The organism is Micromonospora sp. NPDC047521, from assembly GCF_055587305.1.
The window spans coordinates 1-56,322 of sequence record NZ_JBVJGN010000024.1 but is presented as its reverse complement, the minus strand read 5'-3'; the positions used below and the strand labels follow the sequence as shown (position 1 = coordinate 56,322).

The 56,322-nt window shown below is 70.9% G+C and carries 54 protein-coding genes (1 of these 54 only partly in view); 21 read left to right on the top strand and 33 right to left on the bottom strand.

Annotated elements, in window-relative coordinates:
• The 5 genes in view from ACZ6N8_RS30285 to ACZ6N8_RS30265 are tightly spaced (at most 9 nt apart) and all read left to right on the top strand, a layout consistent with a single transcriptional unit that may run on beyond the window.
• A protein-coding gene (locus ACZ6N8_RS30285) for a hypothetical protein (protein WP_466014358.1) crosses the window boundary here: on the top strand, positions 1–9 show its 3' end. Its footprint begins 1,248 nt before the window's first position; only the last 9 of its 1,257 coding nucleotides appear in the window; its start codon lies beyond the left edge, outside the window; the stop codon is at positions 7–9.
• Positions 6–1,472, top strand: a complete 1,467-nt coding sequence (locus ACZ6N8_RS30280; RefSeq protein WP_466014356.1) for an SCO6880 family protein — start codon at positions 6–8, stop codon at positions 1,470–1,472. The genes ACZ6N8_RS30285 and ACZ6N8_RS30280 overlap by 4 nt, the downstream gene beginning before the upstream one ends.
• 9 nt (positions 1,473–1,481) lie before the next feature.
• The gene (locus tag ACZ6N8_RS30275; RefSeq protein WP_466014355.1) at positions 1,482–2,966 is read left to right on the top strand and encodes an ATP/GTP-binding protein; all 1,485 of its coding nucleotides are present in this window, start codon (positions 1,482–1,484) and stop codon (positions 2,964–2,966) included.
• Positions 2,963–4,741, top strand: a complete 1,779-nt coding sequence (locus ACZ6N8_RS30270) for a type IV secretory system conjugative DNA transfer family protein (protein WP_466014353.1) — start codon at positions 2,963–2,965, stop codon at positions 4,739–4,741. Before ACZ6N8_RS30275 ends, ACZ6N8_RS30270 begins: the two co-directional genes overlap by 4 nt.
• A complete protein-coding gene (locus tag ACZ6N8_RS30265; RefSeq protein ID WP_466014352.1) occupies positions 4,738–5,235 on the top strand; it encodes a DUF4913 domain-containing protein in 498 nt (165 codons plus the stop codon). The genes ACZ6N8_RS30270 and ACZ6N8_RS30265 overlap by 4 nt, the downstream gene beginning before the upstream one ends.
• Before the next feature lie 301 nt (positions 5,236–5,536).
• Here ACZ6N8_RS30265 and ACZ6N8_RS30260 read toward each other — a convergent pair whose 3' ends face one another.
• The 3 genes from ACZ6N8_RS30260 to ACZ6N8_RS30250 all read right to left on the bottom strand — a co-directional run bounded on the left by ACZ6N8_RS30260 (position 5,537) and on the right by ACZ6N8_RS30250 (position 8,547).
• Positions 5,537–5,752 carry a hypothetical protein gene (locus ACZ6N8_RS30260; protein ID WP_466014350.1) on the bottom strand — a complete coding sequence of 72 codons (216 nt, stop codon included), beginning with the start codon at positions 5,750–5,752 and terminating at the stop codon, positions 5,537–5,539.
• Between the two features lie 625 nt (positions 5,753–6,377).
• Entirely contained in the window at positions 6,378–7,286 is a 909-nt protein-coding gene (locus tag ACZ6N8_RS30255) for a tyrosine-type recombinase/integrase (RefSeq protein WP_466014348.1), read from the bottom strand.
• Between the two features lie 142 nt (positions 7,287–7,428).
• Entirely contained in the window at positions 7,429–8,547 is a 1,119-nt protein-coding gene (locus ACZ6N8_RS30250; RefSeq protein ID WP_466014346.1) for a helix-turn-helix domain-containing protein, read from the bottom strand.
• Between the two features lie 683 nt (positions 8,548–9,230).
• On the opposite strand from ACZ6N8_RS30250, the gene ACZ6N8_RS30245 reads away from it, so the two are divergent.
• From ACZ6N8_RS30245 to ACZ6N8_RS30235, 3 genes are all read left to right on the top strand, one after another.
• Entirely contained in the window at positions 9,231–9,692 is a 462-nt protein-coding gene (locus ACZ6N8_RS30245) for a hypothetical protein (protein WP_466014344.1), read from the top strand.
• Positions 9,689–10,219 (top strand): hypothetical protein, encoded by a 531-nt coding sequence (locus tag ACZ6N8_RS30240; RefSeq protein ID WP_466014342.1) that lies wholly within the window; start codon positions 9,689–9,691, stop codon positions 10,217–10,219. Before ACZ6N8_RS30245 ends, ACZ6N8_RS30240 begins: the two co-directional genes overlap by 4 nt.
• 362 nt (positions 10,220–10,581) lie before the next feature.
• Positions 10,582–10,809 (top strand): hypothetical protein, encoded by a 228-nt coding sequence (locus ACZ6N8_RS30235; RefSeq protein WP_466014340.1) that lies wholly within the window; start codon positions 10,582–10,584, stop codon positions 10,807–10,809.
• Positions 10,810–10,980: 171 nt separating this feature from the next.
• Here ACZ6N8_RS30235 and ACZ6N8_RS30230 read toward each other — a convergent pair whose 3' ends face one another.
• The 3 genes from ACZ6N8_RS30230 to ACZ6N8_RS30220 form a co-directional block, all read right to left on the bottom strand.
• The gene (locus ACZ6N8_RS30230; RefSeq protein ID WP_466014338.1) at positions 10,981–11,355 is read right to left on the bottom strand and encodes a hypothetical protein; all 375 of its coding nucleotides are present in this window, start codon (positions 11,353–11,355) and stop codon (positions 10,981–10,983) included.
• A gap of 300 nt (positions 11,356–11,655) precedes the next feature.
• Positions 11,656–12,084 (bottom strand): hypothetical protein, encoded by a 429-nt coding sequence (locus ACZ6N8_RS30225; protein WP_466014336.1) that lies wholly within the window; start codon positions 12,082–12,084, stop codon positions 11,656–11,658.
• A gap of 59 nt (positions 12,085–12,143) precedes the next feature.
• Complete coding sequence (locus ACZ6N8_RS30220) at positions 12,144–12,440, bottom strand: hypothetical protein (RefSeq protein WP_466014334.1); 297 nt, start codon at positions 12,438–12,440, stop codon at positions 12,144–12,146.
• 720 nt (positions 12,441–13,160) lie between these two features.
• Between ACZ6N8_RS30220 and ACZ6N8_RS30215 the strand changes: the two genes are divergently transcribed.
• Complete coding sequence (locus ACZ6N8_RS30215; protein WP_466014332.1) at positions 13,161–14,432, top strand: hypothetical protein; 1,272 nt, start codon at positions 13,161–13,163, stop codon at positions 14,430–14,432.
• A 322-nt stretch (positions 14,433–14,754) separates the two neighbouring features.
• On the opposite strand, the gene ACZ6N8_RS30210 is transcribed toward ACZ6N8_RS30215, so the two are convergent.
• Both ACZ6N8_RS30210 and ACZ6N8_RS30205 read right to left on the bottom strand, forming a co-directional pair.
• The gene (locus tag ACZ6N8_RS30210; protein ID WP_167517418.1) at positions 14,755–14,904 is read right to left on the bottom strand and encodes a hypothetical protein; all 150 of its coding nucleotides are present in this window, start codon (positions 14,902–14,904) and stop codon (positions 14,755–14,757) included.
• Between the two features lie 111 nt (positions 14,905–15,015).
• The gene (locus tag ACZ6N8_RS30205) at positions 15,016–15,615 is read right to left on the bottom strand and encodes a type III secretion system chaperone family protein (protein WP_244295434.1); all 600 of its coding nucleotides are present in this window, start codon (positions 15,613–15,615) and stop codon (positions 15,016–15,018) included.
• Between the two features lie 729 nt (positions 15,616–16,344).
• Here ACZ6N8_RS30205 and ACZ6N8_RS30200 point away from each other — a divergent pair.
• A complete protein-coding gene (locus ACZ6N8_RS30200; RefSeq protein ID WP_112583584.1) occupies positions 16,345–17,088 on the top strand; it encodes a ParA family protein in 744 nt (247 codons plus the stop codon).
• A gap of 1 nt (position 17,089) precedes the next feature.
• On the top strand, positions 17,090–17,986 hold the full coding sequence (locus ACZ6N8_RS30195; RefSeq protein ID WP_466014329.1) for a ParB/RepB/Spo0J family partition protein: 897 nt from the start codon (positions 17,090–17,092) through the stop codon (positions 17,984–17,986).
• A 209-nt stretch (positions 17,987–18,195) separates the two neighbouring features.
• Here the strand turns inward: ACZ6N8_RS30195 and ACZ6N8_RS30190 are convergent, their stop codons facing one another.
• The 15 genes from ACZ6N8_RS30190 to ACZ6N8_RS30120 form a co-directional block, all read right to left on the bottom strand.
• Positions 18,196–20,217: a hypothetical protein gene (locus ACZ6N8_RS30190; RefSeq protein WP_466014327.1), complete on the bottom strand. Its 2,022-nt coding sequence runs from the start codon at positions 20,215–20,217 to the stop codon at positions 18,196–18,198.
• Between the two features lie 574 nt (positions 20,218–20,791).
• Positions 20,792–21,046 carry a hypothetical protein gene (locus tag ACZ6N8_RS30185; RefSeq protein WP_466014364.1) on the bottom strand — a complete coding sequence of 85 codons (255 nt, stop codon included), beginning with the start codon at positions 21,044–21,046 and terminating at the stop codon, positions 20,792–20,794.
• Between the two features lie 5 nt (positions 21,047–21,051).
• Positions 21,052–21,783, bottom strand: coding sequence for a Pycsar system effector family protein (locus ACZ6N8_RS30180; RefSeq protein WP_466014325.1), 732 nt, complete (start codon positions 21,781–21,783; stop codon positions 21,052–21,054).
• 88 nt (positions 21,784–21,871) lie between these two features.
• Positions 21,872–22,303, bottom strand: a complete 432-nt coding sequence (locus tag ACZ6N8_RS30175) for a hypothetical protein (RefSeq protein WP_466014323.1) — start codon at positions 22,301–22,303, stop codon at positions 21,872–21,874.
• A gap of 65 nt (positions 22,304–22,368) precedes the next feature.
• On the bottom strand, positions 22,369–22,746 hold the full coding sequence (locus ACZ6N8_RS30170; RefSeq protein ID WP_466014321.1) for a hypothetical protein: 378 nt from the start codon (positions 22,744–22,746) through the stop codon (positions 22,369–22,371).
• Positions 22,743–23,357, bottom strand: a complete 615-nt coding sequence (locus tag ACZ6N8_RS30165; protein WP_466014320.1) for a hypothetical protein — start codon at positions 23,355–23,357, stop codon at positions 22,743–22,745. Before ACZ6N8_RS30165 ends, ACZ6N8_RS30170 begins: the two co-directional genes overlap by 4 nt.
• A 124-nt stretch (positions 23,358–23,481) precedes the next feature.
• On the bottom strand, positions 23,482–25,737 hold the full coding sequence (locus tag ACZ6N8_RS30160) for a hypothetical protein (protein WP_466014318.1): 2,256 nt from the start codon (positions 25,735–25,737) through the stop codon (positions 23,482–23,484).
• A 90-nt stretch (positions 25,738–25,827) separates the two neighbouring features.
• Entirely contained in the window at positions 25,828–27,450 is a 1,623-nt protein-coding gene (locus ACZ6N8_RS30155; protein WP_466014316.1) for a hypothetical protein, read from the bottom strand.
• A gap of 92 nt (positions 27,451–27,542) precedes the next feature.
• A complete protein-coding gene (locus ACZ6N8_RS30150) occupies positions 27,543–28,898 on the bottom strand; it encodes a hypothetical protein (RefSeq protein WP_466014314.1) in 1,356 nt (451 codons plus the stop codon).
• Entirely contained in the window at positions 28,895–29,275 is a 381-nt protein-coding gene (locus tag ACZ6N8_RS30145) for an RRQRL motif-containing zinc-binding protein (protein ID WP_466014312.1), read from the bottom strand. Before ACZ6N8_RS30145 ends, ACZ6N8_RS30150 begins: the two co-directional genes overlap by 4 nt.
• Entirely contained in the window at positions 29,272–29,517 is a 246-nt protein-coding gene (locus tag ACZ6N8_RS30140) for a hypothetical protein (protein ID WP_466014310.1), read from the bottom strand. Before ACZ6N8_RS30140 ends, ACZ6N8_RS30145 begins: the two co-directional genes overlap by 4 nt.
• The gene (locus tag ACZ6N8_RS30135; RefSeq protein ID WP_466014308.1) at positions 29,517–29,903 is read right to left on the bottom strand and encodes a hypothetical protein; all 387 of its coding nucleotides are present in this window, start codon (positions 29,901–29,903) and stop codon (positions 29,517–29,519) included. The genes ACZ6N8_RS30140 and ACZ6N8_RS30135 overlap by 1 nt, the downstream gene beginning before the upstream one ends.
• The gene (locus ACZ6N8_RS30130; protein WP_466014362.1) at positions 29,900–30,565 is read right to left on the bottom strand and encodes a GGDEF domain-containing protein; all 666 of its coding nucleotides are present in this window, start codon (positions 30,563–30,565) and stop codon (positions 29,900–29,902) included. The genes ACZ6N8_RS30135 and ACZ6N8_RS30130 overlap by 4 nt, the downstream gene beginning before the upstream one ends.
• A gap of 11 nt (positions 30,566–30,576) precedes the next feature.
• The gene (locus tag ACZ6N8_RS30125) at positions 30,577–31,158 is read right to left on the bottom strand and encodes an Lsr2 family DNA-binding protein (RefSeq protein WP_466014306.1); all 582 of its coding nucleotides are present in this window, start codon (positions 31,156–31,158) and stop codon (positions 30,577–30,579) included.
• Positions 31,155–31,706 (bottom strand): sigma-70 family RNA polymerase sigma factor, encoded by a 552-nt coding sequence (locus ACZ6N8_RS30120; RefSeq protein ID WP_466014304.1) that lies wholly within the window; start codon positions 31,704–31,706, stop codon positions 31,155–31,157. Before ACZ6N8_RS30120 ends, ACZ6N8_RS30125 begins: the two co-directional genes overlap by 4 nt.
• Before the next feature lie 293 nt (positions 31,707–31,999).
• Between ACZ6N8_RS30120 and ACZ6N8_RS30115 the strand changes: the two genes are divergently transcribed.
• The 4 genes from ACZ6N8_RS30115 to ACZ6N8_RS30100 are packed head-to-tail and all read left to right on the top strand — an operon-like array spanning position 32,000 to position 33,960.
• Positions 32,000–32,776 carry a GntR family transcriptional regulator gene (locus ACZ6N8_RS30115; RefSeq protein WP_466014302.1) on the top strand — a complete coding sequence of 259 codons (777 nt, stop codon included), beginning with the start codon at positions 32,000–32,002 and terminating at the stop codon, positions 32,774–32,776.
• A 7-nt stretch (positions 32,777–32,783) separates the two neighbouring features.
• Entirely contained in the window at positions 32,784–33,353 is a 570-nt protein-coding gene (locus ACZ6N8_RS30110) for a GNAT family N-acetyltransferase (protein ID WP_466014300.1), read from the top strand.
• A gap of 38 nt (positions 33,354–33,391) precedes the next feature.
• Positions 33,392–33,577: a hypothetical protein gene (locus ACZ6N8_RS30105; protein ID WP_466014299.1), complete on the top strand. Its 186-nt coding sequence runs from the start codon at positions 33,392–33,394 to the stop codon at positions 33,575–33,577.
• The gene (locus tag ACZ6N8_RS30100) at positions 33,574–33,960 is read left to right on the top strand and encodes a hypothetical protein (protein WP_466014297.1); all 387 of its coding nucleotides are present in this window, start codon (positions 33,574–33,576) and stop codon (positions 33,958–33,960) included. The genes ACZ6N8_RS30105 and ACZ6N8_RS30100 overlap by 4 nt, the downstream gene beginning before the upstream one ends.
• A gap of 30 nt (positions 33,961–33,990) precedes the next feature.
• On the opposite strand, the gene ACZ6N8_RS30095 is transcribed toward ACZ6N8_RS30100, so the two are convergent.
• Both ACZ6N8_RS30095 and ACZ6N8_RS30090 read right to left on the bottom strand, forming a co-directional pair.
• Positions 33,991–34,479 carry a hypothetical protein gene (locus tag ACZ6N8_RS30095; protein WP_466014296.1) on the bottom strand — a complete coding sequence of 163 codons (489 nt, stop codon included), beginning with the start codon at positions 34,477–34,479 and terminating at the stop codon, positions 33,991–33,993.
• Between the two features lie 147 nt (positions 34,480–34,626).
• Positions 34,627–35,634: a hypothetical protein gene (locus ACZ6N8_RS30090; protein ID WP_466014295.1), complete on the bottom strand. Its 1,008-nt coding sequence runs from the start codon at positions 35,632–35,634 to the stop codon at positions 34,627–34,629.
• Between the two features lie 157 nt (positions 35,635–35,791).
• Here ACZ6N8_RS30090 and ACZ6N8_RS30085 point away from each other — a divergent pair, with 157 nt between their 5' ends.
• From ACZ6N8_RS30085 to ACZ6N8_RS30075, 3 genes are all read left to right on the top strand, one after another.
• The gene (locus ACZ6N8_RS30085) at positions 35,792–36,064 is read left to right on the top strand and encodes a recombinase family protein (RefSeq protein WP_466014293.1); all 273 of its coding nucleotides are present in this window, start codon (positions 35,792–35,794) and stop codon (positions 36,062–36,064) included.
• Positions 36,065–36,530: 466 nt separating this feature from the next.
• Positions 36,531–36,707 carry a hypothetical protein gene (locus tag ACZ6N8_RS30080; protein ID WP_167517416.1) on the top strand — a complete coding sequence of 59 codons (177 nt, stop codon included), beginning with the start codon at positions 36,531–36,533 and terminating at the stop codon, positions 36,705–36,707.
• Positions 36,707–44,203 carry a DEAD/DEAH box helicase family protein gene (locus ACZ6N8_RS30075; protein ID WP_466014291.1) on the top strand — a complete coding sequence of 2,499 codons (7,497 nt, stop codon included), beginning with the start codon at positions 36,707–36,709 and terminating at the stop codon, positions 44,201–44,203. Before ACZ6N8_RS30080 ends, ACZ6N8_RS30075 begins: the two co-directional genes overlap by 1 nt.
• 174 nt (positions 44,204–44,377) lie before the next feature.
• Here the strand turns inward: ACZ6N8_RS30075 and ACZ6N8_RS30070 are convergent, their stop codons facing one another.
• Both ACZ6N8_RS30070 and ACZ6N8_RS30065 read right to left on the bottom strand, forming a co-directional pair.
• Complete coding sequence (locus ACZ6N8_RS30070; RefSeq protein WP_466014289.1) at positions 44,378–45,661, bottom strand: hypothetical protein; 1,284 nt, start codon at positions 45,659–45,661, stop codon at positions 44,378–44,380.
• A gap of 71 nt (positions 45,662–45,732) precedes the next feature.
• Positions 45,733–46,863 (bottom strand): AbiJ-related protein, encoded by a 1,131-nt coding sequence (locus ACZ6N8_RS30065; RefSeq protein ID WP_466014288.1) that lies wholly within the window; start codon positions 46,861–46,863, stop codon positions 45,733–45,735.
• 635 nt (positions 46,864–47,498) lie between these two features.
• On the opposite strand from ACZ6N8_RS30065, the gene ACZ6N8_RS30060 reads away from it, so the two are divergent.
• Positions 47,499–47,786: a hypothetical protein gene (locus tag ACZ6N8_RS30060; RefSeq protein WP_466014286.1), complete on the top strand. Its 288-nt coding sequence runs from the start codon at positions 47,499–47,501 to the stop codon at positions 47,784–47,786.
• 554 nt (positions 47,787–48,340) lie between these two features.
• Here the strand turns inward: ACZ6N8_RS30060 and ACZ6N8_RS30055 are convergent.
• The 5 genes from ACZ6N8_RS30055 to ACZ6N8_RS30035 all read right to left on the bottom strand — a co-directional run bounded on the left by ACZ6N8_RS30055 (position 48,341) and on the right by ACZ6N8_RS30035 (position 53,285).
• Positions 48,341–49,009, bottom strand: coding sequence for a DUF3800 domain-containing protein (locus ACZ6N8_RS30055; protein ID WP_466014284.1), 669 nt, complete (start codon positions 49,007–49,009; stop codon positions 48,341–48,343).
• A 19-nt stretch (positions 49,010–49,028) separates the two neighbouring features.
• Entirely contained in the window at positions 49,029–49,871 is an 843-nt protein-coding gene (locus ACZ6N8_RS30050) for a hypothetical protein (RefSeq protein WP_466014282.1), read from the bottom strand.
• Positions 49,872–50,270: 399 nt separating this feature from the next.
• The gene (locus ACZ6N8_RS30045) at positions 50,271–51,329 is read right to left on the bottom strand and encodes a hypothetical protein (protein WP_466014280.1); all 1,059 of its coding nucleotides are present in this window, start codon (positions 51,327–51,329) and stop codon (positions 50,271–50,273) included.
• 13 nt (positions 51,330–51,342) lie between these two features.
• Complete coding sequence (locus ACZ6N8_RS30040) at positions 51,343–52,845, bottom strand: relaxase/mobilization nuclease domain-containing protein (protein ID WP_466014278.1); 1,503 nt, start codon at positions 52,843–52,845, stop codon at positions 51,343–51,345.
• Positions 52,842–53,285, bottom strand: coding sequence for a plasmid mobilization protein (locus tag ACZ6N8_RS30035; protein WP_466014276.1), 444 nt, complete (start codon positions 53,283–53,285; stop codon positions 52,842–52,844). Before ACZ6N8_RS30035 ends, ACZ6N8_RS30040 begins: the two co-directional genes overlap by 4 nt.
• A gap of 412 nt (positions 53,286–53,697) precedes the next feature.
• Between ACZ6N8_RS30035 and ACZ6N8_RS30030 the strand changes: the two genes are divergently transcribed.
• A complete protein-coding gene (locus tag ACZ6N8_RS30030; RefSeq protein WP_466014274.1) occupies positions 53,698–54,027 on the top strand; it encodes a hypothetical protein in 330 nt (109 codons plus the stop codon).
• A 59-nt stretch (positions 54,028–54,086) separates the two neighbouring features.
• Here ACZ6N8_RS30030 and ACZ6N8_RS30025 read toward each other — a convergent pair whose 3' ends face one another.
• The gene (locus tag ACZ6N8_RS30025) at positions 54,087–55,226 is read right to left on the bottom strand and encodes a M23 family metallopeptidase (RefSeq protein ID WP_466014273.1); all 1,140 of its coding nucleotides are present in this window, start codon (positions 55,224–55,226) and stop codon (positions 54,087–54,089) included.
• Positions 55,227–55,944: 718 nt separating this feature from the next.
• On the opposite strand from ACZ6N8_RS30025, the gene ACZ6N8_RS30020 reads away from it, so the two are divergent.
• Positions 55,945–56,322, top strand: a 378-nt coding sequence (locus ACZ6N8_RS30020) for a DUF6668 family protein (RefSeq protein ID WP_466014271.1), incomplete at its 3' end; no start/stop codon positions are given.

Here is a 56,322-nt window from a genome sequence, read left to right as displayed (position 1 = left end):
GGCTCGTGAGCACCGGAGTGCAGGAGCGGACCAGCGATCAGCGGACCTACGGCAACTGGCGGCTCGGCCGCGGTGCCGGGCTGTTCGGGCTCGGGCCGGCCGGAACCATCGCCGCGTTCCTGGTCATGGTGCTCGCCGCAGCGATGCTGACGGTCTCGCCGCCGGCCGCGCTGATCACTGCCCTCACCGGCCTGCTTGTCCTCGCTCCCCTGGCGATCCGGATCAACGGGCGCACCGGCTTTCAGGTCATCACCGCCCATGTGGCGTGGTGGCTCGCCCGCTCCCGGCGCCACCACATCTACATCTCCGGCGTCGCCTCCCGAGTCACCGCCGCCCACCAACTGCCCGGCGTGCTGGCCCGATCCGAGGTGTACGAGGTCGAGACCGGCCGCTCCGGGCTCGTCGCCGTGGTCGCGGTCCCGCAAAGCCGGCACTACACCGTCACCCTGCGCTGCGCGCCCGAGGGCATGGACCTGGTCGACCAGGCCGTCATCGACGCCCGCGTCGGGCACCTGGCCTCGTGGCTGGCCGCGCTGTCGCGCGAGCCGCAGCTCGTGCAGGCGCAGGTCACCATCGAGACGACACCGGATCCGGGCACCCGGCTCGCCACTGAGGTCGCCGCGACGTCCCGGCCGGACGCGCCGGCGTTGGCCCTGCAGGTCCTCAACGAGGTGGTCGAGACGTCCCCCGCCGGATCCGCAACGGTCGACACCCGGGTGTCGCTGACCTACACCGCCCCACCAGGTAGGTCGATGTCCCACGAGGACGTCTGCCGGGAGGTCGCCACCCGGCTGCCGCACCTGCACTCCGGGCTGACCGGCGCCACCGGCGCCGGCATCACGCCGATGTCCGCCCGGGGACTCGCCGCGGTGGTACGCGCCGCCTACGACCCGGCCGCCGCCCTCGACCTCGCCCGCGCTCCCCAGCTCACCCCCGACTGGACCCAGGCCGGCCCGGTGGCCACCCGGGAGAGCTGGGACTCCTACCGGCACGACTCCGGGATCTCCCGCACCTGGTGCATGGTCGAAGCCCCACGCGGGGTGGTGTACTCCCGGCTGTTCAGCCGGCTGACCGACCCCGACCCGCAACTGCTGCGCAAACGCGTCACGATGATCTACCGGCCGTACGCCCCCGGTGAGGCAGCCCGGCTCGTCGAATCCGACAAGCGCGACGCGCGGTTCCTCGCCAGCAAGAAGCACCGCGCCAGCGCCCGCGACCTCACCGACCTGGCCGCCGCCGAACAGGCCGCCGAGGAAGAGGCCACCGGCGCCGGAGTCGTCCGGTTCACCGTGCTGGTCACCGCCACCGTCGCCGACGAGAAGCAGCTCGACGAGGCCACCGGCATCATCCGGGCCCGCACCGGAGAGGCCCGCCTGGTGATGCGCCCGATGTACGGGTGCCAGGCCGCCGGGTTCGCCGCCGGCCTGCCCGCCGGGGTGGTCCTGCCCACCCACGCCACCATTCCCTTCTAGGACGCCGGCATGACCAAGAGCACCCCCGATACCGCCGCCGCCCCGCCACGTCGACCAGCCGGCCGCCGACCCGGCCGGCTCGGCTACACCGGGCCGGGCGGCGGCGCCTGGTCGTACATCGAACCGCCGACGGAGTACCGGGGCACCACCGTGCAGGTCTGCGGCCTGTTCCCCTTCGGCACCGGCGCGTCGACGCCGATGATCGGCGTCCCGATCGGCCGGCACCTCTACACCGGATCCGCCGTCTGCTTCGACCCGATCTCCTGGTACACCCGCGCCCGTCTGATCAACAACCCGTCGGTGTGGATCGAGGGCGAACCCGGCATGGGCAAGAGCACGGCCGTGCGGCGGATGGTCCTCGGCCTCACCGCCCAAGGCGTCACCCCGCTGATCCTCGGCGACCTCAAACCCGACTACGCCGAACTGGTCCGCGCCCTCGGCGGCCAGGTCCTGCGCATCGGGCCGGGCCTGGACCGGATCAACCCCCTCGACGCCGGCCCCTGGCGCCAAGTCCTCGACCGGGTCGACGAGCGCACCGGCGCCGTCGTGCGCGCGGCCGTCACCGACCGGCGGCTGAACATGCTGGTCGCCCTGGCCACCCTGATCCGGCGCGGGCCCGTCAGCTCGGATGAGACCACCGTCCTCGCTGCTGCGCTGCGCTACCTCGCCGAACGCGAGACCGACACCCCGCCGGTGCTCTCCGACGTCCTGCGCATCCTGCGCGACGCCCCCGCCGACGTCCGCGCCGTCACCCTCTGGCAGGAAGAGCACGACCTGCCGAAGTTTCGGGAAGAGACCAACGGGTTGCACCGCACCCTGCTGGCGCTGCTGCACGGCCCGCTCGGCGACACCTTCGAGGGCCAGACCACCACCGCGATCCGCCTCGACACCCCCGCCGTCTGCGTGGACATCTCCAGCATCGACGACACCGACGAACTGCGCACCGCCGCGACCCTGCTGTCGACCTGGTCCTACGGCTTCGCCCAGGTCGAAGCCGCACACCTGATGGCCGACCTCGGCCTCGCGCCGCCGCGCACGTTCTTCACCGTGCTCGACGAGCTGTGGCGGGCGTTGCGCGTCGGGCACGGCCTGGTCGACCGCGCCGACGGCCTCACCCGCCTCAACCGGCAGAAGGGCACCGGCACCGCCTTCATCACCCACTCCCTGGCCGACCTGGAGGCGCTGCCCACCGCCCACGACCGGGCCAAAGCGAGGGGCTTCGCCGAACGCTCGGCGGTGCTGATGATCGGCCCCTGCTCGGAGCAGGAGCTGGACTCCGTCTCCCGGGTCCGGCCACTGTCGCAGGCCGAACGCCGTGAGGTGCTGTCCTGGTCGGCGCCACCGTCCTGGACGGCCGCCGAGGGCAGCGGGACCGTCGGCCGGGGAAACTTCCTGATCAAGGTCGGGTCGCGGCCAGGCATCCCGGTGCACCTGGAGCCCACCGAGACGGAGATGCGCCTGGGCAACACCGACTTCCGCTGGACGATGGCGTGAGCCGCCCTGTCGGGCCGCGCGGTGGCCACGACGACGCCGGCCTACTCGCTGGCGGCATCGCCGCCCTGGCCCTGGTCGCCGCCAGCGGGGTGTGGCTGCCCGTGGCGCTCACCCACCCGCCCGGGTACACCGGTGGCGGCCCGATCCGGGTGGCCGCCGCGGTGGTGCGCGGCGAGATCTCCTGGACCACCGCGTGCACGCTCGTCGTGGCCATCGAGGTCGCCGCCCTGGCGCTACTGACCACCGCGGCGGTGGCTGTCCGGCGCTGGGCTCGTCGACGACGCACCCGCGTCGACTCCGCTGCCCGGCGGATGGCCAACCGCGCCGACCTCGCCCACCTCAGCCCCAAGGGCGTCGCCGACAGCGGCCGGCGGCTGCGGCCCAGCCTCGCCGACGTCGACCGGCCCGACCCCGACCAGCTCGGCGTACTGATCGCCTACACCGTCGCCGGCGGGATGCCGCTGCGCCAGTCCTGGGAGGACATGGCCGTCGACATCTGGGGCCCCCGCACCGGCAAGACCACCAGCCGGGCCATCCCCGCGATCGCCGCCGCCCCCGGGCCCACGCTGGTCACCAGCGTCAAGGGCGACATCGTCGACGCCACCCGCGACCTGCGCGCCGCCCGAGGAACGGTGTGGGCGTTCGACCCGCAGCACATCCTCGGCCCCGACCAGGGCATGTGGTTCAACCCGCTCCGCTCGGTGGCCACCATCACCGACGCCCGCCGCCTCGGCGAGCACTTCGCCGCCGCCGAACGCGAACCCGGCGTCAGCCGCGACGCCTTCTTCGACCCCTCCAGCGAGGAACTGGTGGCCAACCTGCTGCTGGCCGCCGCCTGCTCCGGCCGAGACATCCTCGCCGCGTACCGGTGGGCGGTCAGCCCGCGTGACGACGAACCGGCGATGCTGCTGCGCGAGCACGGCTTCGCGCTGCCCGCCGACGCGGTCTCCGGCGTGGTCAACATGCCCGACAAAACCCGGGGCGGCATCTACGCCGGCGCCCAGAAGATGCTCATGTGCCTCACCGAGCCGGCCGTCACCGCCTGGGTGACCCCGCCGACCCGTGGCGGGGTCCTCGAGTTCGATCCGGCCGCGTTCGTGGTGAGCACCGACGTGCTGTACCTGCTCTCTCAGGGCGGGCCCGGCTCCCCCGCCCCGCTGGTCGCGGCCCTCACCGACGCCGTCCTGCGCGCCGGTGAGCTGCGCGCTCGCGCCTCAGCCGGCCGCCGCCTGGACCCGCCGCTGCTGAGCATCCTCGACGAGGCCGCGAACATCTGCCGCCTGCGGCAACTGCCCAATCTCTACTCGTACTACGGCTCCCACGGCCTGCCGATCATCACCATCCTGCAGTCCTACCCCCAGGGCGTCGACGTGTGGGGTCGCGAGGGTATGCGCAAGCTCTGGTCGGCGGCGAACGTCCGCACCTACGGCGGCGGCGTTGCCGACCCAGATTGGCTCGAAGAACTGTCGAAGCTGATCGGCGAGCACGACGTCACCACCCGGTCGACCAGCAGCAGCGGATCCGGGTGGGGCCAGCGGTCGGTATCGCACGCCACTCGCCGCCAGCGCATCCTCGACGTCTCCGACCTACACGCCCTGCCCCGAGGCCGGATGGTCGTCTACGCCTCCGGCGCCCCACCCGCGCTCGCCCGCACTGCCCCCTGGCAGGACGGGCCCTACGCGGCAGCGATCCGCGCGTCGATCGCTCACTGGGACCCCACCGGCTGCACCGACTGGACCCTCACCCCCAACGTCCCACCGGAGCCGACCTCATGACCACGCCCACCGCCGGGCCAGCCGCCGACGCCGTCGCCGACCTCACCGCGCTCCTTGGCCAGCTCGCCGGCGACCCGGGCGCGACCCCGCCGGTCGCCGAGGCACCTGCGGCGGAACCGGCCGGCGCGGAACCGGTCTACCGCAACGTGGAGGCGTTCGTCGGCGACTACCTCGTCCACGTCGTCGAGCGGCGCCTGGCCTCGGGGCCGAGCAGCGGGATCTACTGGTGTGCGCGGTGGTGGGCGCACCCCGAGGCGATCTCCCGCCTATACGCGCTTTGGCGGGCCTGGGAGACGCTGCGGGTCAGCGACCCGCAGACCGGGATGAGCGTCTGGTGGCGCGACCACCTCGACCCGCACCTCGCCGCGCTGGCCGCCGAGTACGGACCGTTCAGCCGGTGCGGACCGGACAAACACACCGAGCCCCGGCCGCTGCCGGTCGAGCCAGCGCCACCAGACGTGCTGGCCCAGCTTCCCGACGAAACCGGCGTCTGATTCCCCGGCATCAGCCCGGACGTGGTGCAGGTCAGGCAGGGGGCTTCTACCCTGCCTGTGACCCTCTCGGTGATCGCCCTCGCCCTCAGGAAGCGCGATCCGGAAGCAACTCCAGGCAGCACCAACGGGAGTTGGTGACGGAGATTTACGGCCGGCGGTACGGTCTGGGTTACCGGAGGGAATAAATCAACACACCATCGGGCGGTACTTGAACACAACCTCATCCGCCATAGTCTTGGGTGACGTAGTAAAGAGAACGGGCGGGAAGCTCTCGCTCCCCGCCCGCTCCCTCAGTAGGACGTCATCGGTGAGTTCTGGCGATCAACCACTCCACCGTCGACTGTCCCAGTACCGCGAGGGCCTTCGCCGCCACGGCAAGGCCCTCGCGCTGTTGGTAGGCCGCCACCAAGGCGACCAACTCCAGCGCGGGCCTCGCCTTCCGCCACACCCGCTCGGTACGCGAGGTGACCCGTGGAGGGTCCTGCCCCTGCTGCTCCGCCACCGTGCTTTCTCCCATCCGCCCCGAGGTTCGGAGCACCGCGGTATGGCTCCGAAACACAGGCCGGACGCGCGGGAGAAAACCACAGCAAGTCACAACAGCGGTACGAGATCGACGGTAACCGAGCGACCCGACATAGCGCCGACAAGAGCCGGCCGACACGCCGAGTCCAACCGGGACGTTCGGAGAAATTCTCGGGCCCCGCTGGCATTCGGTGCTGCCGTGGGTAGCCCCTGATTCCGTGGCATCGCTCGCCGGTCAGGTCGCCGCCAGCGGGGGGTAGTAGGTCGTCGACGGGCATCGACGACACGCCCATCGGTGGTGACCGCGGTGCGTAGTCGGCGGCGGGCAGGGGCAAGGCGTCCACCCCACCATCACCTCACCCGGCCCCAGGGGGTGCCGCTCAGCTCCGGAGCAGCGCGCGGGGGCGGGCGCGACGAACTGGCGCTTGCCGGACCTGTCGACCCGCACCTGATGGGCCAGCGCGTCGCAGCGTGGACAGGCAGGAACGACGCCACCGGTGAGCGGACGGATACGCCCGTGCGTGAGGCAGGTCCACTCCCCCGCCCGCAACGTCGGCGTCAGCCGCCCCCAGTCCACGATCACAGTCGGAAGGTACAGCGGCCTCGCCGTGGCCTGCGCGTCACTCGAAGATGCGCTCGACGACGGCGGCCTGTTCCATGGCGCCCGCCCGGAAGTAGCGGGCGGTGGTGTCCAGGGAGGCGTGCCCCAGCAGCGCCTGGACGTGCGCGGAGTCCGCGCCACCTTGGCGTAGTCGGGTGGCGTAGGTGTGTCGCAGGCGGTGTGGGCGCAGGCCGGGCAGGCCGGCGGCGTCGCCGACGGTGAGCACCACCTGGGTGATGCCGGAGGTGGTCAGTCGGCCGCGTTGCCCGGTCCACAGGGGTCCCGCCTCGGTGCCGCGATGGCGCAGCCAGGCGCTGAGTCGTTCGCGTGCTGGTGCGGGGACCGGCACCTGGCGGACTTCGTCGCCCTTGCCGTGCAGGCGGATGGTGCCGGTGCGGGCGGTGAGGGCGAGGTCGTCGACGTCGAGGCGGGCGCACTCTTCCGCTCGGGCGCCGGTGTAGAGCAGCACGGCGACGATGGCGGCGTCGCGGGCGCCGCGGCGGTCGGCGGCCCGCTCGACCGCGCCTTGCTCCTTGGGAGTGAGGGCGTCGGGTTCGCCGGGGCGGGGCACGCGGACCCGCTTGACCTTGAGCCGGAGTCCGGCGCCGATCTCGTAGAGCAGGTCGACGGCGGCCAGGGCCTGGTTCACGGTGGACGGGCCGGCCTTGGTGGTAATGAGGTGCCGCCGCCAGGCGGTGACGGCGGCTTCGGCGCCGACCTGGTCGACGAAGGCGTCCGGGTGCTCGCCGGCGTGCTCGCCGAGCCAGGCGGCGTACGCGCGGGTGCGGGCCCGGTACGCCTTGGTCGTGTTGGCGGCCAGGGCGCACCGGTCGAGGTGGCGGTTCAGCGCCGCGAGGGCCCCGTCGACGGCGGCGGTCGGGTCGGCGGGGCGTAGCGCGATGACGTTCGCGGTCGCGGTCCGGGCCACGGTGGTCCACCGTCCTTCTTATCCACTGAGTGCCGGCCGGACTTTCAGCCAGGGCTAAACGACGTTATCCGCTGAGAGGGTACCGCTACTCAGTGGATAAGGCAGCTTATCCACTGAGGGGACAGGAGGCCGGGCAGTACGGTCAGGGACGCTTGTGTACTGCCCGCCGGATCTGCATGAACGCGTCGGGGCCCAACCGCCCCCGTAGTTGCAACAGCCAGCCCTGGGCTTCTTCTGGTGAAACACCCTCCAGCAGCCGGGCAAGCCGTTCTTCGCCCAAGGCTTGATGCACTCGGGCGGCGTTCTGCCGCAGGTGCGGCAGGATCGGCCGAATCCTGGCGGGGTGTCGGTCGTCCACGATCGCGGCGAAGGCCGTCCCCGGAATGTTGTTGAGCCAAGCCGCTGCCTGTTCAGGTTTGACTGCAGTCACCACTCGCCCTGCCAACGTCGGGGGCGCGACGGCGAGCCATCTCGGGGCGGTCGCCGCCTCTCTGCTGAAGAAGGCAACCGCGTCGTCGATCGGCATGTTCGCCAGGAATTGGACGGCCTTGTCGGGTGCTACTCCGCTCTGGGAGAGCACGGTGATCCAATCCGACATCTCGGCGAAGATCACTGGTGCGGCCTCGGCGGGCAGCTGCGAGAGGATTCCGGTGCGGGGATCGTGCTTGATCCGCAGCAGCAGCTCGGCGGCGGCCGGCGGCGGCATGCTGGTTAGCGCTGCGGCTGCAGTGATCCGTTGCATCTCGCCGAGGATGTCGCCGGCGACCTTGTCGTCCATCTCGGTCAGCACTTCGACAGCTCGGACGGCGGTCACCGCGTCGAGTCGGCGAGCGGCGTCCGACGCGGGCATGTCGACTAGCTGTCCGACCACGTCCTCGACGGGTAGAGCTTCGATTAGAGCGGCACCCCGCTGCACGTTGACCACTCTGATCCGGGTACTTCCTGCCGCTGCGGACTTCGGTGCAGCGGGTTGTGTTACCAAGGTGACCGGGCGGTCGAGCAGCCCCTGCTTGTGCAGTTCCGCGCGGCGCCACGCATCCTGCCACGGCCCGGTGTTTTCTTCACCGAGGGCCTGCAGGAGCGCCATCAGCGCAGACATCCGCGGTAGGCCACGCTTGCCGCTGAGTACGTCGTGGGCGGTGGACCGCGGCAGCGACTTGAACGCGTGCTGGTCAGCACGCTCGGCGATGTCCCGCACCGATGGTCTGCCGCAATAGATCCGCAGCACTCGCAATTCCCGGGCCAGGTCGGCTACCGTCATGACGGAGGCTGGGTTCGGCGCTTCGACTCCGGGCGCTTCACTCACGGTAGAGCCCTCTCCACTTCATCCGAACCGGTCCGACGGTGTCCGACGCCGTCCGAGGGTGTCCGACGGCCATGCACCGTCCGACAGTTTAGGCAGTTCAACCGCATCGATCCGGGCCAGTCCGTGGCTCTTTCCGCTCGGTCGTCTGGCGATCTTTCCTTTGAGGTGCGGTTCGCGTTGTTGCGGCCGCCGGCAAACGCCGCGACAGCGACCGGAAGTGACGACGATGGACCTGCTCGACCCCGACCTACTCCTGCGTGATCTGCTGCACGGGGCTATCCGCGCAGTGACGACCGCGCTGATCACTCGACTGCTCACCGATCGGAGGCACGCCACCCTGGACTGCGCGACCACCGACGGTGGCACGGGCGGGAGGGTCGGGCGAGCGACCGCCCGGCCCCAGCCGGACGGCGATGCCCGAAAGCCACCAGCACGGTGATATAGACAGTGTCAGTCGCCTATCGAGCGGAATCTGTCACAGGCGGCCTGACCTGCGCTGTGAGCGGGATCGGGGTTGCCGTTCGGGTCCGAAGCAAACGGCAACCCCTGACAGCCCGACCGGCGGGCAACGCAACCACCAGATTCGCGACGCACAGTGTCTACCACCGCACGTAGCGCATCGGGCATCATGCATGCCCATGAGACTTCTGGACTCACTGCGAAAGCGCCGTGCCGTCAAGAACTTCGAACTCAAGTGGTGGGTCAACCACGCCGCGCTGATGGAGACCGCCGCGGGGCTCTCCGTCGCGGTGATGTTGTGCCACGACGACACCTGGCAGTTCGTCGAGCGGCACGCCTCCGGCCGTGATCACTGGAGGTCTCCGGACCCGGTGAAGGTGCCGGATCGGCAGGATCCGGTGGTGGAGGTGCGGCTGTCCGGGCCTCAGCTGGTCATGGTCATTGAAGCGCTGGCCGACCTCGCCGGCATCCCGTACCAGCGCAACCACCACTCGTTTGAGTCTCGGGCCATCGCCAGGAGGCTGTACACCGAGATCCGCGACGTCCTCACGCAGTACGACGCGGGTGGCCCTGGCGTCGCCATCCCGGCCATCGTCCTTGATGACCAGATCGGCACCGCCACCAGCGGCGGTGGGCGATGACCGCACAGGATGAGGAGCGGCCTCGATTCGGCTACGGCCGGGGCGGGCGGCCGTTGGGGTCGTCGCGGGACCGGGACGCGGAGGCGCTGCGGCGGGTGCTGCGCCGGGCAGGTCTGCGCGACTTCGACGAGCGGCACCTGGACGGCTTCGCGGTCGAGGGCGCCAACAGCAGTCTGGACGGGCCGGAACCGTTCAGCGTCGCCTACTGCGGCACCGCCGGGGTGCCGGAGGCGATGACCCGCTACCGGGCTGTCCTGCAGCAGGCCGGCTACCAGGTCGACGCGGATCCGCTCGACGAGCATGTGCTGCTGGTGCCACGACAGCCCGACCGGGCGGCGGTGTCGTCGGATCGCGGGCTGATGGCGGCCGCCGTGCTCTGCGCGGTGCTGGCCACGGTGGCGCTGCTGGCCTCCTGGATCGGGTCGGGAGCGGTGCGCCTGGCCGGTGGGGTCGGCTCGGCCGTGTTCGGTGTGCTGGCGGTGTTCCTGGCCGGCCTGTGGTACCGGCGCCGCGCGCACCTGGAGTGAGGCAGCCTCGCCAGGTGCGGTGTTTCCGCGGCCTACTTCAGGGTCGGGCCGCACTCTCGGGCTGGCGCTCACTCATGGGCCCCAGTCTCCGCGCGCCCGCGCGTGGGCGGTTCTCGAAACCCGGCCCGCATTGGAATCTCGGCCTCGAAGTTTCCGAATCCGTACGCGCAGCGGCGCCGGGAACCAACCGGTCCGGCGGCAGCACCGCCGAGAAGGGGCCCCTGCCCCCTGGGTTCTCACGCGCGTTTTTGGTCCGCGAACGTTCACGCCCACCCGGCACGCCGCCGCCATAGATGCTGCCGGCGCTGCCACGATGCCCGGGTGACGACCCTGCGAACCCTCACGGCTACATCGGCGGCTGGGTGCTCTACGCGACCCGGTGCGGGCACCCGCTCGCCTACGGCGACACCGAGCTCGACTGCCGGCTCATCTGGCACGACTTGGACCACGGGCCGATGACCGGGCCGTCGGTCGACACCGCGACGCACTCAGACGCCCGTCTGGCCACACAGGCCGACGTGGACGCGTTGCGTCGCGGTGACTCCTGCGAGCTGTGCAGCCTCGCCACCACGCCCTCTGCGGCCCGCTGACCCGATCGCCGCCCCACGCCGCAGTGGTGAGGTTTTCCGGGGTGAAGGTGAGGATGCCAGGCCGGCACGGCGGGCACACCGTCCGTGTGCCCGCGCGCGTTTTGTGGTTTGCACGTGCGAACCGGTCGGATCCCGGGGCGTGATTCCGTGGAATGGGGACCGCGCTGCCGGTCAGAGCCTGAGGGCCGCCAGGGCCTGGTGGGTGCCGACGGGATCGAGGGCGCGCAGGGTCACCGGCACGTCGAGCACGACCAGGTACGCGCGTGTGGAGTCGCCTCGGCCCGGGGCGATCAGGCCGCTCACCGCATGCTCGGCCTCGCCGTCGTCGGCGCGGGTGTCCGGCGCGCCCAGCAATCTTGCGGCGACCTCGGCCGGGAACGGCCCGCCCTGCCATTCGATCTCCCACGTGCGCCCACCGTTGCCGGGCCACCAGTCGAGGTGGGTGGCACCGTTGAGCGCCTGGGTCTCGCGTAGGGCGGACATGACCCGTCCCAGCACCTCGTAGTACCGCGCCGGGTTGTCCACCAGGTGGTTCTGATCCGTCATGGCCTGCTCAACGAGCCGGGCCGGCGTCAGGTCAGCCCCTGACCCCGGTGATCCGAGCGGTGACCGTCCGGATCAGTCGATGATCCGTACGGTCACCGACGCGCTTCCCCCGTAGCCCGGGGAGAGTTTCCGGCGCCTGGGCGTGGGGTCGATGGTCAGCCGTCGCCCAAAAACCGCAGGTCGTACGGCAAGTGTCGAAACTCGTCAGCGTGAGACGAGGCCTCAGCGCGGGGTTGACCCGTCCTGGCTAGCAGAGATTTGGCCCGCCCCTCTGCCCGGCCCCGACACCACCCCGGAGGGTCAGGGCACGATCACATAGCTCTCGTGGTGCTTCAACCTCGCGGACTGCCTACTGGTGACCCGCTCCCACCGGTGGCGGTAGACCCACAGCCCGAGGTGTGGAAGCCGGTCGCGCACGAACAGGTAGATGCGCAGGTAGTCCTCCGGGCCGAACAGCGCGATCGCCGGGGCCAGTTTCGTTTGACCCGCGTAGCCCAGGACCTGACGGATGGCGGTGCGCCATTGCCTGGCGGGCTCGACCTCGAACACCGTCGTGGTGGTGGCCACGTCCGCTCTCCCCACGGGCAGGACCACCTCGGGGACCCCGTTGACCTGTCGGGCGAGAGCGGCGATGTACGGCCCCTCCCCGGTCGTAGGCATGCTCTGCGGCCACCGGCCGTAGAGCACACGGCCATCGGGCAGTCGTAGCGGATTCCTCGGTGGCGCCACGCCGCCTCCATCGTGCTGCCCGGCTTCGCTGGGACCACCATCAGTGGCCGGCCCCGACCCTACCCGGCACCCTTCCTGAACCACCGCAAGCGTTGTTCCCGCTGGTGATCGCCGGTTCGCGGGCGCACCGGTGCCCTGGTGACGGCAACGGGCACCGTCAGTGTGATGCACCACCCGTCAGCGCGCTGGTCGCGTAGCCGGCCGCCGCCGGGCAGGGCCTCGGCGATCGCTATGAGAGAGTCGCCGCGGGCCTTCTCAGCGCGGGCGAGCCACCGGGCGCGGATCCACAGGCCGGCCAGCCCGATGAGGTTGACGATGACCGCCGCGGCGATCCACCCCCAGCTGATGTCTTCCACTGCACCTCGCTCTGCTCCGGCCGGCGCCCGTCGCGCCGCTCTGCCTCTTAGAGGGCGCCGAGCGGCCATGCGTGAACCGCGGATCGCGGAAATTTTCCGGCGGTTGCAGCCGGCCGCTGCCCTACGGCGTCCTAGCGGGGTTTGCGGCAACGTTCAGACGAGGGCTGCCCTCGCTCAGCGCCCGACACGAACGCACGATGGTTAAGGCCTGCCGGCGGCCATGGTCGCACCCCCGACCACCCCATCCATCAGGTTCCGGCCGCAGAGGCTCTGCCGGCGCGGCCCGCACGATCACGCTGCGGTGTCTCATTTGGTGGGCCGAGCCAGCGGGGCGTCCGCGGGTATGGACGCCTCGTCCAGCGTCGTGGACGACGGTGTTGAGGCTGGTGTCGGCGGGGTTGAGCTGGGCGATCCTTCTTGGCGGCACTGAGGGTGTAAGGGCGCACAACCAGTGCGCTGATGACCGCCGTTACGCGTCGAACCCTGATCGGATACTGCACTCTGTCACCGCCGTCTCGCATCATGTATAGATGGCGGGGTGCCCCGCGCTGATCAGGCGGCCAACCGACTCGCGCGGAGCACCCTGACCGACCAGACAGTCAGCACTGATCGGCACCGGCAACTCTCCTCGGCGTCCTTAATGTCGGGAAAGAGGATCCGGCAGACTCCCGACAACATCGCCGTTGCCGGGCCACCTCTCGTGCCTCGAGGACGACCCGCATGAGTACCGCCGCCCGCCGCCCGCCGCCTCGCAACACCCGCCCGTACGCCGTCGACGAAGCCACGATCCGGCGCCGGTGCGCTAACCCGGACGCCGCGGAGTACACCCTCTACGTACGCAGTCTCATCGATGACTACCTGGGGATCGGCGGGCAGTCGACGATCATCCGCAACGCCCGCAAGCGCCGTTTGGACTTCCCTGGCCTGAACCGGCAGAAGTTGTCCGAGCAGCTCAGCCGCTACCGTCTCGGCCCGACGTGGGAGATGACCGAGCTGATTATCGGCTGCCTGCCGGACAGCTGCGACACCGCCAGCATCCGGGCACTCGCGGCGGGATGGTACGAGTGCGCCCGCGGTCACCGACCCCTCGGCTACAACGGTCCCGTCAGCCGGCCGCCGGGCAAGCCAGGCCAGCGCAACGTGCCCGAGAGCGAGCCCGCCGTGCCAGTCCTGCAGCGCAAGCTCGCCCGCCTGCAGGACCGTCTCCGAGACGAGACCACCCGCTACATCGAGAACCTGCGGGCCTCGCAGAACAGCCTCAACTACGAGCTGCATCGCGCCAACCAGCTCGAAGCACAGTTCCACCAGACCCGAGATGAGCTGCTCAGGGCCAAGACCATCGCCGCGGAGGTCGCCACGCTGCGCGAGGACTACGCCCGCCAATGCGCCTGTCTGGAGTTCATCGCAGCGCCCACGCTGCGCGGCAAGCCAATCATCGACCTGCCGGAGCCACCCGTCGCCCGGCGCCGGATCCACTTCGGCCTCTTGGTGGCCTCAATCGACAGCCAGGCGCCGCCCGCGCGGCGCGCGTTGGCACGCTACCTGTGCGCGTACGCCGAAATCGCCGGGGTGTCCCCCACAGAGTTGGCCAGCCGGGCGGACATCGCCGTGACCGTGACCATGGACATCCTCGCCGGCCGCCTGGTCCCCACCGCCGCCCACGCCACCCGCCTGGCCACCGTGCTGGACTGCGTGGCGGAAACCCTGCGGTACCTCAGCACCGCCGCCAGCAACGCCACCGCCCTCGACGAGTGCTTCTGGAGCATCGCCGGAACCGTCGACCCGGCGGCCCTTCCGGCCCGGTTGCCCGGCCCTGACGAGCCTGTCGGGTCGGACCCCGACAACCGTCCCATGCACTCGCACAACAACCCGACATCACCGCGCAGCCCGATCGCCGAACGACTTCGGCAACTCGCCGTCATCTATCGAGACGGTCTGATCAGCGACAGCGAGTACGCGGAGCAACGCGAACGCATCCTCGGCGAGTTGTAGCTCAGGCCACTCCGGCCCGTCTCGCGTGGTCGCACGTCTTGTGGGTTCGCGGACCTCTACCTCATGCCCTCAGGCCGGATCGCGAGAAATGTGGCCGTGGCAGACGACGCCCGCCTCGGCCAGCACTTCGGTGGCCCACTGGCACGCCTCCTCGGTGTCCGCGGCGGCCAGGCCGTCGTGATCGGCGTGGGGGCCTGTCGTCGGCCAACAGCAGCCGGGCGTCGTCGACCGTGTCGTGCAGCAGCCGGTACTCCCCCACCAGGGCCTGGTGGCGGAGGGCGCCAGCAGATACTGCTGCCTCTGGCTGAACGACGCGGCAAGATCAGTTCAGCAGTGCGCCGATGGCGCTGAGGATGGCCCCTCCGTCATCAAGGTTGCCCAGCAGCGCCCCGGCAAGGAGCCAGCACACCGAGCGGGGAACGGTCAGGTGGACACGCATCAGCGGATCTTGCTCCGCTTGGTTCTTTGTCATGAATCAAGCCTGGCAGCGCCAGGAGGCGTGTCTTCCGCGCCACAACGGGTTTCACCAGCAACGGACAGCTGCTGAACGAAGATTTACAGCTTTCGTCGACATGCGAACGCGCTACATCTCTTCTAGAACGCCCTCGGTGAAGAGCCACTCGGTGTAGGTCGTGGCCACGGCCAAGCCGGCGTCGAGAAACTCGAGCAGGAAGGCGTCGTTAACACCGGCTGAGACCGGAAGCTGCATCTCGCCGTACAGGGGAAGTCTCCCGTTAGGCGTGGGATCGGCGATGTACGCCTTGAGGAATCTGCGGGTGTGATTCCACTCGTTGACGACTACCTGCGTCGCTTCGCGCAGTGCAAGGCGAGCAGTCGCGTTGGGGCGCATGCGAACGACGAGGATTGACTCATCAGGCCCCTCAAGACTGATCTGCACGACATGCCGCTTCCAGACGGCAAGCAGGTTTCCTGCATCGTCGCTGACGTGCTGCACCTCAAGTTTGTTGAGAATCTCGACGAGCCGGGACGAGGTGACCCGCGCACTGGACTCAGTCACGACGAGTGGCGGGTCGGGACGATACGTTCCTTGCCCGGGAGCAGCAGGGCCGCTGAAGTTGCTCAGAAGATCCCAAGGTGAGGGGGATTCCGCATCCCGTGCGGCGATCCACCTGCGGAGGAACTCATCGCGGTCTCCTTTGAGATGCTCCACGATGAGGTCCAACGTCTGCCACCGGGGCAGCCGTGGCCCCCGTAGAGCGGTATAGACAGTTGTATGGCTCATCGCTACTGCCCGGCCGATCTCGCGAACACTAGGTTCACCAGCGCTTCGGTGCAGGCGAAACAACTCCCGAAACAGCTCGATCCTGGGGCTGTCGCTGGTACCCGACTGTTCAGTCTCAGACACTGCAGAATTCCTGACCTCGTTGCTCAACAACCATCATCTCTGCCTCGCCGAGAGGCTACCGCTGGGAGTCAGGCGAAGACGCCCTCCACAATGACGCCCTCTTGGGGCCGACACCGACGTGCAAATGGCAGGCAGGGGGCCAGGGAGGACCTACCCATCGGCGTATGGACGGGGGTCGAGTTGGTGGCGCCTCGGCGCCGTTGGTGCGGACATAGGCTGGGCAGGCGGACGTCGACGCCGACCTGGGGCAGATCTGGTGATGCCGGAGGCGGCGAGTCGGTCGCAACACTCCATCCGCAGTGGCCGCGCCGCATCGCAACGGCCCGGCCGGGCATGCGGCGCACACGCTAGATCGGGGCACATTCGGGGGCCACCGTGGGCGTGGCGCTTCGAACGCCCCCTGCTCATGCGAACGCAGTTAACCGCGGTTAATCAGCGACACCACCTGTACCGGGCTACTGAGCAGGGCAGGTCGGCCCTAGCATGACGGGCGTCCGAAGTACCGCGGCCACAACCGGCCCGGGAAGCACACGGAATGGAGCCCGCATGACTCAGGTGCATGTCATCGCCAACCAAAAGGGCGGCGTCGGTAAGACGACGCTCGCTGTGAACCTCGGGGCGGTGACCTACGACGTCTTGGTCAATCCCGAGCCGATCCTGCAGAAGACCGCTGAGGCCATCGGCGATCCGGAGAGCCCCGTCATGGTTGCCTCAACCGACCCGCAGGCTTCTTCGGTGTGGTGGTCCCGACGGGTGGAACGGCAGGGTGGTCTGCCGTTCGACTTCGCTCAGGTCGAAGATCCTCGCGATCTCCGGAAGCTGCGGAACTTGCACTACGAGCACATCTTCGTGGACACCCCGGGCTCGCTCGAGGACGAGCGGATCCTTCAGGCCGCGCTCGACGAGTGCGACGACGTCCTGGTGCCGATGGTGCCGGAGCCCCTTTGCTACGACCCGACCGCTCGGACGATCGAGTCCGTCATCGCGCCACGCGGAATTCCGTACCGGGTGGTCGTCAACAGTTGGGATCCGCGCGACGGACTGCCCGATCTCCAGCAGACCGCGCAGTTCATCCAGCGCAAGGGCTGGCCGATGTGCAACACGGTTGTCAGGCGGTACAAGCTGCACTCCCGCGCCTCTGCAGAGGGCCTGGTAGTCACGCAGTACCCCAAAAACCGGACCGCGATGGAAGCTCGCGAGGACTTCTTCCGGCTGGCTCTGGAGATGGGCTACGGCGGGGCTGCGGCGATCCCAAGCCAGTCTGGCGCGCCGAACCTGCAGGAGGTCTGACGTGGCGGGCAGGCGAGTCAACCTTTCAGACCTCGCGGACGAGGCGGTGCTTCCCGAGGCCCGGGTGCCCGCCTTCGTCGAGTCGGCGCCGCGTACCGCTCGCGTCCATCAGGTCGCCGCGAATCCGCTCAACACTCGGGACTTGGCATCTGATCGCGCCAAGATCGAGAGCATCGCGGAGTCCATGCGGACGCACGGGCAACTCCAGCCGTGTGCCGTAGTAGCGCGAGAGGCGTTCCTGCGGATCTACCCCGAACACGCCACGGCGATCGGTAGCGCCATCTGGGTTCAGGTCACCGGCGGCCGGCGTCGCGCGGCGGCGCTGATGGCGGAACAGCCGAACCTCGACATCGTGGTCAAGAACGGCTTGGCCGACAGCAGGGAGGCGTGGGTCAGCGCCACCGCCGCCGAGAACCTCGATCGCGAGAACCTGGACCCCATCGAAGAGGCCCGGGCCGTACAGCTACTAGCGCAGGAGTGCGGAACTGCCAAGGCGGCAGCCGCTCTGCTCTCTCGCACTCCCCCCTGGGTTACGCAACGACTCAACCTGCTGAAGTTGGCACCGGAGGTTCAGTCGATGCTCAGGGCTGGTGAGGTGCCGTTGCGGGATGTGCGAGATCTCCATCAGCTACCGCCCGAGAAGCAGCTCGATGAGTTGCGGCAGCGGCAGCGGCCCACCACTGAGCCCGAGTTAACCGCGGTTAACGAGCCTGACGTTGGGGGTGATGCCCCGCGTAGCGCGCCTTCGCGAAGGTCTTCTGCCGCATCTGCCATCCGACGCCTCGGTGGCACTCCTGACAAGATCGCCGAGTCGCTGCGAGCAGAACTGGAGCCAGACGCCCTGCGGGCCCTGGCTGAGCTCCTGCTGCGTGGACCAGCGGCAGACTCCGATGCATAAAACGTGAACCAACCCACAAGCGCGGCGGCACCCTGAGGCCTCAGGGTGCCGCCGCGCGCATTCAGGAGACCGAGGAAAGCAGCCAAACCTCTCTTCTGAACATCCGGTTAGGCGGAGATCAGCGCCGGGCCGCGCGGCCTCCGGCCAGTGACGCCGCCGACCATCAGTGCCAGCACGTGTTGGGGCGCGACCACGCGCTGGGCGGCGGGTCAGCGACGCTCCGGCATGATGCCTGATCCGGGCTGGGCAACGTCGGGCCAATCGCCTTCGGCGGCAGCCGCGAGGGCGCTGGTTGCGGCATGGTCGCTGCGGGCAGCGGCCCGGCGGTGAGGCTGCACGGCGGGCTCGTCCGCCCCCGAGCAGCGGGGGCAGGGCATGACCTGGTCGTGGTCGTCGACCTCGACTCGGCGGTGCCGGTCGCAGCGTCCGCACCAGGACGCGCGGTCGGCCCGCCGAGTCTCGGCGTCGGTGGCCACGGCCCTGCGGCGGTGAACGACGTGCCGAACTGCCGGGTTCGGTGGCGCATCGGGGCCGGTGAGGACGTCCTCGATGATGGCCTTGAGGTAGGCGACCGGATCGCGCGGCGCGGACAGCAGAGGCCGGGGACGATGCTGGCTGGCCCATGTGGTCAGCACCTCGGCGTTCCACTCGCGGCTGAGCGCGGCACCCAGGGTGGCAGCCACACGTGGCAGGGGAGCGTGGGCCAGCCAACGCCAGTGGCCTCGTAGGGCCCGTGCCAGGTCGTACGCCCACTCTGCCCACTCAGGACGCGGACGAGACAGCCGTGGGCGCTTAGACACCGTCTGGACCGGCCTAGGACGCCCTACAGGATGTGACCTGGTAACACCAAAATTTCGCCCGCTCGTTATGGGTGAGCGCGAAGCGCCAATCTTCCTCCGGCTTTGCCGGTCTGCCACGACGTGAGAGTGAGCGATCGGCGGTGGAATCAGCAGACCCCGAGACAAGCTGGAGTAAACACTCATAGCTTGAGACACCGTGTGGGGGGTGCGGAAATTCTCGGCCTGGTCACGGGCGTGATCGCGGGTGGCGGTCACCGCTTGGCGCATCTGGTGGCGGCGCAGGCGCTCGTGGTGGTCGACCCAGCCGCCGGCGCGGGCGTCCAGCTCGTCGACGCGGTCCTGCGCCTCGGTGAGCAGCGTGCGGGCGTGGTCGAGCAGCTCGGCCAGGATGGTCAGCGCGGCTGGCACGTGCGCCGTCTGGGCGGCGGTGTCGCCTCGGTGGAGCGGGGTGATGTCGAAGACGGCCCGAGCCTGGGCACGGCCGGTGGCGCACCGCTCGGCGTAGCTGAGGCGGCGGCCCTGTTCGACGCGGGTGTGCCAGCCCAGGGCCTCGGCGCGGCGCCAGGCGTCCGTCACGGGGCGGGTGGAGTCGCAGCCGGCGAGCAGGGCGGTCTCGGCGCGGCCGGGCATGGCACGCCGGCCGGAGCGGCGGTCCGCGTCGACGGCCAGCACGGCGCCCACCCGGCCCAGCGCGGAGCGTCGGCCCCGGCGGCTAGCGCGGCTGGCGGCGTCGCGGGCGAGAAGGTCGGCCAGCATCCACACCGGCCGGCCCCAGCTGTCGCCGGCGTCGAACGCGCTCAGCGTCTCCATCAGGCGCTGGATCCACGCGGTCAGCTCGTCGACCCGCTCGCGGGCGTTCGCCGTCTCGGCGAGCTGCGCGAAGTGCTCGTCGACGGCGGCGGCCTCCAGCGCCTGCGCGTGGGCGTGATCGGCGCGGGCCTGCTTCAGGTAGGAGTACCCACACAGCCAGCAGGTCGGCACTGGCTCAGGCTCACCGCAGGCCGTGCAACCGGCCCCGACGACGTCCTGGACGTCGTCGAGGCGATCGCGCAGGGCGGCGATCAGGCGGTGCCGCTGGGCGGCGTCTCGCCGATCGGTGCGGCCCCGCCAGCAGGGCATGCACAGCGGATCCGACCCCGCCCCGTCGCGCGGGAGGCCCTGCTTGTCCCGGCCCGCAGCGGCACAGGACACACACGACACCTGAACACCGGTCGGGTAGACCGGCCGGCGGCGGGCCCCGGGCGGGGCCACCAGGCGGGCCTGCCCGGCGGTGGTGGTCTCGATCAGCAGGCGCTGATCGATCAGGTGCGCCCGGCAGTGGTGCTGTCCGGGTACGACGAGTACGGCCGTCCCGGTGGCGTAGCAGTCGGGGCAGTACCCGAGCGCCGCCACACGATCCGAGTCCAACGCCCGGGAAGATGCCGTGATCATCGCGGCACCGTTGTGGACCCAACAGACTTACGTCCTGGGCCAAGATCCGCCGCGGTCCGTTGGCAGCGCAATCGGCCCCGCGAAGACTCTGTGTGATGGTGCACCCAGCGTGGGGTTACGAATCCACCCCAGGTGGGACGCGAAATGGGGGAGGCTGGGCGCAGGCAGGTATCGCTGCGACACGCGGTAACCGTGTCGAGAGACAAAGATGCACCCAGCCCGGAGGTGGGTGCTATGGTGTCCTCCGAGCTTGTTGAGAGCCTCAGACCCTTCCCGCGGCCAAACGATCGGGGTCTGGGGCTCTGTTTTTTTATGGAGTTAGTGGTTGAGCGCTGGTGCTCCCTCAAGATCAATTCAGACGCGTGACCCGAGGATCTTACGGTGACTCTCGCCGCAGCAGGCGCCTCAACACGCTCCGAAACCACCAGACGCGCTATGTCCTGTGTGGACCACCGCTCAAAATCGGTACATACCCCTATGAGTCGGGCTGCCTTGCGAGGTAAAGGGATTCGACTACATGTAGTCGAATAGGCGGCCCGACGATTCGGGCCGCCTACCCGCGCGTAGTGAATGATCATTCGGGTAGATGGATGGTGTCGAAGTGAACGGCGCCGCCGTCGCCATCGTGGGCGTACAACTCGCCGTAGCGGTCGTCGGGACCGTCGACCGCAGCGAGAAGACGTTGTGCCTGACGGCTCGCCGCCTCGGGGTCGCTGGCGGTGAAGTAGCTGACGGCCTGAGGGCTGTCGGGTTCGGGGTCGGTGACGATGTCGAGCCGGTATTCGTCGGTGGCGCCGAGGACATCGGTGGCGAACTGTGGGCGGGTCATCGCGTTCACCGCCCCCAGATCGCCAGGGCCGCGGTGACGGCCGCGCCGACGTACCCGGCAAGCAGCAGCGGCACCGCGCGAGCGATCGCGACGTACTTGGCGCGTACGGCGCGGGAGAGCCACCACAGCTCGCGGGCGCGGGTCAGCGGCGTCATCTGCGCGACCTGCTCGGCGTCGCCGCCGGCGATGCGGGCGAGCACGTCGTGGGCAGTGTCGGCGTCGGCGTAGGCGACGAACCCGAAGTCACCACCCAGGCGGGGCCGGGTGGCCAGCAGGAGCAGCACTACGGCGGCCAGCACCACCGCAGCGGTGCCCGCACCGGCCGCGAGGGCGGTCGGGTTGAGGTGGCCGCCGGCACCGGCGCCACCGAGCACGGCCAGGCCGGCGCCGAGCAGCACCCCGGCCATCTGCAGGTAGCCGCTGGCCTTGGGGTCGATGCGGGCCAGCTCGGCGCGGACGGTGGCGACCTCGGTGTCCAGGGCGGCGGTGACGGTGCCTCGCCCGCAGGCGGAGGCGTGCGCGCCGGCGCGGGCGAGGATCTCCAGCTGACTGAAGTCGCTGTCGGTGTGACCGCAGCCGGCGCACCGGGAGGTGCTGTCGGCCAGGGTGGTGGATATCTGCACGAGCACGGCGTGCGCGCCGGCGGTGGGGATTTGGAAGTGGCGCCGCTGGCTGCGGGGGTTGTGGTCGCTGGCGTAGGCCGCGCCGAGGTAGGTCGGATCGCCGGGATCGGGCACGATGAGGTGCTCCTTCCGTTCGTTGTGGATGGGCAGGAGTGGCGGGCGGCCCCGTGCTGTAGGAGGCGGTGGGGCCGCCCGCGCGGCGTTATCGGCCGGTCGGCTGGTAGATCGGGGACTCGGGGCGCGGGTACGCCTGGGCCCGGCAGAAGTGGTCGTAGCCGCACCAGTCCCAGGCGGCCATGCCGGGACGCAGGGGGGCGGTGCGCTCATCGGCGAGGACCTGCTCGGCGTCGTCGGTCCAGTCGATGCCCGTGGCGATCGCGGCGACGGCGGCGTCGTCGACGTGGCGGGCACACAGCACCCGCGCGACGGCCAGGCCGCTGGGCAGGTGCACGAGGCTGTAGCGGCCGTCCAGGCGCTGCCCGTACTCGAGGGTGACGTGCACGGCCAGGCCGGGTGCGACCGGCCAGCCGGCGACGATGATCTCGCTGAGACGGGGCTCGTCGGCGGCGTCGGTGTCGCTCACCTGGATACGCACCGGAATCGTCGGCGCGGTGGTGCTCGTGATCGTGGTCATGAAGTCCTCCTGGGGACTGCTATCGACGGGGGGGGCGAAAAGGTTTCGGTCCTCGGCGGGTTCAGTCAGCGGCGGGTGGCGCCGTAAGCGATCAGCCACGCGCCAGCGGTGCCGGCGGTGGCGGTGAGCGCCTGGATCCAGCCGCCGGGGGCGGCGATGGCCATGAGAGCGCCGGTCACGGCGGCGGCGTGCAGGACGTAGACGGCGGTGCGGGAGCGACGGCGGGCGAGCACGCCTTGGCGCAGCGCGGCGAGGGAAGCGGCGGCCCAGATCAGCCACAGCGCCCACCCCCACAGACCGTGGGCGCCGGCCCAGGCGGTGGTGGCCGGCAGCAGCAGCGCGTGCACGGCGGTGACGGCGATCAGGGCCAGCAGCAGCCAGCCGGCGTAGGTGGCGGTGTAAATCAGCCGGCGGCGGTCGGCCAGGACGGTGCCGACGGTCATGACGCGACCTGCGGGCGGCCACTGATCGCAGCAGCGGCGGAGTCCGGTGTCGTGCTGATGGCGGGTCGGCTGGTTTCCGGGCGGGACTGCGGGCTGCATGGCGTCTCCTGGTTGTGGACGGCGAGCGGGCGGACGGGGGTGATTGCGCCGGCGTGGCGGGCCACCACGTCGGCGTACTGGTGCTGGGCGGTGTGCATGTCGGCTTCGGCGGCGGCGGCCTCGCGGGAGTCGTGGGCGCGTTCGACGGCGGTCAGCGCCAGCGCGGCCGCCGCGGCGGTGAGCATCACCGAGCCGATCAGCGGCGGGCCGCCGGCGTCGGCGGCGAGGTGCCCGGCGGTGGCCACGCTGCCGAGCGCACCGCTGACGCCGGCCACTGCGGGCCACCGGCGGCGGCCGGTGTGGGCGCGCTGGCGGCGGCGGCCGGCGGCGCGGATGGCGTCCTCGGCGGCACGCATCTGGGCGCCGTCGAGCTTCCAGGCGATCAGCTCGACGGACAGCTCGTCGATGCGCTGTTGGTGGGTCAGCGCATAGAGGGTGTCGGCTGGCTGCGCGTCGCGCTGGCGGGTCAGGCGGCGGATCTGGGCTTCGAGTTCAGCGACTCTGGGGGACATGACGGGCGGTTCTCCTTTACGGACGGTGACCTAACAGGCGGGTTCATAACAGCGGCGGGGGAGGGGGGCCGGTGCCTGCATAGGGGCGCCCTCGCAGGGGGGGAGGGGCCCGAGTTATGAGGGGTTATGAATTACTGGCAGTGACCGTCGTGGCGGTGGTCGTGGCGGCCTCGGGCGGCAGGTACTGCCCGGTCGCCTCCCGCCCGTCGGGGGTCTGCGGCCGCACCACCCGGCTCTGCTGAGCGAGCTGGGTCAGCGCGTTGGCGACCAGCTGCGAGGTGGCGGAAGCGTCGCCGCTCTCGTGCAGCGCGGCGAGAATGTCGCGCGGTCCGGCCGGGGTGCTCTTGGTGCGCCAGATGTGGCGCACCGCCGCCTCGACCCGGTCGGCGCGGGTGCGGTAGCCGGCCAGCGGCGTCGGCTCCACCGAGTCCCCGGTCGGTGCGTCGCCGGCGGCCGACGCGGCAACGGCCGGGGTGGGGGTGGCCGGCGCGGTCACCGGCCGGCCACCGAGCCGGCTGAAAATCGAGCTAACGGCGGAGGCCATCGCCTGCTCGGCGTCGCGCTCCGGCGTGCTGGCCTGCGCCTGAGCCTTCCGGCGGGCGCGGGCGCCGCGCAGGTCGGCCAGGTAGTCATCGGTGACGAGCTGGTGCCGGCCCGCGTAGACGCGCCCGGCCGCCCGCGCCGACCCGGCGTCGAGCTGACGCTGGTGGTGGCGGCGATTCCACGAAATCTCGTCGACGCGCGGCCCGTCGTGCAGAACCGGCTTGGACGGATCCGAGGTCTGGACGTACTCGATCTTCGCCCGGACCGGCTCGCCGTCGCCGAGGCGGGCGTAGCACTCGCCGCGGTGGCGCAAGGGGGGCAGCTTGTAGTTGCCGGTGACCCGGCCGGCCTCCTGCTCGTCGCCGGACATGAGCACGATCTCGCGGCCGATGTTCGCGCCGGCGTCGCCGCCCTTGTCGCCGAACTGGTGGTGCACCCCGCGCTGGGTGGCGGCGATCAGGTAGATCCCGGCCGAGGCGACGGCCTGGGTGCACTCGGCGTACATGTCGCCGGCGGTGACCTCCGCGCCGTCGTAGTACGCCTTGGCCTTGGTGTTCAGCGCGAATGACGCCTCGTCGATGTAGATGAAGATCTTCGTGAAGCCGTGGCGGGCGCTGAACGGCTGGTCCTGGCGCCAGCGGGCGATCTCCATCGCGGCGATGAGCATCTGCAGCACGCCCTCGTCGTCGGCGCGCACCCAGTCCAGCGGCGGGCGTACGTCCGTGCCGAGGTAGGGCTCCAGCCAGGGGCCGACCAGGTCGTAGAGCTTGCGGGTGCCGGCGACCCAGATCAGCGCGTCCTCGCTGCGGGTCACGTCGGCCCACTCGCGGTGGATGTAGGCGCTCTTGCCGCCGGTTGTCGCGCCGAGGATCCAGGCGTGCCGGGCGACGTCGACACCGATCGGCATCCCGTCCATGCCCCACAGCGCGTAGCAGGGGTCCGCTGCCCGCCGCCAGATCGGTCGGCCGGCGGCGTCGAGCAGCTCGTCGACGCGCTCTTTGTAGGGGCGGACCCGGCGCATCACGTCCTCGGTGTTGGCCTGGATCGTGTAGACACCGACCCGGTTCGGGTCCTCGCTGATCTGCACCCAGTCGGGGGCGATGTCGCGGCGGGTGATGTCGCGCAGCGCCAGGGCGATGCGCCGGACGTCGTGGTCGTCGAGGCGCGGGGCCTGCTCGACGCGGACCTTGCCATTGACGACGCGGCGCAGCTCGATGGGCGCCCACGCCTCGACCCGCGCGCCGAACGGCCGGTCGGCCGGGCCGACCATCTGCGGGTTGGAGATGCGCAGCCACTCCAGCCCGGCGCGGCGTACCGCCAGGCGCAGCAGCCACGCCAGGTGCGGCTCGCCGTCGCGGGGGCCGGTCAGGTCCTCGGCGGTCAGGGCGAGCTGGGCGTGCGCGGTGGCGCTCAGCGCGGTCATCGCCGCAGGTTGCGTCGACGGCGGCGCGTACCGCAGCAGGTACTCGTGGGCCCGCGCCATCACCCAGGTGCTGCCACCCAGCGCCGGCAGGATCAGCGCCCACACCGGCCACAGGTCCGGCACCGTTACCGCCAGGGTGGACCAGGCGGCGTAGACGGTGACCGCCGCGACCAGCCACCCCACCACCCGGGACTTCGCCGCCGAGTTCAGGCGGCTGAACATGGGGGAGATCCGGACCAGGAGCCGGGCGCCGAACGCGGCTGCCGCCGCGAGCACCGCCGTGGCCAGCCCGGCGATCCACACCGGTGAGCCGGTGATCAGCCACACCGCCACCCACACCGCCGAGATGAACGGCGCGACCACGGCCCAGAACGTCTTCCACTCGATGCCTACTGCTGCTCGCCGCTTCGTCACAACGTCCTCCCTCGTTCTGCCTGGTCGTTCTCGGTTCGCGGGGTGCGGGGGCCGCACCAGGTGCGGCGCGGCCCCCGCGCGGGTGTCGGGTCAGAACCCGATCGAGCGGGCCTGCGTCTCGTACTCCTCGGCCTGCGCCTCGTAGTAGCGAGCCGCGAGGATTTCCCGCGCCGCCTCCGCCTCCGCCTCACGCGCCGCCACGGCGTGCTCGTGGGCGACGTTGGCGTCGCGGATCGTGCGAGCGGCCATCTTGTGGTTCTCGGCCGACTCCTGGTTCTCCCGGGCGTCACGCCGGTACTGGTCCGCGGCGTCCCGGCAGGCCCGTGCCCGCCCCTGCAGCGTCTCGGCCTTCTCGATCAGGCCGGCGTAGCGGTTCGCCACCCGCATCGCGTCCTGGTCGGCGGTGTTGGTCGTGGTGCTCATCTCTGGTCCTCCAAGGTGGTTGGAAACAGGGGTGTTGTGCAGCGGCGTTGGTGCCGACCGGGTCCCCCACTCGCTGCCAGCGGTGGATCCGGGGTCAAAGAACGGCGCGCTGTACGGCGCCGAGTGCGACGTCGACCTGGCGTGCCCGGCCGATGAGCTGCGCTGCCGGCCCGGCGGATCGGTGATGTCGTCCAGGTCGACGTCGATCACCGTCTCCGGCCGGTGCCCGCCCGGAGCAGGCCGGGCCTGCCCCTTCTTCGTCGCCGGGTCGTCCTTGCCGACCGGCTCGCTGTTGCCCGCCGGGGTCGTGCCCGCGGTCTTGCCGTCCGTGGCCTTGCCGTCCGTGGCCTTGGCCTTCTTCGCCGCCCGGGCCAGCCCCAGCAGCCCCATCAGCGCCGCCCCGCCCGCGGTCTTGGTCTTGCGACCCGTGGCGCTGCTCGTCTTCCCGCCATCGCCGGTCGGTTTCCCGCCGCCGTTGGGGGCCTTGCCGCTGGCCGTGGGCTTGCCGCCGCCGTTGGGGGCCTTCCCGCCGCCGCCAGGGGTCTTGCTGCGGTTGAACGGCCACAGGCCCTTGCCGGCCGGCTTCTTTCCGGCGCCGCCACCGTCACCGGTCGGCTTCGCACCGGCGGGCGTCTTCCCGCCAGCCGGGGCCTTCCCGCCGCCGCCAGGGGTCTTGCTGCGGTTGAACGGCCACAGGCCCTTGCCGGCCGGCTTCTTCCCGGCGCCGCCACCGTCGCCGCTCGGCTTCGCACCGGCGGGCGTCTTCCCGCCAGCCGGGGCCTTCCCGCCGCCGCCACCAGGGGTTTTGTTGGTGCGGCTGAACGGCCACAGGCCGCCCGACTTGCCGCCACGGCCGTTGGGGGACTTGCCACCACCACCGTTGGTGGACCTCCCCGCGCCGGGCCGGTCGCTGCGGCCGGCGCGGTCGCGGGCCGAGCGGTCGCGCTTGTCCCGCTTGTCCCGGCGCGTGAACTTGCGCCAGGCCAGCCACCCGGCGCCGGCCAGGACCGCGACCACGATCAGCCCGGCACCCAGCAGCAGCGCCAGCAGCGGCGACACCATCCACATCGCCACCACCACGGCGGCGACGATCGAGATCACCACCAGGGCGACCACCAGGCCCACCGACGCCGGCGTCGTGTCGGCCAGCTCCTGCGGCGTGGCCTTCTCGTCTTTTGCCTGGTCCGTCGCCGGCTGCTCGGTGGCCATCACCGACAGATCCGGAGCCGGCACCGCCATCTCCACCTGCTCGGCCTCGATCGTCGGGGCCGTCGTCGTCTCGTTGCGCATCGCGTGTTCCTCCCTTCGTTTTGGCTGCTCACGCCCCACAGTTATGAGCTGTTATGAGGCTGACCCGACCCGCAGACCGGGCCGGCCCCCGGTCACGCGACGCGACCGCTGGGGAGTTCGAGGACCTGGCCGACGACGTCCGCCGGCACGGCGTTGAGGACGCGGCTGATCGTGCGGACGGAAATGCCGGTGATCTCGTTGAGTTCGGCCTGGGTGGCGTTGGGGTTTCCCGCGCGGGCCGCCAGGATGAGCGCCACCGTTTCCGGTCGGACCTTCTCCACCTCCGGCAGGTCAGCCGGCAACTCGACCGGAACCGCAGCAAGAGATTTCCTGTTGGCGGGTCGCACGATTTCCGATTGCCGGCCCGGGGTGGTTGCCGCCTTTTCCTGCGCCCGGGCCAGTGCCCGGCGGGTCCGCTCCAACTCATTGACCACGCCCTCGCGGGCCTCGGTGATCGCCTGCGCCTGCTGCTCGGCGTGGGCCCGAGCGGTGGCCTGCCGCTCGGCGAAACGCTGCGCCTCGTCGAGCTGCGCCCGCAGCGCCCGCACCATCTCGTCCAGCTCGTCAGCCCGCTCCTGGGCGACTTGGCCGGTGTAGCGCGCCTCGGCCAGGGTCTGCTGGTAGTCGCGTTCGGCCTGCTCAGCAGCCTCGGTGAGCACCCGAACCTGCTCGGCGCCGCTCCGCTCCGCGAGAACCCGAGCGGCAGCAGCCCGGTCCGCGGCGTCGCGGGCCTCGGCCAGCCGGCCTTCGGCCAGCGCGGCCGCCTCGCCCGCAGTCGTGGCCCGCTGCTCGGCGACCAGGACGCTCTCAGCGGCCTCGGCGGCGGCGCGAGCGTGGCGGGTGATTTCCGCCTCCGCGGCCGCCTCGATTTCCGACTGCTTTTCCGCCTGCGCCTGCGCCAGCTTTTCCGCCTGGATCGCGCGGGTTTCCGCCTTGGCGCGGGCTGCGGCTTCCGCCTCGGCCCGTGCCGTTTCCGATCGGGCCTTCGTCTCGGCGGCCACCTGCGCCGCCTTTGCGGCGGCCGTTTCCGCCCGCGCCGCCCGCAGCTCTTCCTGCCGCTCGGCCGCCTTCGCCGCTGCCTCGATCTCCTTTGCGGTACGACCGGTCAGCATCTTGACCCGGACCACCACGATCGGCGCGACGCAGGCCACCGCCACGACCAGACCCCACGGCGTCTCCTCATCGCCCGTGATGAAGACCGGGAGGAGGTGCACCGCGACCTGGCAGAAGATCATCAGCAGCATGCCGACGACCATGTCCGCCCAGCGCCGACGGTGGAACGCGGTGATCACGTACACGTCGAGCATCACCGGGAACATCCAGGCGATCCACTGGCTGAAGTGCGCCAGCACCGCCAGGTCGAACTCGCCCTTGGCCGTGAGGATCACCGCTGCGGCCATCGCGATCCACGGCCCCACCGTCGCCGCGTCGCGGACCTTCTCCTTCATCGGGCCGCTCCCATCGAGGACGCGCAGTCCAGGCACTCACCCAGGGAGCGCGGGATGTAGTAGGGCCGCTCCACGCCGCAGCTCCGGCAGGTGCGCCTGGCTGCCAACGCCTTTCCGATCGCGGTGAGCTGCGAGGCGCTGGCGGTGCGCTTCTTCGCCGCCTGGTCGACCCTGTAGAGGTAGGCCACCCGCTCGCCGCCCACCCCGCGCCACATGACCTGCGCCGCGATCGGCTGACCACCAGGGCGCAGGCCCTGCGCCCGCAGCTGCCGCGCCGTGGCGTAACCAGCCGGAGCACCCCGCCACCAGAACGTCGGGATACCGAAGGTGGTGCCCTCGGGGTCCCAGTACGCCGCGCGGATCCGGGAGCTGTTCACGCCGCTGCCCTCCGGGTCTGAGCCGGTCCCGGCGCCCGCTCGTCGGCGATCAGTGCCTGTCCGACGCCGAGCAATTCCCGGGCGATCTCGTCCTCCGCGCACGACTGGTGGCACGACGCGCCCTTGGCGTCGCGCATCTTGGTGTTGGTGGCGCAGACCCGGCAGGGCAGCGACCGGTCACGGTCGTAGTGGCCCGGTGCGGTCCAGTCGAGGTGGACTCGCACAACCAGCCGCCCGGCCATCAGAACGCCTGCCCGCGTCCGGCTCGGACCTGCGCGAGCAGTTCCCGGCCCAGCGGGTCGAGGTCGGCCTCGTCGACGTCGACCGCGAGGGGGTGGCGGCGCTCGTCGACCCAGCGAGCAACCCGCCGGCCCGCCAGCACCACGCCGACCAGGCCAACAGCGACGGCGGGGGAGTAGACCAGGTGCTCCGGCACCGCGTCGGCATGCTCGGCGTACCGGTGTGCCACGGCCACCGTGGCGGCGGCCGGTCCGGCCGCGACCAGGACGATCGCGGCGCGCGTCAGGCGACCGGAGGTGGCCGGATTGGTGCCCTGATCGGCCAACTCGACGAGCTGGGCGACGATCGGGCGATCGGTGCCGCCCGGGGGAGTGGCCACAGTGCTCATGCCGTCACCCCCAGCGCGTTCATTGCGGCGGCGAGCTCCCGCAGGCGCAGCAGCGGACGCTGCTCCACCTCCGGCAGCTCGGTGAGCACGCAGTGCTCCACCAGACCGTCCCCACCCCGCGCTTTGACCTCGTACGCGGCGGCGTCCGCTGCCGCCATGACCCGAGCCCGGTCCTCCCCGGGAGTGGCGTGGACCGCGCCGACGCTGGCCGTCACCGTCACGCTGACGCCGTCGGCGACCTTGATCGGCTCGGCCAGTGCCTGGATAACCTCCGCGCCGAGGATCTGCGCCAGCGGCGCCGGAGACGGCGACGCCAGCACGAACTCGTCGCCGCCGATGCGGGCGACGATCGCGGCATCGATGTCGGACAGCAGCACCTGCAGGCGGCCGGCAATCTCGACAAGCAGCGCGTCGCCGGCGGGGTGGCCGTAGGTGTCGTTGACCGGCTTGAACCGGTCCAGGTCGACCAGGACCAGGTCGTAAGACTCGCCGTCCAGCTCGTCGAGCGCGGCGGTCAGACCGGCACGGTTCGCCAGGCCGGTGAGCGGGTCCGTAGTCGCGCCCCGACGGGCCTCGACCAGCCGGTTCCGCTGCGACCGGGCAACCTGCGCGGCCCACACGTGCCCGAGCAGCGACATCGCGCCAACAGCCGGGAGCAGCATCTTCAGCGCCTTCACTGGGTCACCTCCGACCCAGTCGCAGAGGCGTAGGCCTCGCGGATCTCGCGGGAGATCCGACCCCGGTCCCGGACCTCGTAGCCGTTGGCCAGGGCCCACTCCCGAATCGTCGCCCGCTCCTTCTTGTCGGCAGTTCGGTTGGGTGATGCTGCGGAATCGCGGCCGGTGCTGCGCAGCGCCTGCCGTACCTGCGCCAACTGAGCCGCGAGCGCAGCCTCCTTCTCGGCCAGCTCGGCGCGCTGCTTCTCGGCGGCCTCACGCTGCTCGCGCTGCGTCTGCTCTGCCTCGATCCGGCCGGTCAGCTCCTCCACCAGCCCGCCGATGCGCTCCGCCAGGTGCCGGGTCCGCGCGGCGTCGCTGACGTTGGCCAGGGCCAGCAACTGCTCCAGCGTCCGCGGCGGCCGGGCCTGCGCCGGGGTCTTCTCAGCGGGCGCGGTCTGCCCGGTGGGAACGCCGGGACCAGCGATGACCCGAATGCCCATCGGGACGCGCTGCGCGGGTGCCGGCGTGCCAGCAGCGGCCCGTCGCAGGGCATCCATGTTGCCGTTGACCGGCGTGGCCGTCGTCGTGGTGCTCATGCCGGCATCACCGCCGACATCGGCAGCAGCCCTCGCAGGGCCCGCAGGGCCTTGTGCTGGAGGGCCTTGATCGCCGCCGGGGTGCGGCCCATGACCTCGGCCGTCTCCTCGATCGACAGCTCCCGCAGGAACCGCAGGACGATGCACTGCCGCTGGTGCTCGGCGAGCTGGTCGACGCCCGCAAGCAGCGCCTCGTGACTCAGCCGGTCCAGGGCGGTCCGCGCCGCGTCGGTCACCTGGCCGACCTGGGTGGCGTCGTGGATGTCCGCCACCGGCACCTCGAACCGCTGCCGGAACGACGCGTGGTGGTTGGCCACTAGGTTCCGGGCGATCGTGGTCAGCCAGGCGGGGACGTTGCCACCCGGGCGGCTGAACGAGGCCAGGTTGCGCAAGGCCCGCACGAACGTCTCCGAGGTCAGGTCCTCGGCGGTCTGCCGGTCAAGCACCCGGCGGTAGACGAACCGAAACACCTCGTCGACGTAGCGGTCGTAGATGAGGCCGAACGCCTCAATGTCACCGGCCTGGGCCCGCGTCACGAGCGCAGACACGTCGTTGACCGTCGATCCGGGTCGGGTCTGCACCGGATGATTCCGGGCAGGACGTACCCTCATTGCTGGCATCTGTTGCTCCTTGAGAGATGGGGTTGGATGCCATCCGGGGGCTCGGCGGGGCGCAATCCCGTCGAGCCTTCTTGCTTGGTAAGCGCACCGAAGGACTATTAGGTACTCATTGACCAGACAATGCGCTTGGTGTTGATGGTGCTACTGAGACCCAAGCAGCGTCAAGGGGTAAGGGCAACATTGACTAGACAATGTTCTACCGCATGAGCAAGACTCGGAAGGTGGACACGTTCAGGGGGGCCTCACTGCCGGCGTACCAGCGGATCGCCGCAGCCATCCGAGACAAGATCACTTCGGGCGAGTTGGCCGGTGGCCAGCAACTCCCGACCGAGCTGGAACTCGCCGAGCAGTGGGGCGTTGCGCGCCAGACTGTCCGCAACGGGATCGCCGTACTGGTCTCCGAGGGCCTGGTGGTCGCCCGCCGACCGCTTGGGCACTTCGTGCGCAAGCGGGAGAACATGCTGTACCGCCCGCAGGGGGAGTCTCGCGATCAGCCCGCGAGCCCTGAGATGGACCGGTTCTGCCAGCAAATCATCGAAGAGGGACGAGTCCCGAGCCAGACGATCGATGTCTCCCTGGTCCAGGCGTCCTCTGACATCGCAGAGCGACTGAGGATCAAGCCTGGCACCGTCGTCGTCGCTCGCCGCCGGGTGCGCTACATCAACGGCGAGCCGATCAACATCAACGACTCCCACTTCCCGCTCGACATCGTCAAGGACTCCGAGATCATGTCGCCGGCCGATGTCGCCCGCGGCACGAACCAGGCGCTTGCCGACCTCGGCTACCCGCAAGACCGCGCGATCGACGAGATCTACACCCGGATGCCGACGCCCGAGCAAATCCGCCGACTCGATCTCGGTCCCGGCACACCGGTGGCCGTCCACTACGTCACTGGCTACGTCGCAGACGGCACACCGGTACGTTGCACCGTCAATGTGCTGCCCAGCGACCAACATGTCATCGTCTTCGAGCGCAAGTTCGAGCGGACATGGAGCTGAACCAGCCTTGACATTGATCATCCGTCCCGCGACCACCAACGAAGAGTTCGAGGTCGCCATGGGCCTCCTCACCCAACGGATCCAGTGGCTACGTGATCGCGGGTCGGACCAGTGGGCAACATGGGAGAAATGGCGGACCAAGTTGATCCCTGCGCTCGCTGCAGGGGACATCTGGTTGCTGTGGGATCGCGACGAGGCGATCGGCACGGTCACTGTCGAGTTCACCGGCGATCCAGACTTCTGGACACCTGCTGAGCTGGCAGAACCTGCTGCCTATGTCTCGAAACTGGCGGTCCGCCTCGATCGAGCCGGGCAGGAGCTTGGCGCACTCCTCTTGGCGTGGGCTGGTGACCTGGCCTTTCACCAGGGCTGCCGACACCTCCGCCTGGATGCGTGGAAGACCAACGAGGGCCTACATGCCTATTACCTCTCGCGCGGCTGGACCTACCTTCGGACCTCCAGTCACCCGGAACGTCGGTCGGGAGCCCTGTTCCAGCGGCCCGCCGCACCGATGGCACCACAACCCGTTGAATTGCGAACGATCGCACGACGCGACGAACAGGGCTCTGCCGAGTGAATGCGCGTAGAGGGTCCGGCCAGGGGTATCCTGCGGATATGGCCAGCCAGGATCCGGACACCGCCACCGAAACCACGGCGATGCTCGCTGCGGCTGGCATCGTCGTGACCGAGGAAGGCCGGGCGCGTGCCCGGCGCCGCCTGGACGAAGCCCGCGACCGGTGGACGCCGGCGCTTGAGGCGGCGGCCCGCGAGCAGCTGGGCCTGCCGGCCCGCGCCGCGTGACCGACCCGACCGTCAGGGTCATCCTCGACGCATCCGCGATCATCGCGTTTTGCCGCGAGTCGATCGACGTCGGCGAGGTCATCGCCGAGGTCGCCGACGAAGAGGGCTCCGTCTTCGGCCTGCCGGTGCTGTGCCTTGCTGAGGCGGCCCGGGTCGTCGCCGACCAGGACCGCCTGACGCTGCTCGTCACCCACCGCGCCGCTGAGGTGCTCAGCCCGGATCCGGACAGTTGGCGCGCTCTCGCGGTCACCCTCGACACCGTGGGCCGGGTCGACGCGGCCAGCGCGGTGCTCGCCGCCATCGACCTGGGCTGTCACGTCCTGACCGGCCAGCCCGGCTTGTACGGCGGCATCGCCGGCGGCGGCCCGGTCATCGCGATCTGACTATCGCAGCCGCGCGCCGTTGACCACGCCTCAGATGGTCAGGGCGAACAGGTCGAGCTGCTCACCGGGGTCGGCCGGCCGGCACGCTGTCCACACGGCCTGGCCGGCTCGGGAACAGCCGTCGACGACGTCGGCCCAGCCCGCGCCACGGAATCCGCCCGGGTGGTCGCGCCAGGCGATGACGGCCTGCTCGCAGCGCCAGATCAGCTCGTCGGTGACCCGACCGTTGTCGAGGACGTTGCCCAGGTCGGTCCAGGCCAGCCGCAACGGTTGGTGAAGGTCCCCGTCGGTGATCTCGATCCGCGCCCGGGTGAGCCGGAGCATCCGGCCGGCGGGCAGCGTCCGTCCGCTGTAGTCAGGGGCGATTCGCCGGGCGTCTCGGGTGCGCCAGTAGGTCAGGGGGTCGATGGCGTGCCCGCAGGCAGTGATCCCAACGGCCCAGGCCAGCAGAGGGCGGTGAGTTGCCGGCGTGGCGGTGGCGAGGATGGTGCGGGCGTCGGCCCGGTGGCTGCTGGTCATGGTGCTCTCCCGCGTTGTGGTTGTGGGCCGGTGGCGGCCTGGTGCCCGTGATCACCGAGGCGCGCCGCTGGCCAGCGACGGGGGTGCTCGGAGACGGGCGAGAGGTGACGCGGGCCGACCCACGTTCGGGGTCGGCCCGCTTCGCGTCTACGCCGGGAGAGCGGCGAAGTCCTCGGTCGGGTCGAAGTCGCTGCCGTCGTAACGGGCCGCAGCGGCGTACAGGGCGACCGTGATGGTGCGCAGGGGAGCGCACTGGCCGTACCAGGTGATCAGCTCCCCGCCGCCCATCTGCTTGAATGCCGGGTCTGCCTGCTCGGTGAGGTGGTCCCCGAGCACGCTGATAGTCGCCTCGGCGAGGTCATAGCAGCGAGGGCTGCCGGTAAGGTGCCGGGCAGCGGCTCGGATCGCGCTACCAACCAGGTAGCCGATCTTGCCGGGGTGCTGCGTCAGGCGGCTGGCGGCGGCGCGCAGCGTGACGGCCGGACCGAACGTCCCGGTGAGGAAGGGGCAGGTCGAAACGCACGGCTCGTCCTGGGTGGCGGTGCCGCAACCGACGCACTCGTTGTTGTGGTCGAACTCCGCAGCGGGGATGACGTGCCGCTGGTCTGCCGCCTCGTACTCGCGGACCAGAGCGCCGAGCACGTCCCGGACGTTGAGGGTCTTCCCGGCGGCGGTGCGGCAGTCCGCCGCGTAGCCGGCGAGGTCCTTGGTGTCGATCCAGGTCCGGCCGATGGGCTGGAAGTGCACACTGCTGCTGATGTAGCCGATGACGTGCTCGCCGAGCATGAGCCGGGCACGGGTTCCACCGGTCCCCGGAACGGGGCGAACGTCGGTGACGCGCAGCTTGGTGTGGGGGACGACGAGACCGGTGTGGGGCAGGGTGGTGGGCTCGCCGGTCAGGCTGGCGTTGATCAGCTCGATGGGTCGGGGCTGGGTGCGCAGGCAGGTGCGGCAGTCGATGGGGTCGGTGATCGCCTCGCCGGCGCGGACGTCGTCGCCGCGACCGCTGGCACCGCACCAGGCGGCGACGTAGCGAGGGCTGCCGTCGGGGCCGGTGATGCTGCTCAGGCTGCCCAGGTGCACGGCCGTCCCGCGACCGACGCGGACGGGGGCGAGCTGGGCAGGGCGAACCGGGTTCGTCGTAGGCTGGGTCATGGAACTCCCTTTCGCAGAGGGGCTGTTCTTCCTGGTCCGGCTGGGTGGTGGCTCACCTGGTCGGACCGTTCCTTGTCCTTCTATCGTACAGGAAAAGGTACAGAGAAAGCTGCTTTGGGGGTCTTTTTCTGTACCTTTTTGCCGTACGGTGGGGGGCATGAGCAGCGAATCGGAGATGCGCCGGCCCGAGGTGTCGGCGGGGATGGCGGCGGCCCGGGACCGGGGTGTGCGATTGGGCCGCCCGCCGGCGCCGTTGCCGCCCTCGGCCGCCCGGGCGGCGCAGCTACGGGGTGAGGGACTGTCGCTCGCCGCGATCGCCACGGCGTTGAACGCGGAGCAGGTCCCGACCCCGTCGGGGAAGGGGCAGTGGGCCAAGAGCAGCGTCAAGTACGTGCTCGACCGGTACGACGCGACCCAGGGGTCGGCGTAGGCCCGGGTCAGGGGTTGCGGGCTTGCCCGCGCGCGGGTGCCGGGGGGTGGGGTGGGATCTCCTCGTGTCGGCCGATCTCCGATCGACCGGGCCGGCTCTGGGGCGGCCAGGCTCGGCGAAGCCGACCGCGAAGCGGCTTGGCCTGGTCGCCCCAGAGACGGTCTGGTAGCCCTCTGGGCGGCCGGCGCGGGGAGGTCCCACCCCTGGGTGACCACTCACCCACCCGGCGCCTGTGGTCCCTCCCGGATCTCCGAGAGAGGCCCCGCCGGAGGCGTCGATATTGGAAAGCGCGACCACGACGACCGGGCGCCGGCCGGCGTCTCCTGGCCCGGTTCGCTACCCCTGGCCGTGATTCTGCGGCATCAACCCCTTGGGCGAGCGTCGGCGGTAGCGGCCCGGATCTACCTCGACGTAGCGTGCCGGGGCTGACTACCGTGGGCGGGGAGTCGATCACTACGGGGGCACTATGACCGACGAAGCTGCGCAGCCTGCACCGCCGCGAACTGTGGACAGCACGATCGCTGGCTTGCAGGACCAGATCGACCAGCTCACGTCCACGCTGGAGCACCATCAACGGCTGTTCGAGCGGCTGCGCGCGCAAGGGGTGCTGGCAGCGGGTGAGCCCGACGACGAGCGGGCCTGATGACGATGCCTGACCGCAGCGACGACCAAATAGCGGCCGAGGTCGCCGAACGGGTCGACGCGGCCCGCGACCGGGCCGCGGCCTTGAGGCTGCGCGCGGCATCCCTGGACGCCCAGGTCACACCCCGGCCTCCGACGCGGTCCCGGGTGACCACCGCCGAGCAGGACCGGCTACTGGCCGCGCAGGACTTGGCGGCCCGCTTCTACCGGGCGCAGCTCGACAGCCCGGGCGGCGCGGGACCGCGCCGGTGGCTTGCTGGGCAGGGCGTGCCGGTCGACGGCCGGTGGATGCTCGGGTACGCGCCAGGCCGCCCGACGGCGCTGGTCAATGAGCTGCGCCGGGCCGGCTTCACCGACACCGAGATCCTGGCCTCCGGACTGGCCTCGACCGGCCGGGGCGGACTGCTGGTCGACCGCTTCCAGGACCGGGTCGTGGTCGGCGTGCGCGATCCCCAGACGAACGCCGTGGTGAGCTTCGTCGGGTACGCGCCGCCCGGCGCTGACGAGTCGGTGCCTGCGGTGCTGCACGGCCCTGCCACGGCGATCCACCGGCCGGCCGACGCGCTGGTCGGGCTCGCCGAGCAGCCTGAGCCGGCCGGCCGGCCGGTGGTGGTGGCCGCCACGGCGCTGGAGGCGATCGCGCGGTCCGCGACGGCCGGCGAGGACGCCCCGGTGGTGGTCGCGCCGTGCGGGCCGACGCTGACACCCGGACAGGTCGCGGTGCTCACCGAGCAGACTGACGTGGCCGCGGGCGTGACCGTGGCCATCGGCGCCGGCGAGGCCGGCCGGCGCGCGGCCGAGCGCGCCTACCACCTGCTCGCCCCCGCCGTGCAGGCCCACCCCACGACGCCGGGAGCGCTGCGGGCGGTCGGCCCCCGGCCGCAGGACCCTGCTCGGCCGCTGCTGGAGGCCGTGGTCACCGCCCGGGTCGAGTGGGCGGCACGCGCCTACCAGACACCAGCGGGCCGCGCCGGCGTCGCCCGCTCGGCGCGGTCGCTGCTGCGCTACCAGGTCGGCGCGAGCGGGGTGGACATCGCCGCACTGGAGGCGTACGTCGCCCGGCACCTGGATCCGGAGCCTGCCCCCGAGGTGCAGCCGGCGGCCGTGGTCGACGTGCCGGCCCCCGCTCCGGCCGTTCTGGACGGTGCGGCCACGGCGCACGCGCCGCCGGTGGTCGACGCGGGGGAGGAGGCGACCGCCGACCCGCCCGCCGACGGTGACCAGGACGGCCCGGCCGACGCGGAGGAGACGGATGAACCACTACGGGGCGCAGGCCCAGAAGCACTGGCAGACGTACCTGCCCCAGCGGTACGCGACCATCGAGGACCCGAGCAGCTTCTTCTCGACTTTGGGGGAGCAGGCAGCGGAGCAGATCGAGCAGCGGACGCGAGAGCTGGCCGGTCCGGATCAACCGGGCGAGGGGTACCTCGGCAAGCTCGGCCGACTGAACGCGGCGAAGCAGATGGCGCAGGAGGAGATCCTCCCCGAGCTGATCCTGATCGACCCGAACGCCGAGCAGGCGGCGGACGAGACGCCGACCGGGTCGACGACGCCGGCGGCCAGCCCGACGTGGACGCCGCTGGTGGAGGACCCGAACGACCCGTGGTGGCAGCGGGTCGCGCAGGAGGAGGACGACGAGGACGAGCCGCAGACCCCGACCCGGTAGCCGGCCCGGCCGAAGAGACCGGCGACACCGCTCCGGACCAGGCCACCACAGCGGATGCCGACGCCGGCGCGGGTGATGCCGCGGAATCGTTCCGCCCTGGCGGGCAGCAGGACCTGGCGCCCGCCGGCGAGATGGCCAAACTCCGCGCGAACCTGGCCGCCCTGCGGACCCTGCGCGAGGTGCAAGCCGCTGGCCGCCCGGCCACGGGGCAGGAACAGGCCGTGCTCGCGCGGTGGGCGAGCTGGGGCGCGGTGCCAGGGGTGTTCGAGTCCCGCACCAACCACCCCGACTACGCCCGGTTCGCCCAGCAGCGCGCCGAGCTGCGGGAGCTGCTGTCGCCGCAGGAGTACGCCGCGGCGGAGCTGACCACCCTCAACGCCCACTACACCGACGCGGCGTACGTGCGCGCGATCTGGGACGCCGTGCGGGAGCTCGGCTTCGACGGCGGGGCGGTCCTCGAACCGGGCTGCGGGTCGGGCAACTTCATCGGCCTGGCCCCGCCGCAGGCTCGGATGGTCGGCGTGGAGCTGGACCCGGTGACGGCCGGCGTCGCCGCCGCCCTGTACCCGCACGCGGAGATCCGCACCGAGAGCTTCGCCGACACCCGGGCCCCGTCCGGCGCTTTCGACCTGGCCGTGGGCAACGTGCCGTACGCCGACGTGCGGCTGACCGACCGGCGGCACAACCCCGGCCGGCACAGCATCCACAACCACTTCATCATCAAGTCGCTGCACCTGACCCGGCCCGGCGGCCTGGTCGCGGTGCTCACCTCCCGCTACACCCTGGACTCGGCGAACCCCGCCGCCCGGCGGGAGATGGCGGCGCTGGCCGACCTGGTCGCCGCGGTGCGCCTGCCCTCCGGAGCGCACCAGGCCACCGCCGGCACCCAGGCCATCACCGACCTGCTGATCCTGCGCCGGCGCGAGCCGGATCGCGAGCCTGGGCCGATCGCATGGGAGCAGACCCGCCCCCTGGACCTGGACACCGCCGCTGAGCAGGCCGACCAGGTCAACGAATACTTCGTCGACCGGCCGGAGCGGGTGCTCGGCGAGATGACGCTCGGGCGGGGCATGAACCGCGACGGCGAGCTGGTCGTCCGCGCGAGCGACAACACCGGTGAGGCCCTGACCCGGGTGCTGCGCGACGTCGTCGACGAGGCCCGTCGGGAGGGCCTGACCATGACGCCGCGCGTCGACGGCGACCGGCCGGCCGAGCCGCTGGCGGTGCTCGCGCCGCACTGGCGCGCCGAGGGCCACATCGAGGCCCGCGACGACGGCACCTTCACCACCGTCGCCGACGGCCAGGTCGTGCCGCACGAGGTGCCCGCCAGCCAGGCCGATGAGCTGCGAGCGCTGCTCGGGCTGCGCGACACCGTGACCGCGCTGCTCTCGGCGGAGGCCGCCACCGTCGACGACGGCGACGAGCACGGCGGCCCGCCCGCCCCGGGGTCACCGGCGGCGCTACGTGCCGAGCTGAACGACCGGTACGACGCCTACCTGGCCGCCCACGGGCCGCTCAACCGCTACACCCTGCGCCGCACCGGCCGGACCGACCCGGAGACGGGCGAGCCGAAGATGGCCCGGATCAACCCGCCGATGGGCCGCTTCCGGCAGACCGACCCGCACGCCGCCACCGTGTTCGCCCTGGAGCACTTCGACGACACCACCCAGACCGCGACGAAGGCCGACATCTTCGCCCGCCGGGTGATCCTGCCCCGGGCGCCGCAGCTCGGCGCCGACACCCCGGCCGACGCCCTGGCCATCTGCGTGGACACCCACGGCGACGTGCGGCTGCCCGAGGTCGCCCGGCTGCTCGGGGTCAGCGAGCCGGAGGCCCGCGCCGCGCTCGGCGACCTGGTCTATGACGACCCCGGCCAGGGCCGGCTCGTGGAGGCCCCGGAGTACCTGTCGGGCAACGTGCGCGTGAAGCTGCGCGCCGCCCAGGCCGCCGCCGAGACGGATCCGCGCTTCGAGACCAACGTGCGCGCCCTGCAACGGGTGATCCCCCGCGACCTCGGACCGGGGGAGATCGACGCGGCGTTCGGCGCCCCGTTCCTGCCCGCCCCCCTCATCCAGCAGTTCCTCCAGGAGACGCTGCGCGACCCGGGCCTGCGGGTGGAGCACGTCGGCGGGTCCGACTGGCGGGTCCGCGGCTCCCGCGCCGGCGTCCTGGCCCGCTCGACCTGGGGCACGCCGGGAATGGCCGCGCCGGACCTCGCGCAGCGGCTGCTGACCAAGACCCCGATCCGGGTGTTCGTGGAGGTGGAGGAGGGCAAACGCGCCCTCGACGTGGAGGCCACCGCCGCCGCGCAGGCCAAGGCGATCGAGCTGGAGGAACGCTTCGGCGCGTGGGTGTGGGAGGACCCGGACCGCGCCGAGCAGGTCGCCACCCGCTACAACGAGATGTTCAACGCCACCGTGCCGCGCAGCTACGTCGGGGTGACCCGGTCCCTGCCCGGCATCGCAGTCGGCTTCACACCCCGCTCACACCAGGTGGAGGCGGTCGCCCGCATCGTCGCCGAGCCGGCGGTCGGGCTGTTCCACGCCGTCGGGGCCGGCAAGACCGCGGTGATGGCCATCTCCGCGATGGAGCAGCGCCGCCTCGGCCTGGTCAACAAGCCGGCCATCGTGGTGCCCAACCACATGCTGGAGCAGTTCACCCGCGAGTTCCTGCAGATCTACCCCCGGGCCCGGCTGCTGGCCGCCGGCCGCGACGACATGAGCACCGACCGGCGCCGCCGCTTCGTCGCCCGCTGCGCCACCGGCGACTGGGACGCGATCATCATGGCCGCCTCGTTCTTCGAGCGGCTCTCGCTCTCCCCGGACGAGCAGAGCCGCTTCCTCGACGAGGAACTGGCAGAGCTGCGCGACAAGATCGTCCGCGCCGGTGAGCAGGCCATCGCCAACGGCGAGGACGCCAAGCGCTCCAGCAGCGTCAAGCGCCTGCAGAAGGCGCTGCTGCGCAAGGAGGAACGGGTCAAGGAGAAGCTCGACAAGGCCCGCGACCCGGGCGTCACCTTCGAGCAGACCGGCATCGACTACGTCTACCGCGACGAGCTGCACGAGCTGAAGAACGACACCATCACCAGCTCCATCCCCGACGCCGGCAACGACGGCTCCGACCGCGCGGTCGACTTCCGGATGAAGCTGTCCTACCTGCGCCGCCAGCGCGGCCAACGGGTGGTGTGCGGGGCCACCGCCACCCCGATCGCCAACTCCGTACGCGAGCTGTACGTGGTGACCCGCCAGCTCCGCCCCGACCTCCTGCAGGCCACCGGAACCACCGACTTCGACACCTGGGCGGCCACCTTCGCCAAGGTCGTCACCGCCATCGAGGTGTCCCCGACCGGGCAGGGCTTCCAGATGCGCGCCCGGCTGGCCAAGTACGCCAACGTGCCCGAGCTGTCGCTGATGATGCGGACCTACGGCGACGTCCGCACCCCCGAGGACCTGGCCCTGCCCACCCCGCAGTTGAGCCAGCGCGAGGACGGCGAACGTGCCCCGCACATCGTCACCCTCGACCCGTCCCCGGAGCTGGAGGAGTTCATCTCCGGCCTGGACGAGCGCGTCGAGCGGATCCGCAACCGCCAGGTGGAGCCCCAGCAGGACAACATGCTCAAGGTCTCCGGCGAGGCCCGCGCCGCCTCCCTGGACCTGCGGCTCATCGGCGAGCAGCAGACCGCACCCGGCAAGATCGACGCCGCAGCGGAGCGGATCGCCGCGATCTGGCGCGACACCCGCGACACCGTCTACCTGGTCAACCCCGACGCGGCCGACCCCGTCCCGCACCCCACCCCGGGTGCGCTGCAGATCGTCTTCTGCGACCAGTCCACCCCGAACCCCGAGCGCTGGAACGCCTACGACGCCCTGGCCGAACTGCTGGTCGAGCGGGGGATGCCCCGGGAGAAGATCCGCTACATCCACGAAGCCGACACCGACGCCAAGAAGGCCAGCCTGTTCAACGCCTGCCGCTCCGGCGACGTCGCCGTGCTCATCGGCTCCACCGCCAAGATGGGCGTCGGCACCAACGTCCAGGCCCGCGCGATCGCCCTGCACCACCTGGACTGCCCGTGGCGTCCGGCCGACGTCACCCAGCGCGAGGGACGCATCCTGCGCCAGGGCAACCAAAACCCCGAGGTCAGCATCTACCGCTACGTCGTCGCCGGCAGTTTCGACGCCTTCTCCTGGCAGACCGTGGCCCGCAAGGGCACCTTCATCGACCAGATCATGCGCGGCACCTCCGCCCGCGAGATCGAGGACGTCAGCGACGAGACCCTCCAGGCTCACCAGATCAAGGCCATTGCCACCGGCAACCCGCTGCTGATGGACCGCGAGCAGGTCGCCCAGGACCTCACCCGGCTCGAACGCGCCGACCGGACCCACCACAACACCCAGGCGGCGCTGCGCCGCCAGGTCGGCGAGCTGAAGGCGTGGATCACCAAAGACACCCGCCGCGTCGAGGTGCTCGACGACGTCATCGCTCGACGCCAGGACACCCGCGGCGAGAAGTTCGCCATGACCGTCGCCGGGCACCGGTTCACCAAACGCGCCGAGGCCGGCCGAGCCCTGCAACACGCCCTGACCGCCACCGCGCAGGGCGTCGCCTCCACCGACCGTCGCGAAGCCGCCGGCGTCGCCCAGCTCGGCGGCTTCGGCGTCGACGCGGTGTTCTGGTCCGGTCGCGACGGCATGCTCGTCGCCCTGCGATTCGACGGAATCCCCGACTCCTCCACCACCGTCGGCCTCACCTCCGCCGTGGAGGGCGACCCCACCGGCCTCGTCCGCCGCCTGGAGAACCAGCTCACCGACCTCGACAGCACCCGGACCACCGTGCAGGCCCGCATCGCCGGTCAGCACGAAGAGATCGCCCGGGCCACCGAGCAGCTCGACCAGCCGTTCCCCCGCCGCGACGAGCTGCTCGACACCCGCCGCCGGCTCCGCGCGATCAACGCGGTCATCGACCTGATGGCCGACACCACCCCACCACCCTCGGCCGCCCCGCCCGCCGTACCCGTCACGGTCGACAACTGGATGCCGACGGACCTGCGCGACAGCCTGACCCCCGACGAACAGGCGTGGCTGGACCGGCGCGTGCAGCACGTCGCCGGCGGCGGCGCCGTCCAAGACGCGGCCCGCACCACCGACCTGGCCGCCTTCTCAGCCCCGTTCGACAAGGCACTCACCCACGCCCTCGCGGACCCCGGCAACACGGAGATGGCCGTCGCGGTGATGCTCAAGTGCGACGACCCGGCCTGGCGCCAGGCCCTCTACGGCGCCGCCGGGCAGGCCGTGCACCAGGCGGTCCGGGACGTTCCCCCGCCAGCCTCGGCGGCGGGCCCCTCGACGCAGCGCGACAGCCGAGCGGGCCAGTCCGAGGTGATCAGCCCGCTGGCGCCGGCCGCCATCGTCGCGGCCACGACGCCGGTGGATCGGGCGCTGCTCGACACCTGCACGCAGCAGGCCCTACGCGTCGACGCCGTCCAGGCCGCCGCGCGCGCACGTGACCAGACCGCCTTCAGCGCGACGTTCGCCGCCGCGATGACCACCGCCATCGCGCAGCTCGACGACCCCGCCGACGCGATCCGCCTCGCCGACCTCCACGGCGATCGAGCGTTCCGCCAGGGCCTGACCAACCTCGTCTGGGACAAGCTCACCCCCCGGCCAGCAGAGTCGCAGAGTGGCATCGGCACGCGGCCCGTCCACGCGGCTGCGGTGGCCGCCACGGCGTTCGTACCTGCGACCGGCCCAGGGGCGGCAGCGCCCGTCTCACCCGCCCCCGCCACTCCCCACCGGGTCGCCCACCACGACCACGCTCATGTGCCCGAGCGGTGACCCATATCGACGCCGGGCCGCGGCCTTCCCTCTCCTGAGTGCCGTGGTCGCCATCCGTGTCCGGTCAGGGTGACGTCCCGGCGTGCTCGCGTCGGCGCAGCGGCGGTGCCGGGTCGTCATTCGGTGGTTGCTGCCTGACCTGCCGGCGGCTCTCCCGGCCACCGGCCGGCGATGTCACGCTGCGGATTCAGGCAGGTAGCCGTGCCCAATGAACAACCGTGTGAAGTAGCGGCGCAGCATCGGCAGAGACTGTTCCTGCGACTGGAACTCCGCGCCGCCGAAGCGCACGACCTCGTAGCCGGCCAGATGGAGTTCCCGATCTGCGGCGACCATCTCGGCGTAGCGACGAGGGCTTGCCCGCCCGTCGTCGTCGGCGTAGTGCTGTTTGCCGTCGCACTCGATGACGAGCCGCCAACGGCTGCGCATCAGCAGCAGGAAGTCCATCCGCTGGCGCGGTAGCGGTCCCGGCTCACGCCGCTGGGCCCGGGTATAGGGGTCGTAGTGCAGGTAGACCTGTGGAATCAACGCCGGCAGGTCGAAGCCGTGGTCGTTGAGCAGCTCGCCGTATGCGCGGAACACCTGCCGCTCCGGGCCGGGTGGGTCCGAGGGCTTGCGGTCGCGGTCCAGCGAGCGCCGCAGGCGCAGGTACAGCTGCCGGCCGGCCTCCTGTTCGCTGGTCCCGGGCTCAGCGTGGGTTTCGGTCCACCAGGTGACCAGTTGCCGCCAGCTCAACCCGCTGGGGTCCAAGCCGCGGTCGTAGACGAGGCAGAACTGGCCGTTCTTGCTGATCTCGATGGTGTTGCTTAGCGCGTCGGTCAGCACCAATTCTGGTTTGGGACCGTCCGCGGCGAAGATGAGGTTCTTGAACGGAGAGTCGGCTCCGGTACGCCGGCCGGCGTGCACCTGGAGCAGTCCCCACAGCCGGGGGCGGTAATGCTGCTCGACGACACGTGCGCCGAGCTGACACAGCTGGTCCAGGGTGTAGTCGCTGGTTCGGCTGCGCACGTACGCGCGCTTGCTGGCCATCGCCTCGTCGACGTCGCCATCTTCGAGTCCGAGCGCCCGGCAGACGTCCGGGAGCTTGGTGGCGCTGATCTGCCACAACGTCTCGGCGATCTCGTCGCGCAGCTGCATGGCGTCCGTGCCGCTGCCCAGGTGATTGCGGGCGAAGGGGTCGGCGAGCACGGGTGCGACGCTCACCTGGTGCTTGTCGCCGTTCCCCCATTTCCGGACCCGATCGAACTGCGCTGCGATCACCTGCAGATCCGCCGGCCGAAACAGCCCGACGAACGCGGGATGCACGCGCAGCACCACGGGAACGGGTGCGGGCTCCCAGGGCAGCGATTGCCCGATCTCTGCCTGCTCGGCCAGTGACAGCAGCCGCGCCGCGTGCTGGTTCCCGGCCTGGACCAGCATCTGCGACACGGTGGCTAGCTCCTGGCTCGTCTTGCTATCCACCGTGTCGTCCCTCGGGCACGGGTGTCACTGTAGGCGAAGACACCGACACGGGCCGGGTGCCTGCGTCCCGGTCATGAGTGGTACCGCTGGTGCAGGCGGTCGAAGAACATGCTGAGCAGGTGCTGTGCGGCATCGTCGTTGACGAGCTCGGCGCCGCCGAACCGGTACACCTCGTACCCCTTCAGGCGAAGGTCGCGATCTGCGCGCATCATGTCGGCGTACTGGCGCGGGTTAGCGCGGCCGTCGTCGTCGGCGTAGTGCTGCTTGCCGTCGCATTCGATGACGACGCGGGCCCGGTGAGGCAGGAGCAGCAGGAAGTCCATGCGTTGACGTGGGAGCGGGCCGGGTGCCCGTCGCTCGGTCGCGGTGTACGGATCGTAGTGCAGGTAGACCTGCGGGATCAGAGCTGGGATGCCGGAGCCGAGCCGGACGTAGCGCTCGGCGTAGGTGCGCAGGATGTGCCGTTCGGCGTCGTTGTCGCCGAGCGACTGGTCCAGCCTGCGATAGAGGCTGCGTGAGATGTCCCGCTCCGGCTCGCCGGTCATTCCTTGTCGATCGGCCCACCAGTCGGTCAGCTCGGCCCAGGTCAGCCCGTGTGCGCCCAACGGCCGGTCGTACACCAGGCAGTTGTCGGCGTTGCGGACGAAGTGCAGGTCGTTGTTGACGGCGTCGTCGAGCACGATCTCCGGCTTGGGCCCGAGCGCGGCGAAGATGAGGTTCTTCATGGAGCCGCGCACGCCGGAGCCGATCAGGCGGTAGTCGAAGATCGGGGCGCCGCTGATGGCATCGACCTGGACGATCTCGTAGCCGTCGTGGATCAGTACCTCGTTGAGGAAGTCTCGAAGCTGTTCGACCTCGGCAAGGTTGGTGCGGACCTCGGGGTGCAGCATCTCGACGAGGAAGGCCAGCAGTGCGTCGTCGTTGTCCGCCAGCCCGAACCGGTCATCCCTGAAGATCCAGTCGTCGGGCCAGTCGAGCGGGTTGAGCACACGGTGCTGGAAGATGTCCCGACCGGCGGTGTCGTAGCGTGGGTCGATGCTCGGCATCTGCTCCAGCGGGTAGAGCCGGGCGAGGAAGTCTGGCTCGTCGAGGTCGCCGCTCCAGTGTGCCGTGGGCATAGCGGCGAACCCCTCGACCAGGCGGCGGCGGGTGACGTGGGTGATCCGGCCCGTCGCGGTCGCGCGCTGTATCGGCGAGGACATCATCGGGCCCGGAGTGTACTGATAGCCCCCGTTGTCTTTGGGTTAAAAGCTACGGGCGAGCCTCGCGGCGCTGCTGACCCTGCCCTTCGACCTCCTCTTGGGAGGGCTGGTTTCGCTGGTGGCGCTGCGGATCGTTCGTCCGCACCCGGCGGGCTCAGCGCCGGCAGCCAGTGCCCCGGGCATCGCCACCATCGCAAATCCGGCGGCGTCGTAGCCGCGCAGCTCGCCCGACGGATACACGAACGGCCCGCCGTTGCAGCGGCGGGCCGTTTCACGCTGTGTGCCGTCCCGACCTAGGAAAGCCACGCGCTGAAGTCAAGTGACGATGGTCACAATGCAGACTTCGTGTTCCATTACAACACGTCAGACTCGGTCATCCGGTGGCCTAGGTCACACTCGCCCACACTGATTTGGTGACCTGACCCACATTGCTTCCGCAGCGCGTAGGTGCTTGTAGATGATGTACCTGGTTCATCTGTGACGTGTGGGAATTGGCGGGTTGCAGCCTGCTAAGTCCCTGTTGCCCCTTCCGGGGGGCTGCGCGCCGCAGAGATCCAAGCCGTCCCGACCAATCAATCATGAGGGCTGCCTGCGTCGACAGACGACACAGGCAGCTCCTCACCAAGGGAGCACCCATGCGCAGTACAGCACCCAACGATCCGAAGGCCGTACGGTTCGCGTCGGTGCCGCCCGACCCGCAGTCGGACCAGTCCACCCTGGATCAGTTCGTCGCCCGGCAGGTCGACGGCACCATCAGGCAGGTCGTCCTGAGCGCCACGGCCGCCATCGGCCAGGCCGCGCGCCGGCACTTGGCCGCCGCCGGCACGGGTGCCAGCGCTGGCTGGGCGGTCTGGAGCTACCCGGTGGCCGCCGTGCCGATCGCGATCGCGGTCATCGTCTACCTGGTCGTCGTCAGCAAGTAGGCCAGCGCGGTCCAGAGCGCTGGAGCAAGCGACTTGATCGGCCCGCACCGCCCGGCCCATGCTCGACAGGCCGGGCGGTGGGGCATTCCACACCTAACCAGGGCTGAAAGATCAACTCCTTGGCGTTGGTTTTTTGCTGAAAGCTACGGGCGGGCCCGATGGGCTGATCACCGTGCGGCCCGCCGACGTCGTCCGCGCGCTGGCCCAGTTGCCCGCCCGGGAGCGCTCCGCCGCCGGGTAGGCGACGTCAGACGCTGAGCACCCTCCGGTGGCAGGCAAGGAGCCTGCGTGACGGTGACACGTCCGTTACCGGCACCCCAGCAAGGTTGCGGTCCAGCTCGCGCTGGCGCGTGCCCGCCTTGTCGCGCTGACGTTTCCTGCTTGATCTGAGGCATGTATTCGTCCTCCTTGGCGGAGATTAACTGCCACTTCAGCGGGTAAGTGTAAGTACTATGGAGATGCCGTATCTGCTGCTCAGAGGCTTTGAGTGCGCTACAGTGTCCTTGCGGACCTGCCCCACTCACGTGGATAAGCAGGTCTGCTTGTTTTTGTCCTCAGATGCCCAACGGACCGCCGTTGACGTCGCAGGGCAGCAGGTACGTGGAGTACCAGTGCCACGCGAAGCGGCGGTTGGGTGCCTGTTGGAGCCCCTGGAAGGCGCTCCAGGCAGCTATGTCCGCCATCTGAATCCACTGGTTGGTGGTTGACCCCTGAAACAGTGGGTCTTCGATGATGTTGCGGTGGGCCAGCTTGAGGCCACGATGAGCCTGGATGTAGGAGTGGTCGGTGCCGTCGCCGTCCATGAAGAGGAGGCCGAGTTCGTTGGCGGATCCGAGACGTCCATCGAGGTGGTCGACGAGCTTTTCGTAGACGTTTGCCTTTTCTGCGAAGTATGCGCGGCGATTAGCTGTGGTGTGCCGGTAGACAGTTCCGACCGCCAGGTCGGGGCAGCGGCCGATCTGCTCAAGTGCCATCCGCATGACTTGGCCGCGGTTGCTCTTCCTGCGGTTCCAGGCGGCGTCGGTGCTGGGGTTCCCCTGCCCACTGGCGAAGTGAGTGGAGTGCATCTCGACGGAGGCGGGGATGGCGAACTGGGTGAAGAGCTGCTTGCGCAGGTCGAGCCAACCGCGTAGGCAGGTGCGCCAGCTGCCGATAGCGCACTCGACCCAGGAGTAGACGATCCAGCCGCTCTGCTCTGAGCCGGAGTCATCGATGTAGAACATCCGGGTCGCCCCGGGGGTGTTAGGGCTGGTCACGGGGGGCGGTCTCCTTAATGGTCGGGGCAGGGGCGAGATCAGAGAGCCCTGGGCGGCCTGGACCGAATGGTCGCAGAAGGTAGTAGGTGTTGACGATCCCGTAGCCGGAGGCGCTCAGCGGCTCCGTGCGGCGGCGCCGGCTCTTACTCAGTAGGCCCTGGTCCTCCAACTCGGCCAGCCCACGCTCGGCGGTATCGGCTGACCACCCGTACCAGTCCGGAGTTCTCTCCGTGGGCAGCTTGAAGCCGTTCTTTTCGCTCAGCGCGACGAGCAGCATGGCCAGGCCAGGCAGCTTGAGCTTGTCGCACCAGCCGTCGAGCCAGAAGGCGTGCGGCAACTTCAGGAAGCGGTCCGCCACTGCCTTGCCGTCCGGCCGGGTATACGGGTCACCGCTACCGTCCTCACACAGAAGCCGAACCTGGATCTGGCGTTCCCGGCCACGCCGTCGGCGCTCGATCAGGTCGCGCTCCTCAAGCCTCTGCAGCAGCTTGGACACCGCATTCGAGGCCGATGCCGGAGCCGCGTGTTCCGTGGTGCCGAACGCTCGAGCCCACACCTTGATCGGATGAGTGGTGCTCCACCCGTCGGGGCCGTTGCCGCTGCTGGTTGCGGCCACGACCATGAGGTATGCCTGGAGGGCGCGGAGGTTCTTGGTCCGCACGAACCAGGACAGCGGACCAGACCGGTCCTGGTTAACAGCACCGGAGACGCGGGGTCGCTGAACGAAGGTCCGACGGATAGGGGCAGCAGAACGGCCAGCGCGCTTCAGAATGGCGGCCCGGGTGTCCGCCACACTGGCTTCTCGCTCATCAGGATCGAAGTCATGCACCTCTCCATTAAGCACCCCGGCAGCATCTCGTACCAAGTGGGTAGCCCCGAGGCTGGCTGCCACCACAGCGGGTGAATGTGAGACCGATGAAACTACTTCTACTAGTACCGCTGATAGTTCATATACGAAGCCAATAGCCGACTGCCGGTCCGCGGCCTAAGACTCGCTGCATCAGAGCGACGATCTGGCGTGGGTGGGAGCTGTCCACTACCACCTTTGCGGATGTCCATTTCGTACCTAATATCCGGCCCCTCCTGCCCGACATGGTCTTCGACCTGGCCGACAGGGACTCGATCACCTACTACCACTGCGGGTTGTAGGTCTGCGCTGCCAAACCGCCTTAGGAGCGTTCGCCGGGACCTTCTGCAACGCCTGCCCCTGACCGCGCCGGCGCGGCCTCTACCGGCCTGGCGCCTCGGCGGTCACGCCCGCCGAGGGGGACCGCGCCGGTGCCGGTGGCGCCTCAGCCCACCGGCCCGCCGACGTGACGTCGGTGACGGCGGCCACGGTCGACTGCGGGAATGCCTGGGCCGCGAGCTTCGCCGCGTGAAGGTCGCGATCACCGGACCCGGCAGACGTCTGGCCGGTCCCTGGACGGTCGCCGCGAGCGCCTTCCTCCCTCGTGCCGCCCGTCTCCCGCCACTCACCGTCGACGGTGGCGGCGGGGCGATCCCCGTCGCCGTGGACGTTGCCGTCGGCCCTTACGGCTCCGGCGCCCTGCTCGGTGGCGTAGTCGTTGACCACCCGAAACGCGTACGCGGCGGGGGTATGGGCCCGGTCGACGAAGCCGGGCACCTGTCGAAGCCGGTCGCGCACATCGTGCCCGACGCGCTCCAACTGGTCGAGCTTGTAGGCCAGCGCCGGCCACGCCGCCGAGGCGATGACCCGCTCCGCCCGGTCGGCGGACCACACCTCCCGCACGTGCACCGCCATCGCCTCCTGGCGCTCCTGGGCGGTGCGGCGCCGCTCGCTGGCGTCATCGGTCCGGGCCTCCGCCGGTGGGGCCTCTGCCGGCCGGGCGAGGTCGTCGACGGCGGCCCGGTCGAGCTGGTCGGACAGCCATGCCTCGTCTCCCGGCCGGGCACCGTCCTGCGGGTCGACGTGGACGCCACGCTCGGCGAGCCGCACGACGATGACCCGCTGGGCGGCCTGGGCGCGCGGGTCGACGGCCGCCCACTCGGCGCTGGCCCGCCAGGCCCGCGCGATGTCCTCAGCCGACGCCCGCCGCCACCACGACGGCCGGGTCGCCGGCCGCCACACGGTCGCGCCGGCCTGCTGGGCGGCGCGCACCTGGGCGCGGATGCGACGGGCCTGCTCCTCGCTGGCGCGGGCGGCTCGTTGCAGCTGGGCGATCCGGATCTCGATGGCCGCCTGCGCCAGTTGGCCGGCGGCCTGGATCGCGGCGGTGACCGCCGCGGTGGCTCGCTGGTGGATCTCGGCCATCTCGTTCTCGGCCACTAGCTCGTCCCCCTCAACGCTGCGGATCCCGCTCGACGTTGGGGTCGATGCGGGGCCGGACCGGGTCCGGCACGGTGTGGACCGGCCGCTGCGGCGGCCCGCCCTGGCTCGGCGCCTGCGCCTGGTCGACGAGCTGGGCGCCGTACTGGAGCAGGGGCATCAGGTGTGCGGCGGCAGCAGCAGCGGCGCCGGCGGCATGGGCTTGTTGCTGCGCGGCGCGCAGCTCGGCCAGGGCCACGACGAGCCGGGCCGCCTGGACGACCACGGCGAGCAGGACGGCCGCCTCACCGCCGTCGCGGGCGTGTCCGGCGACCAGCAGCGCGTCCGCGACGCGACCCAACTCCCGGGCCACCGACGACGACGCCGCCGCCGGCGCGCGACGCGGCGGGGCCGCCGCCCGGGCCAGAGCGTCGGCAGCCCGGCTCATCGGACCCCGCCCTGATGGTTCGGTGGCCGCAGCCACCCGTGCCAGTAGCTCGGCGCTGCCCCGCGCCACCGCTGGCCACTGCAACGAGTCCGGAGCCAACCCGGCCAGCCGGCCACTGATCGCCTCCAGCGCGGCGGCCGACGACCGCCACACCGCCATCCGGTCCTCGCCCCGCAGGCTCGATTCCGCGGAATCCGCCGCCTTCCACTGGCCGGCCGAAGGCCGCTCGGCCTCGGGCCACCGCTTGCGGACCTGGGGCAAGCTGAGGTCGCCATCCAGACTCCGCCCCGCGTACCAGGTCGGCTTGCCCGCCCCGGTCGGCCGCAACGCGACGGCGTACCCGACCACCTGTTTCGGGTCCGCCGAAGTCCGCGGGGCGACCAGTAGCCCCGCGCCCTTCATCCGGGCGACCCACTCAGCTTCGCTGCTGGCGCCGGCCAGGGCAGCCCGGACCTGGCGGCGCAGCAGTTCCCGGTCCGGGGCCTGGCCGCTGCGCCGGGCCCGGTCGACCTCTGGCCGGTTCAGCTCCGGCCGCTTCGTCGCCCCGCTCCGGCTGGGCGTCCACTTACCCAGCCCGAACTCATCCTCCAGGAGGTCGGCGACCTGTTGGCTGCGCCGCTTGTCCTGCCGCAGCCACACCGGCGCCCCGTCCTCGGTGGCGAGGGTGACGACCAGGTGCACATGGTCGTTGCCCTTGGCCGACAGGCCGTGCCGCACCGCGATCCACCGGCACCCGGCCCGCTCCGCGTCGCCGGTGAACCCCATCTCGGCCACGAACCTGCCCGCGATCCGCGACCAGGTCGCGTCGTCGAGCTGCCCCTCCTGCGCGGGCAGGCTCAGCGAGCACTGCCACACGTACTGCTGCACCCCGCGCTCGCCGGCGGCGATCTGCGGCGCGTCCAACCGGGCCGCCAGCTCCTCCAGCGACCACCCGCCGCCGTCGCGCTCGCGGCGTTCTGGAGCGAGCAGATCCACATCGTCGTACCCGGCGACCAGGTGCGGATCGACGTGTTCCTCCGCCTTGCCCGGCCCCCACAGGTACTCCAGCAGACCGCGTACCCGGCTGCCGTAGGTCACCTTCGGAATCATCGGCGACCCGTCTGCGCGGCGGCGATCGCGGTGACGAGGTCGTCGGCGCGCGCTGCCACTCTCGCCAGGTACGCCGCCGCGGCGGCCAGGTCCCCGGCCGGTTCACCGGTGGAGTGCAGCCGCGCGACGGCCTGGTTCAGGTTGTGCGCCGCGCCCCGCACCTGCCGGTGAACACCCATCAACTCGACCAGCAATGGCCCTGTCTCCGCAGCGCCGTCCGGACCGGCAGGGGCAGGCACGAGCGGCGCCGATCCGGCCTCCGCCAGGTACGCCGAGGTGGCCATCCGGGCTGCCGCCGCGTTCGCCTCGACCGCCGCCATCTCCGCCTCGGACAGCCGGACGGTCACCCGGTGCACGCGCGGATCGTCGTCGCTGTGGGCACGCCGCCGGCGCTGGCTCGCGCCGAAGCGGACCACGCCGACCTGCGCCGGATCAGCCACGTCGACCACCCTCCCGGCGGACGCTTCCCGCCGTGTATCGGCCGGCCGCAACGCGGCCCGTCTGACCAAAAGTCAGACTTTTACTCCAACTTGCTCCGACGAAGGAGGCTGGTCGTGTGGGCGCGGCCTGTGTCGTTGGGCGAGTCGAGCGCACCTGACGGTGCGCACCATGAACCCACCCAGTGGGGGCCGGAGACGATAGCCGGATGCCGCCCAGCATCAAGGGCGCGCTGCGTCGCTGCGCGATGGGCCTGCGGCCCACCCTTGACCCCGGTCGATGTCCTCGGCTGGCACTGATGGCGTCCCCACCGGCCGGCCGGAGGGGTGGAAAAGCGGTACCCCAAGCATCGATCTTGGCGGCTAAGCTCGGCGTCCACAGCCACCAGAGCACAGTCATCCGGGGGAGGACTTCATGGCCGAACTGAGCGCCAAGGCCGTTCGCGGCGAGACCGAGAAGGCGGCACTGCAACTGCTGCGCGACCGCGCCAACTTGGTCGGCGAGGCGGCCACCGCGCGGCACGAACGCGACCAACTTGCCGCAGCGCTGGTCGAAGCCATGAATCGCTACGCCGCCACGTATACCGCCGCCGTGCAGGGCGGCTGGACGGAGGGCGAACTGGCCAAGCTCGGTCTGGACGCGCCATCGCCCACGCCAGCGCGGCGTCGCCGTGCACCGCGACCGGCGACACCCTCCATGCCCGATGAGCCGGTCCCCATGCTGAGTAAGCCTGCCCAGCCGTAACAGGAACACGTCGACGGCCTCCCTCGCTGCGCGGGGGGAGGCCGTGGTGCTGATTTTGCTCACGTCGTCAAACCCAACGGCGCGCCTTGGGCGCGCATGAACGGGACCGGGTCCACGGCGTTGTTGCGGTTGGCGTGGAACTGTCCTTCTGGAACGTTGAGGTGCACCTCGAAATGCAGGTGCGCTCCGGAGCTGCCGCCGCTGTTGCCCACGAAGCCGATGACCGTGCCGGCGGTGACCTGCTGACCGATCGCCACCTCGGGCCGCTGGATCATGTGGCAGTAGCGGGTGACGGTGTTGCCCGGGTGGCGGATGTCGACGTACCAGCCGCATCCCCGCGCCCTGGTGTGGCCGTCGCGGTCGCACGTGGTGTACCAGTCGCACTTGACCTGCTCGACGACGCCGGTCGCTGCTGCGCGGATCGTGTCGCCTCGCACGTCGGGCTTCGACATGTCCACACCGGCGTGGAAGTTGCGCCCACGCTGGCCGAAGTCGCTGCCGACGGCGGCCCTGATCGGCTGAACCCACCCGCCCGGGCCAACCGGCACTGGGCCGAGATCGTCGGTGCCACACGGGGCAGTCGGTGCACCGCCGCCGATGTCGTCGATGTTCGGCAGGCCGAGCACAAGCGCGGCGAGTTGCTCGGCGTCGCCCTCCCACTTTTGGTACGCCTCCGGCAGGCCGGAGCGTTGCACGGCCTGCGCCGCGTCGGTCAGTCGCATCCGCTGCCAACCGTCGACCTTGACCAACGCCTCGTAGAACTTCGTCGCGGCGTAGCTAGGCGTCATTCGCTCGCGCACGCTGCCCCAACCGGCGCGCTGCTGGAACAGCCCGACGGAGTCATGGTCGCGGCCCACGCCCTCGTGCGGCAGGTTCAGCGACTCGGGCACGTTGGCGTTGGCCAGGTTGCGCAACGTGGACTCCTGCATTGCGGTCGCCAGCGCGATGACGTACCCGCGCGGCGGCACCTGGCGCTGCCGGCCGACCGCGACGATGGTGGCCGCGTTCGTCGTCGCGACGCCGTCCCACCGTCCCGCTCCCGGCTCCGGCGATGACCCCGGCGCCGATGGCACCTCACAGGCGGCGGCTTCCGCGTCCGCCTGGCCGAACATCAGCATCGGCAACCCGACCGTGGCGCCGCACAGCAGCATCACCACGGCCAGCGCCCCGACGCCCAGCGCGACCGGCTTGCGGTCCATCAGTTCACCGACCGGACGAAGTCGTTGCCGGTGACCACCCAGCGGCCGTCGACGGCGGCGAGCGTGACGGTGAGCTTGCCCGCATCCGTGGCCACCTCGTATACCGCTGCGCCCTCAGATGGCGCCTGTGTAGCCACCGGGCGGCCCGTCACCCGTGTCGCTGGCACCCGGGCCGGGTCGGCGGTCCGCAGCGCCTCAGCGAAGCCCTCGTCGCACGTTCGGGCAACATCGCGCCACCACACCGTCGCTGGCAGGTCGGATCGCACCCATGCTGCGGCAAACGCCGCCACGACCGGTGCTGCCTGCGCCGGCGGTGGCGGTGCAGGCGGCGCTGACGCCTGGTCGTGGTCGTCCGTCCCCGGCCGCTCTCCCGCCGCCAACGGCGAGGCACCACTGGCGACGGTCGTCGGGTAGACCGCGCCGCTGCCCTGCCGCGCCGCTGCGTCCGGCTCAGCCGCGGGCGCGCAGCCGGCCATCATCGCCCCTGCGAGAACAACGCCGTGGGCGACGTGAGCCCACCGATGGACGAAGTCGGCGCGCGTGAGTTCACCTGCTCTGCGTGCCATTCGACGCCTCCCCGTGGTGCCCTTTCGCGTCCTGTTGCGGCAGAGCCAACACCATAGATCCATTCACAAACGCAGTGCTACTGTCTGGTACTCGTCGGTGACCTTGACACACGGGGGAGGCATCGGATGACGGGGATTATCGGCGTGCGCTGGTGGAATCACCGGTGAAGGCTGCCCCTGTCGCCGCGTCTCGCACGCGCCCCGGGATCGCCCCAGCGCTGCCCTTCGCGCTGATTCCGCCGAATCTCGACGCCTGGCCACCGGTGTGGTGGGTCGGGTGTCACGGCGGCGCCGGCGTCAGCACCCTTGCCCGACTGGTCGGCTTTGGGCTGGACTTCGGCAAGGGCTGGCCCACGCTGACACCGGCGATGCCGGCGACACAGGTGGTGCTGGTCTGCCGCGCGTCCGCAGCCGGCACCTGGGCTGCGACCGGCGCCATCGAGCAGTGGCGCCGCCGCTCGGGGTTGTCCGCCTCAATGACGCTGCTGGGCGTCGTCGCGGTCGCCGCATCGCCGCGGCGGCCGCCGCGC

Bases quoted from the DNA above. Each gene is read 5' to 3' on its own strand.
- ACZ6N8_RS30275 (WP_466014355.1), top strand. From the start codon at position 1,482: ATGACCAAGAGCACCCCCGATACCGCCGCCGCCCCGCCACGTCGACCA.
- ACZ6N8_RS30265 (WP_466014352.1), top strand. From the start codon at position 4,738: ATGACCACGCCCACCGCCGGGCCAGCCGCCGACGCCGTCGCCGACCTC.
- ACZ6N8_RS30260 (WP_466014350.1), bottom strand. From the start codon at position 5,752: ATGGGAGAAAGCACGGTGGCGGAGCAGCAGGGGCAGGACCCTCCACGG.
- ACZ6N8_RS30250 (WP_466014346.1), bottom strand. From the start codon at position 8,547: ATGACGGTAGCCGACCTGGCCCGGGAATTGCGAGTGCTGCGGATCTAT.
- ACZ6N8_RS30245 (WP_466014344.1), top strand. From the start codon at position 9,231: ATGAGACTTCTGGACTCACTGCGAAAGCGCCGTGCCGTCAAGAACTTC.
- ACZ6N8_RS30240 (WP_466014342.1), top strand. From the start codon at position 9,689: ATGACCGCACAGGATGAGGAGCGGCCTCGATTCGGCTACGGCCGGGGC.
- ACZ6N8_RS30230 (WP_466014338.1), bottom strand. From the start codon at position 11,355: ATGACGGATCAGAACCACCTGGTGGACAACCCGGCGCGGTACTACGAG.
- ACZ6N8_RS30215 (WP_466014332.1), top strand. From the start codon at position 13,161: ATGAGTACCGCCGCCCGCCGCCCGCCGCCTCGCAACACCCGCCCGTAC.
- ACZ6N8_RS30210 (WP_167517418.1), bottom strand. From the start codon at position 14,904: ATGACAAAGAACCAAGCGGAGCAAGATCCGCTGATGCGTGTCCACCTG.
- ACZ6N8_RS30200 (WP_112583584.1), top strand. From the start codon at position 16,345: ATGACTCAGGTGCATGTCATCGCCAACCAAAAGGGCGGCGTCGGTAAG.
- ACZ6N8_RS30190 (WP_466014327.1), bottom strand. From the start codon at position 20,217: ATGATCACGGCATCTTCCCGGGCGTTGGACTCGGATCGTGTGGCGGCG.
- ACZ6N8_RS30185 (WP_466014364.1), bottom strand. From the start codon at position 21,046: ATGACCCGCCCACAGTTCGCCACCGATGTCCTCGGCGCCACCGACGAA.
- ACZ6N8_RS30175 (WP_466014323.1), bottom strand. From the start codon at position 22,303: ATGACCACGATCACGAGCACCACCGCGCCGACGATTCCGGTGCGTATC.
- ACZ6N8_RS30170 (WP_466014321.1), bottom strand. From the start codon at position 22,746: ATGACCGTCGGCACCGTCCTGGCCGACCGCCGCCGGCTGATTTACACC.
- ACZ6N8_RS30165 (WP_466014320.1), bottom strand. From the start codon at position 23,357: ATGTCCCCCAGAGTCGCTGAACTCGAAGCCCAGATCCGCCGCCTGACC.
- ACZ6N8_RS30155 (WP_466014316.1), bottom strand. From the start codon at position 27,450: ATGCGCAACGAGACGACGACGGCCCCGACGATCGAGGCCGAGCAGGTG.
- ACZ6N8_RS30150 (WP_466014314.1), bottom strand. From the start codon at position 28,898: ATGAAGGAGAAGGTCCGCGACGCGGCGACGGTGGGGCCGTGGATCGCG.
- ACZ6N8_RS30140 (WP_466014310.1), bottom strand. From the start codon at position 29,517: ATGGCCGGGCGGCTGGTTGTGCGAGTCCACCTCGACTGGACCGCACCG.
- ACZ6N8_RS30135 (WP_466014308.1), bottom strand. From the start codon at position 29,903: ATGAGCACTGTGGCCACTCCCCCGGGCGGCACCGATCGCCCGATCGTC.
- ACZ6N8_RS30130 (WP_466014362.1), bottom strand. From the start codon at position 30,565: ATGCTGCTCCCGGCTGTTGGCGCGATGTCGCTGCTCGGGCACGTGTGG.
- ACZ6N8_RS30125 (WP_466014306.1), bottom strand. From the start codon at position 31,158: ATGAGCACCACGACGACGGCCACGCCGGTCAACGGCAACATGGATGCC.
- ACZ6N8_RS30105 (WP_466014299.1), top strand. From the start codon at position 33,392: ATGGCCAGCCAGGATCCGGACACCGCCACCGAAACCACGGCGATGCTC.
- ACZ6N8_RS30095 (WP_466014296.1), bottom strand. From the start codon at position 34,479: ATGACCAGCAGCCACCGGGCCGACGCCCGCACCATCCTCGCCACCGCC.
- ACZ6N8_RS30090 (WP_466014295.1), bottom strand. From the start codon at position 35,634: ATGACCCAGCCTACGACGAACCCGGTTCGCCCTGCCCAGCTCGCCCCC.
- ACZ6N8_RS30085 (WP_466014293.1), top strand. From the start codon at position 35,792: ATGAGCAGCGAATCGGAGATGCGCCGGCCCGAGGTGTCGGCGGGGATG.
- ACZ6N8_RS30080 (WP_167517416.1), top strand. From the start codon at position 36,531: ATGACCGACGAAGCTGCGCAGCCTGCACCGCCGCGAACTGTGGACAGC.
- ACZ6N8_RS30075 (WP_466014291.1), top strand. From the start codon at position 36,707: ATGACGATGCCTGACCGCAGCGACGACCAAATAGCGGCCGAGGTCGCC.
- ACZ6N8_RS30065 (WP_466014288.1), bottom strand. From the start codon at position 46,863: ATGTCCTCGCCGATACAGCGCGCGACCGCGACGGGCCGGATCACCCAC.
- ACZ6N8_RS30060 (WP_466014286.1), top strand. From the start codon at position 47,499: ATGCGCAGTACAGCACCCAACGATCCGAAGGCCGTACGGTTCGCGTCG.
- ACZ6N8_RS30055 (WP_466014284.1), bottom strand. From the start codon at position 49,009: ATGTTCTACATCGATGACTCCGGCTCAGAGCAGAGCGGCTGGATCGTC.
- ACZ6N8_RS30040 (WP_466014278.1), bottom strand. From the start codon at position 52,845: ATGATTCCGAAGGTGACCTACGGCAGCCGGGTACGCGGTCTGCTGGAG.
- ACZ6N8_RS30030 (WP_466014274.1), top strand. From the start codon at position 53,698: ATGGCCGAACTGAGCGCCAAGGCCGTTCGCGGCGAGACCGAGAAGGCG.
- ACZ6N8_RS30025 (WP_466014273.1), bottom strand. From the start codon at position 55,226: ATGGACCGCAAGCCGGTCGCGCTGGGCGTCGGGGCGCTGGCCGTGGTG.